This is a genomic window from Streptomyces sp. NPDC037271 (assembly GCF_055603605.1).
Genome location: NZ_JBVJVN010000007.1, coordinates 123660 through 178966, shown reverse-complemented (window position 1 = coordinate 178966; position 55307 = coordinate 123660). Strand labels below are relative to the sequence as shown.

Genomic DNA, 55307 nt, shown 5'->3' with positions numbered 1-55307 from the left:
GAGAAGTACTCCAGCCGGGACAGCGGGACCTCCCCGTCGGGGACGTCCCACGCGTTGCTCAGCAGCCAGTCACGGTCGACGTCCTCGGTGGACAGTTCGGGACGGGCGTCGTCCGGCACCGCCGTCAGCGTCGTGCCCAGATCCACGTCGGCGGGCTCGGACAGCGAGACCCGCCAGCGCAGCGGCTGCCCCTCGGTCACCGTGCCGGCGACCGGCGTCACACTGACCTCGGGCATCGGGTCGTCGTTCTCGACCGTGACGCCGCCGGCGTACGAGCCGACGACCGAGCCCCGCACCGCCTTCACCAGCACGTCGTGGGAGGTGTCCCAGGCGTACCGTTCGTTGCCCTCCACCCGCACGGTCACGTCGATGCCGGGGCTGCCGGGGCGGACGGTGACCAGGCGGTGCTCGGCGGATCCGGTGGCCGGGTCCGTGACGTACATCCTGACCGTGCCGCCGCCCTTGCCAAAGACGCGCACCGGCACCTGGTAGGTACGCACGCCCGAGTCGCCCTCCTCGACCCTGGTCCGGCCGACGTCGACCCGGGCCAACGGGGCCGGCCGTACCCGGGGCGTGCCCGGCTGCCACGCGAAGGCGTCCATCAGCCAGGCCTGGCCCGAGTGGGAACGCGGCGTCAGTTCCAGTGTGGTGACGCGGCGCAGGTCGACTCCGGCGCGGCCGGCGGCGGCGAGCGGTACGCGCAGTTCCTGCGCCCAGTAGGAGGCGGTGCGTGCGCTGCCGGGAAGTCCGTCGGCGCGGACCTGGCCGAGGGTGGCACGCCTGCCTTCGGTGTCGGTGACGGAGACGTCGAGCCGGGTGCCGGTGCTGCCCGGCGGCACGATGACGCGCAGGGCCAGGCTCTTCGCGCCCTTCAGGGAGACGGGGGCGCCGGGCCGGACACGGGTCGCGGTGCCCGGTGCGGACCAGTCCAGGGCGATCGCGCCGCGGCCGGCCTCGCGTTCCGGCTGCCAGTGCGCGAAGTGCGGCGAGGAGCCGCGCGCGTCGTCGCCGAGGCAGGCGGCGCCCGGGTCGGGGTCGATCGCGGAGCACAGGCGTCCGCCGGTCACCGTCACCCCACCGTCGGGCAGGAATCCGGCGCCGCGGCCGGCACCCACCGCGTGCGTCAGCACCCGTGCGGGGTCGGCCGAGGGGGCGCGGCGGCCGGTGCCGTCGATCAGCTCGCGCACCCGGTCGTCACCGGCGACGAACAGCCGTGCGGCGGCGGCGATGTAGGTCGCGCCGGCCCGGTGCTGCTGCTCGGCGGTGAGCCGGGTGGGGCTGCCCACGGAACAGACCGGGTCGGGGTCCTCGGGGTCGTCCCAGAAGTCGTCGCTCGCGGGCGCCTGGGCCTGGCCGGGCGTCCACTCGCTGTTGAAGTAGTTGTGGTTGGCGCCGGTGATGTGGACGGCGCTGTGCAGCGCCCGGCCCCGGCTCACGCCGCGGGTGCCGTCGACGTAGAGCTGCCCCTGGAGGTCGGAGACGTCGCCGTCGCAGCCCGGCAGGATCGTCAGTGACGGCACGTCGGGTACCGGGTTCTGACCGAAGGCGGTGGGGCCGATGAGTACGGTGCCGCGGATGTTCCAGCGGGCCCGTGCCGGGTGGCCGTCCTGGCTCGCGGGCGGCGGGTAGAGGCTGTCCATGGCGGCCCGGTCGACGCCTTCGCCACCCCGTGAGTGGCCGACGAGCAGGACACGGGACAGGTCCGCCTTCGGTCCCCGGCGTACGGACGTCGGCGCGGTGCCGGGCTCGGCTGCCCAGTCCGCCCAGCGTGCCAGGTGCGAGCGCACCAGCGAGGAGCGGGCCTGTGCGCCGCCGTCCTCGACGTCTCCGTCCTGACCGTTGATGCCGTTGGCCGAGATCGAGACGGTCACATAGCCCTGGGAGGCCAGCAGCTTCTGGTCCTCCAGGTAGCCGCGGTGGCTGGGGATGGGACGGGCGCCGTCCGCGCAGGGCCAGTCGATCGTGACGGCCTCGTCGCCCTCCCCGGGGACGTAGCAGGTGGCGTGGCGGCCGTGCAGGAACAGGGCGAGCGGGCGCTTGCCGGTCGCCCCCTTCGGCGCGACGACCAGGCCCTCCATCTCGACCGGGGCTGGGAAGCCGGGCAGTCGGACCGGGTCGAGTGTGTACTCACCGGTGGTCGTGGCGAACCGGCCGGGTCTGCCCGGGTCGACGGTGCCGGCGGGGAGCCGGGGCGGGAGTTTCGCCGGCGGCGAGCCGGAGGGGCGGCGCTCGCGGGCGGCGACACCGGGTTCCTCGTCCAACCGGCGACCGGCGGCCACGACGTGCAGGTCCGTCAGCCCGTTCAGGGCAGTCGGTTCCGTGCCGTCCAGGGCCAGGCGGAAAGTCCTGCCGTCCTCGTCCGGTTCCGGTACGCCGAGCAGGCGGCCGTCCGTGCGGAACTCCACCCGTGCGTCGCCGGGCGGGACGGCTCTCGGGGAGCGCCACTCCAAGGCCCTCCCCCCGTCGGTGCCGGTGATCCGCCAGCCGGGCGGCAGGTCGGCGTCGCCCATCGGTGCCGCCTGGCCGGAAGGGGCGCCGGACGGTTGCGGCCGGGCCTGGGCCGCGGCGGGCGCCACTCCCACCACCGTCAGCACCGCTAACGCGGCGGCCCATGTCTTTCGAGCACGTATCAAGAATCCGCTCCTCAATACCTCGGGTCGGGGCTCCGCCCGTGCGGACGCCCCCCGTGGGAGGAGGTAAGGAAGATCCTCGGGGTTGCCTGTGGGGCGTCATCCGCCGCCCGTGCCGCCGATCCCGTCGGCACTGCCCGTCCCGTCGGCCGCACGGGGCTCGCCCGTCGGGCAGTCGTGGCTGGACCGGCCCGCCGGTGCCGCAAGGACCTCCTCGGCGTCGGAGCGACCGGCCTCACGCGGCGTCGCCGAGACGGAAGAGGCCAGAGAGGAAGAGCCGAGGCCGGGGCCGGAAAGGCTGAGGAGAAGGAGAAGGGCCCGGACCCCGGCCCGGTGCCGTCAGCGGGGGCGGGCGGGGCTGGACGGCCGACGGGGGGGCGGGCCTCCGACGGGCGTCCGGCGACAGGTCCGGCTTCCGGGTACGGGCTCGCCACGGCGGAGGCGGTGGACGACATCCGCGGCCGGCACGGTCTGGACACCGGCGGCCAGGTCAACTGCACTGCGACGTGCGCCAGGAGGTCAGTCAGCTTGGGACGGTGGCTGCCGGCCGCGCGGTACTACGCGGAGGATGACGTGATGTCCTACCAGGACCGACGTCTGGCTCTACGAACGACCGCGACGGCCGGCCCGTCCCCTTCGCCGGGCCCGCCGTCGGCTGGGCGCAGACCCGTGCACGGCGGCGAGCGGTGCCGGGGTGGCGCGGACGGGCGCGCGGCACGGGGCCGGCACGGCACGGTGCCGCGTACGGCGACGGCCGGCGGGCCGGGCAGCCGTCGGCCGGTGGGAGGTCGTGGCGGCGGCCGCGTCCCGCGCCGAACCGGGGTGAGCGACGTCGGTCAGGTGCGGGCGTCGCAGTCGGGGTTCCGGCAGGTACCCCGGTACCAGACCGGAACGTAGATCCCGAGAGTCTTGTGCCGTTTGACCTCCGCGGGAACATGGTGGCCGCAGGACGGGCAAACGTGCCCGCGTTGCACCTCGCTCTGCCGCGTTGCGGTCTGCGTCGTTCTGGTCTGCCGCGTGTGACTGCTCATGGTTCTCACGTCCACGCCGGGAGGGGCTTCGGGAAAGGTTTTGCTCCCACTTTACGTTCATATGTCCGCCAGGAACAATCGGTACCGAGTCTGCCCCTCACCGGGAGTCCTGCTGCCGTCCCCGGGGTGGCGTGAGGGCCTCCTCCCCCTCGGGACCGCCCGCTTCCCCGCCCGCCGCGCCGGGAGGACGCCGAAGGCTCAGGATCACCGATGCCGCCAGCACCACGACGATGACCGCCAGGCTCACCGGGGACGGGATCTCCGGCACGGACGGGCTGACCATCTTGTGCGTCGCCTGGAGGATGAGCTTGACGCCGATGAACCCGAGGATGATCGCCAGGCCCTTGCTCAGGTAGTGGAAGCGGTCCAGCAGCCCGGAGAGCATGAAGTACAGGGCCCGCAGCCCGAGGATGGCGAACGCGTTGCTGGTGTAGACGATGAAGGCGTCATCACTGACGGCGAGCACGGCCGGCACGCTGTCCACGGCGAAGATGAGGTCGGCCGCCTCGATGGCGGCGACGACGGCGAGCAGCGGCGTCGCCACACGCTTGCCCGCTTCCTTCACGAAGAACTTCGGCCCCGCGTAGGTGTCACGCACCGGAACGACTTTGCGCAGGAGCCGGACGGCGAAGCTGCGGCCCGGGTCGAAGCTCTCCTCCTCTCCCTTGAGGATCTTGTAGACGCTGTAGAAGAGGATGGCCGCGAAGACGAACAGGACAGCGGTGAACCGGCTGACCACGGCCACGCCTGCGGCGAGGAAGACGCCCCGGAACACCAGGGCGCCGATGACGCCGAAGAAGAGGACCCGGTGCTGGTAGGCGCGGGGCACCTTGAAGTAGGCGAAGATCAGGGCGAAGACGAAGAGGTTGTCGACCGAGAGGCTCTTCTCCAGCAGCCACGCGGTGGTGTACTCCGTGCCCGCCGTCCCCCCGAGGACGAGGAAGACGACCGCTCCGAAGACGAGGGCGAGCCCCACCCACAGCCCGCTCCAGGCTGCCGCTTCCTTGAATCCGATGACATGAGCACTGCGGTGGGCCAGCAGGTCGACGACGAGCGACACGACCACGGTGGCGACGAAGGCTATCCAGAGCCAGTACGGCACATCGAACATGCGGGCCTCGCAATGATCAGCCGGCAGAACACCCGTGTCTTCGAGTGTGCCCTACCCGACGACGGACGGGGCGGTCGTCACCCGTCCTCGGTCACCGGGCGGGGGCGCAGCGCCTCGGCCGTCACACCGTTCGCCCTGGCCGCGTCGGCGAGGGCCTGGGCGGCGGCCTCCGCGGCCTGCGCCGTGTCGTTGGCGGCCTGGGCGACGCCCTCGTCGGAGGGCTTCTCCCTGGTGGCGGGTGACTGGGGCAGGGCTTCGGTGAAGGCGCGGGACACCCCCTGGAGCGCGGAGGTGACCTCGCTGGGGATGACCCAGAAGGTACTGCCCGAACCCTGCGCGAGCTGAGGCAGCACCTGGAGGTACTGGTAGGCGAGGAGCTTGGGGTCGGGGTCGTTGCGGTGCACGGCCTGGAAGACCTCGTCGATGGCCCGGGACTGCCCCTCGGCCTTGAGGATCTCGGCGGTACGGTTGCCCTCCGCGCGCAGGACCGCGGCCTGCTTGTCGCCCTCGGCGGTGAGGATCTGCGACTGACGCTGCCCTTCCGCGCCGAGGATCGCGGCCCGCTTGTCCCGCTCGGCCCGCATCTGCTTCTGCATGGCGTCCTTGATGGACTGCGGCGGGTCGATGGCCTTGATCTCCACCCGGTTCACCCGCAGCCCCCACTTGCCGGTGGCCTCGTCGAGCACCCCGCGGAGCTGGCTGTTGATGGTGTCGCGTGAGGTGAGGGTCTTCTCCAGATCCATGGACCCGACGACATTGCGCAACGTGGTGACGGTGAGCTGCTCGACCGCCTGGAGGAAATTCGCGATCTCGTAGAAGGCCGCACGCGGATCGGTGACCTGGAAATACAGCACAGTGTCGATCTCGACGACCAGATTGTCCTCGGTGATGACCGGTTGCGGTTTGAAGGAGACGACCTGTTCCCGCAGATCAATCATCGGATAGACGCGGTCGATGTACGGGATGACGAGGTTGAGGCCGGGTTTCAGCGTGCGAAGGTAGCGGCCGAGCCGTTCGACATTGCGGGCGCGGGCCTGGGGCACGATGCGTACCGCCCGTACCACGGTGAAAACCGCGAGAAGCGCGACGATCACACCGGCGACGAGAAACGCCGAGGCTTCCATGGTCACTCCCGGGGATAGACGAGGGCGGTGGATCCGCTGATCTCCATGACGTCGACGGTTTTTCCGCGAGGAATCACCAGCGTCTCGTCGTAGGAACGGGCCGTCCATTCCTCACCGCCGATGCGGACCCTGCCCTCCCTGTCCGTCACCTCGGAGACGACGTAGCCGGCCTGGCCGACCAATGCGTCCACACCGAATCGCTCGGTCTGGGGCCGGAGGACGTGGCGGAGTGCGATGGGGCGCACGAAGAGGACGGTGAACGTGGCGACGACGGTGAACACCAGGAACTGGAAAGGCGGTGAGAGTCCGGCCGCCGCGGATCCCGCCGTGATCAGCGCGGCCGCACCCAGCATTCCGAGCGCGGCGGTGAGGGTGAAGATCTCCGCCACGATCAGAACGGCCGCGACGATCAGCCAGATCAGCCATGGATCCATTACGACCCCCTCCTGGAAGGTGCGGGTGCGTGAATGGCCGAACGTATACCTCTACGGTTACCTGCTTACAGGAAAACAGAACTCATTCGGTGTTGTCACCGGTCTGTCCGCAGAACATGTGCGAGGAGGACGTCCCTCCAGCCGCCGCAACGGGAAGTCGGGGTTCTCCGCCGCCGGCATGAGACCGCCCCTGATCCCCGCCCTCAGCAGCGGCCGGGCGCCCTCCGGCTCCTGGGACCCGGTCCGTGTCAGCGCGTCGGACAGGGCGGCGAGCAGGTCGGCCACCGGGACATCGACGCCTACCTCGCCACCCGTAACGGGCCCCGGAACCTCGCCGAGCTGATCGGGTTCAACCGCGCGCACCCCGCCGAGCGGACCTGCGTCGCCGGCCAGGAGCTGTTCGAGCAGGCCCTGGCCGCGCCGCCCACCACCGACCCGCGCCACCGGGCGATGCGCCCCGAGTTGACGGACCTCTCCCAGCGGTCCATCGACGAGACCATGGCCGCGCACGGCCTGGACGCCATCGCCCCACCGGCGAATCCGCCCGCGTGGACGACCGACTGTGCGCGGGGGGACAACGACGTGATCCCGTCCTCCACCCCCGCCGCGGTCGCCGGATACCCGTCGCTGTCCGTGCCGGCGGGGTCCGTGAACCACCTGCCGGTCGGCCTGCTCCTGCTGGCGGGCGACCGCCAGAACGCCGAACTGCTGTCGCTGGGGGCGGCCGTGAAGGATCTGCTGGACGCCTGGCGGGCCCCCGGTACCTGCCTTCGTCGCCCGACGCCCCGTCCCGGTCAGCAGGTCACTGACGGCACCGGCCGGGTCGGCGTGCGCCCCGCCGAGCGCGCGCCGACCCGCCGCACTCACGCGGCCGTGCAGGCTCCGAGGTCTTCCCAGACACCCCACTCACCGGTGGTGCCGGGCTCCTCGCCCGTCACCCACCACTTGGCGCGCCAGTTGTGGCCGCCGAAGGAGACGGTGTCGCCGCCGGTGTAGACGTTCCCGGCGCTCCACAGCGGCGCGGCGCAGGCGTCCGGCTCACCGTCACCGCCGCCGTCACCACCGCCGTCACCACCGCCGTCACCACCTCCACCGTCACCACCGCCGCCGATGTTGACGTCGATGCAGGAGTAGAAGGCGTTGCCGGTGTCCGCCACGTTCCAGACCGCGAGTACTTTCTGACGGCCGCTGAAGCCCTGGAAGTCCACCTGGTGGCTCACGTCCGGGGCGGGCTGTGCGCCATGGCCGTCGAATTCGGCGATCTTCTGGTCGCCGATGAAGTACTGCCAGGTGTCGGTGGCGTGCCGCGCCGTGTGGTGCCAGGTGAAGGCGTGCGTCGTGCCGACCGGCGTGACCCGCCAGCCCAGGCTGTCGTCGTCGAGTTCGGCGAACTGACTGTTTCCGCCGCTGCAGCTGCGCAGGCCCTTCGGCCCTTCGACGCTCTGCGGCTCGTAGGTGATCTGGCCGCAGTCGACGACGCCCGCGGCGCACTGGTCCTGCCGGCTTCCGGGCGAGGTCACCCAGCCATGGGCGTTCGCCGTGCTCGCCGGGAGGCTGACGGCGAGCAGGGGAGCGACCAGCGCTCCGACCGCGAGAGCCACCCGTCTTTTCGTGTTCATGCCATGCCCTTTCTTCCGGTACGTCCATGCCCGCCGCCGGCGCGATGGGCACCGGTGACCGAGGACAGAGGCCGATATAGGTCTAGACCTAGCAGCACTAGGTCTAGACCATAGCCGTGGACGAGATCCGGTCAAGGGCCTGAGCGAAGTGAACCGCCGAGCAAAGGCGCCGACTTCGGGCCGGGATCGGCCCTGCATCGCCCCCCAGTGAGAGAGGAGCACCGCCGATGGAAGCGCTGGAAAGAAGCCGGGAGTACGTGATCGGACTCTTCCGCATCGTCGTGGGAATGCTGTTCGCCTGTCACGGAGCCGCGACCCTGTTCGACGTGCTGGGCGGACCGCACGGAGCCGGACCCCGGTTCGCCGAGTGGCCCGGCTGGTGGGCCGCGGTCGTCCAACTGCTCGGCGGCACACTGGTTCTGTGCGGTCTCACGACCCGGGCCGCAGCCGTCCTGTGCTCCGGGTCCATGGCGTACGCCTACTTCACCGAGCACCAGTCCGACGCGCTCTTCCCCATCGAGAACGGCGGCGAGGCGGCAGTCATGTTCTGCTGGTCCTTCCTTCTCGTCGCCGCCATCGGCCCGGGCCGCTGGACACTCACCCCCCTCCTCCGCCTCCGGCGGCGTAGCGGGCGGCGGCTCGAGACGACGTCACCTCACTGAGCCGCGGGCGCTCCGTAGACGCCCGTCTCGTGGATCGAGCAGCCCCAGGCGGTCCTCCGTTCGACGCCCTGCACACGGACGTGGCTCACGGCCTCGTCACCGGCGAGCCGGACGACGTCGTTGCCGCAGTCGTCCGGAGTGCTGCGTGGACACGGTCTTCCAGTTCACGCAGTCCGGGGAGGTCTGGACGGCGTACTCCGTCGCGCACGCGCTCTCCCGGGCGACGGTCACCGCCACGACCTTCGCCGGAGCCGCGAGCTCGATCCGCACCCACTCGTCGTCCGAGTAGCCGGAGGCCCAGCGGGTGCCCATCCGGCCGTCGTTGACGTGCCGCGGGGCCGGCCGGTCGAGATCCTGCTCCACGCTGGAGGCCGAAGCCGTCCTTCAGGAAGGGGCCGTCACTTCGCGTCGCGTCGTCCGAGCAGGTAGGCGGCGGTGAGCGCGACGGCGCGGTCCTCGTCGTGCGACAGTTCCGCGAGCGCGTGTGACGCCGTGGCTCCCGGGATGTCGGCGAGCGCCTGTGTCAGCCGTCGGCGCACGGATGGTCGCGCGGCGCCGTGGGTGAGGTGGTCGACGAGCCCGGCGGCGATCCGGTCCGCCGGCTCCGGACGGCTCGCCAGCGTGGCCAGCACGTCCGCCGCGTCGACGTCGTTCGCCCCTTCGGCCACCATGCCGACGAGTGTGGGGACCGCCTCGGCCAGCCCGCGCGCCCCGAGCTCCAGGGCCGCGTACCTGCGGACCGCGAGGTCCGGGTGGGCGAGCGCGTCCCGCAGCAGTGCGGTCGCCGCGCGGTCCGGGAACTCGGTGATGGACCGGACCGCACGCTCGCGCACCTCGGCCTGCGGTGAGCCGAGCCCCTCCGCCAGCGGCACCAGTCCGTCGGGGCCCGATTGCGCCAGGGCCCAGCGGAGGGCTCCGGCGACGTAGGGGTCCGGCTCGCTCAGCACCGCCTCGGCCAGCGCCTCCACGGGCACCGGAACCTCTTCGGCCAGGGCCAGGGCCGCGCGCTGGCGCTCGCCCGCGTTCTGCGAGGCCAGGGCCTGGAGGAGCGCGACGGTCTGGAGGACGTCCTCCCATCCCTCGGGTTCCGCGGTACCGATCCGGCGAAGTCGCGTGAGCAGCTCCGTCTCGGCCTCGATGCGTTCCCGCGTCCGCCGGATCAGGTCCTCGACCAGACCGGACGGCACGAAACCGGGATCGTCGAGCGCACGGCCGACTTCGCGCAGGGACAGCCCCAGTGACCGCAGGCTCTCGACGTGGAAGATCCGGCGGCAGTCCTCGCTGGAGTACTCCCGGTAGCCGGCCCCGGTCCGGCCCGTCGGCCGCACCAGGCCGAGCGACTCGTAGTGCCTGAGCATGCGGGCGCTGACCCCCGACTTCCGTGCCACCTCACCGATCAGCACCGTCTGTCACCTCTCCTGGCCGTGCGCGCCGAGGGCCACGACACGCTTCGCCTCCTCGACCGCGGAGTCGAACCCGGAATCGGGGTCGCGCAGCAGCCGTTCCGTGGCGATCGCGTGCGCGCGCACGCCGGGGTCGGCGTCCGTCATCGCCGCGCGCAGCGTCGGCAGGATCATCTCACCGAGCGCGATCAGTGCCCGGCTGAGACTCAGCTGCGTCTCACGCCCGCCACGCCCGAGCTGTGCCGACAACACGTCGGCCAGCTCTGATTCCTCGTCCTCGGGCACGAGTACGACCGCCGCCCGCCAGGCGCTCCGCGCCACCTCGTCGTCGGCGTCGGACAGCAGCGTCCGGGTGACCGCCGGCCACGCCCGGCGGTCACCGATCTTGGACAGTGTGTGCAGGGCCTGGCTGCGTGCCTGGACACGCTCCGACCGTACTTCGTCGATCAGCCTCGGCACCGTCGTCGACGCGGGGTGCCGGGTGAGCGCCCACGTCAGCATCTCCCGTACGTGGAAATCGGGTTCGGTCGCGCATCGTTCGACGAGCCGGCCGACATACCGCGGCTCAGGTGCCGTACCGGCCGCCAACGCCGTACGCAGCCGCACCGACGCGTGGCCGTCGTCCAGCCCCCGGAGGACCCGCATCGCATCCCCCGTGTCCTGTTCCGGCAAGGTCACCGGGACCACCTCCTCGACCACAGTGAAGACGTTGTCACCGTGACAAGGTCAAGCGGGGCGCGTACAGGATGAACGGGCCGAAGCCACCCCGGCCTCCCGGCTGGCCCGGTAACGGGTCCGGTCGACCCGCTGCCGAGGTGTGCTCCATCCACCGGAGTAGTGGTCGTCGGCGTGGGACGCGATGATCTCCTGGACGGTGGCGAGCTGGGTGTCGTCGCACTCCAGCCATCCTCTGACCGACACGTACACACCCATACGTCTGCCCGTTCCGTCGTTCCGCGGCTCGCTGCCACCTGTCTGCCGGATCACGATTCCCACTGGTCGCGGTACTCGATGTGGAGCTCGCGGGCGTCGCCGAGGACACCGTCGTTGGAGTGGAGCTCCGTGCAGAAGTACGGGTAGTTCGGGTGGACAGGGACGTATCCAGGGCCCTTGTGAGCGACATCGAGGAAATGCCGCGCGGTTTCCCTGAACACCTTCCTGCTGCCCGTCATGAACAGGGTCTCGGCATGGAGGTGCTGGTGGAAGAGGTCTCGGTTCTCCCGGTGGTGCCGGGCCTGCGGGTCCATCACGGCTCCGGCGGGACGGCCCGCGCCGGGCAGCGTGACGGTGCGTGGCCGCCCCTGGTCCAGTCGCCCGCGCAGTTCCTTCCAGCGTGAGGGCGCGAACTGCAGCGAGTGATGCAGCAGCACGAGATCGAGCTGCCGAGCGCCGTCGCCGGGCAGATCGCCGGCAGGGGCCGGGTTGCCTCGCAGAGGCAGGTGGACCATGGCGCGCGGCGAGGAGGCGGCGAGCTCCCACAGCCCGCCGATTCGCCGTGCCGCGTCCTGATCGAGACAGACGTCCAGGTGCCGGTCGTGATCGATGAGCACGGCCCGGGTCAGCGGGCGAGCCGGTCGGATCACCTTGAACTCTCTCGGACCGAGGCGGGCTCGGTGGATGGTGATGGACACTTTCATCGGTTCTCCTGAAGGCGACGGCCGTCGTCAGCGGCGGCCCGGTCCCAGGCTGACGCGTGCTGCCACTGGCCGGCGACGTCGATGTGGACGCCGAGCACGCGGGCGGACCGTGGATCACGCCGGGGTGACGTGCGTGCCCTCGGCCAGGGGATCGAGGACCACGTCGAGGTACACCTCGTTCGCCCGCGATGGTTCTCGTCGTCCCTGTGCACGCTGGGAATCATGCCGGGACCGGGGCCCGACGGCGACGCCCTTTCCCCGTAGGTTTCGACGCCCGCTTTCGGTGACCGGCTCCGGGCGGGCGAGGTCACGGCAGGTCGGGCGTCCAGACCATCGGCGGAGCCACGACAGCGGAAAGCGGCACCCGGTGCGCCCGACCCGGCACACGGGTGGGCGCGCCGGGCGCCGACGGCCGGCTCAGGCGCGGGTCGGCGCCTGCTCGCTCGGTACCTCGGCCGGGGCCTTGTCGGCCGCGGAGTCACCGGTGCCGGTACGCACGGCGGGGATCAGCAGTGCGACGGCGGCCGCCACCACGGCCACACCACAGCCGATCAGCAGCCCGGTACGGAAACCGTCCTCGGAGGCGAGGGTGTGACCGCCCATGGTGATGGTCATCTGCGCCAGGACGACGCCGATCACCGCCGACCCGATGGTCGTGCCGAGTGAGCGCATCAGGGTGTTGAAGCCGTTGGCCGCGGCCGTCTCGGAGACCGGGACGGCGCTCATGATCAGGGCGGGCATCGCGCCGTAGGCGAGGCCGACGCCGCTGTTGATGACGATGCCGACGATCATCAGGCCCCAGGCTGTCCCCATGAGCGGCAGTGCGATGCCGTACCCCACGGCGATGACCAGCGCGCCGCAGATGAGGGCGAACTTGGGCCCGCGGGCGTTGATCAGCTTTCCGCCGAGCGGGGAGACGATCATCATCATCACACCGCCGGGCGCGAGGTACAGGCCGGCGGCCAGCATCGACTGACCCAGACCGTAGCCGGTGGCCTCGGGGAACTGGAGGAGCTGCGGAGCGATCAGCATGAACGCGTACATGCCGACGCCGATCAGGACGGAGGAGGCGTTGGTGAACAGGACGCGGGGGCGGGCGGTGGTGCGCAGGTCGACCAGGGGGTCGCGGGTGCGCAGCTCGTAGAAGCCCCAGAGGGCGAGGGCGACGACGGCCAGGGCGAGCAGGCCCAGGGTGGCGCCGGACGTCCAGCCCCAGTCGCCGCCCTTGGAGATCGCCAGCAGCAGCGAGACGAGGCCGACGGCGAGGCCGACGGCGCCGGGGGCGTCGAAGCGCTGCCCCTTCGCGCCGGCCGGCACGTCCGGAACGAAGACGAAGATCAGAGTGCCGATCAGCAGGGCGAGCGCTGCCGCCCCCCAGAACAGCACACGCCAGTCCGCGTACTGCGCCACGGCCGCCGCCAGGGGCAGGCCGATCGCGCCGCCGATGCCCATGGAGGCGCTGACCAGGGCGATGGAGCCGCTCAGTTTCTCCTGCGGAACGACATCGCGCAGCAGCGCGATACCCAGGGGGACCATGCCCATGCCCATGCCCTGCAGACCGCGGCCCACGATCATCGGCACGACGGACGAGGCGAGCGCGCAGACCACCGAGCCGACCACCAGCGGGACGGCGCAGACGAGCAGCATCCGCCGCTTGCCCAGCAGGTCGCCGAGACGTCCCGAGACCGGGACGCACACGCCCGCCACGAGCAGCGTGACCGTGACCACCCAGGCAGCGTTCGAGGGCGTGGTGTCCAGGATCTGCGGCAGCTCCGCGATGAGCGGGGTGACCAGGGTCTGCATGAGCGCGGCCACGGTGCCCGCCAGCGCGAGCGTGGCGACGACAGCGCCTGGGCGAGTGGTCGGCTGGGGGCCGTCCATGGTGGTGCTCCTCTACGAGAGTCAATGAGAACCGGCGCCTCGAACACGAGCGCCACATGCATCATACATATCTTGTGTATCTAGCACATGCCATGCGGGCTGCATATGATGGGACCGAGTGAGCTCGAAGGAGTCGCACCGCAGAGAAGAGGGCACGTGAACACGGCGGACAGGGCCACGGATCAGGTCGAGTTCGAGCAGATGCTGCTGAGCCGCTACATGCATCTGCACAAGAGCAAGGGGCGTCGCGCCGGCAGCGCCCTGGACCGCAGCGCCTACATCCTGCTCAGCCGGATCCGCACACAGGGCCCGATGTCGATCGGGCAGCTGGGCGACGCCTTCGGGCTGGACGCGTCCACCCTCAACCGGCAGACCGCGGCGGCCATGCGCGCCGGCCTCGTCGAGCGCATCCCCGACCCCGCGGGCGGCATGGCCCGCAAGTTCCGCATCACCGAAGAAGGCGAGCGGCGCCTCGACGAGGAACGCACGGGCCTCGTCGCCAGCCTGGACCGCATCATGGCCGACTGGCCGGAGGAGGACATCGCGGCCTTCGCCGACTACCTCCGCCGTTTCAACTCCGACATCGAGCGCCTTCACGGGATGCCCTGGCCACGCGCGCACGGAGCGGAACGGCGCACCTGAGCCACCCTCGAGCGCCACGCCGCCTCGCGGCGCGCGCACAGGCATCGCCCAAGGCATCGATGCCCCGCCCGGAGGCCGGCCCAGGCGCGAGGAGCCGGCGTCGCACGCCCCGGAAGGCGAGCGACACCGGCCGGCCCCCGAGGCCGCACCTCAGTGGCGGGCGGCGGTCCTGGTGCGGAGGACCTCGTCCAGGGACTCGGCCCGCCAGCGCTTCAGCAGTTCGTGGAAGTCGGCCGCGCCGTGCGGGTAGGAGGTCGGACCGTTGGGCCGGCCGCGTCCTTCGGCGTTGTAGTAGCCGGGGGTGCACTCCGCGTGGAACCACTCGTGGTCGGGGGCGTCCTGGGCGCATACGGCGGTCCAGGCGTCCTCGGCCTCGCGGGACGGTTCGACGACCGCGCCCCTGGCCTCCGCGCCGGCGACGAGTGCCGCGGCGTGGACGGCGTGCTCGTCCAGGACATGGGTGTAGTTGACGCTGCTGGTGCTCTGCGCTCCGCCCAGCTGGATGAGGTTCGGGAAACCGTTGCTGGTGAAACCGTGCAGCGTGCGCGGGCCCCGCTGCCGCCACGCGTCCTGGAGGTGGACGCCGTCCCTGCCGCGGACGGGCAGCCTGCCCGAGTGGACGCCGGAGACGCCGACGGAGAACCCGGTGGCGAAGATCAGGCAGTCGAGTGCGTACTCGGTGTCGCCGACCACGACGCCGCGCTCGGTCATCCGCTCGATGCCGTGGGTGTCGGCGGTGTCGACGAGGGTGACGTTGTCCCGGTTGAACGCCTGGAGGTACAGGTCGGAGAAGGTCGGGCGCTTGCAGGCGTACCGGTACCAGGGCTTGAGCTTCTCCGCCGTGTCCGGGTCGGTGACGACCTGGTCGACGCGGGTGCGGATCTCGTGCATCTTGGCGGCGTCCATGGCCTCGTACGCCGCTTCGAACGCCTCCCGGTCGCCCTGGCGGCGGAAGCTCGGCAGGAGCTTCTCCAGCAGGCCGGCCGACGAGGTCCAGCGGTCCCCCACCAGGTCCTCGTCGACCGGTTCGCCCGAGACGAGGCGCAGGAAGTTGTCCCGGCGTGCGCCCGCCCAGCCCGGGCGGCCGGCGCCCACGTCCCGAGCGGTGGTGCGGCGGTTGTCGCGCACGTCCACCGTGGAGGGAGTGCGCTGGAAGACGTAGAGGTGCCCGGCGTCCTCGGCGAGCTTCGGGACGACCTGGATGCCGGTGGCGCCGGTGCCCACGACTCCCACGCGCTTGTCCGCGAGGCCGGTCAGGCCTCCGTCCGGGGTGCCGCCGGTGTAGCCGTAGTCCCAGCGTGACGTGTGGAAGGTGTGGCCCTGGTACGTCTCGATGCCGGGGATGCCGGGCAGCTTCAGCTCGGAGAGGGTGCCGGTGGCCGTGACGACGTAGGTGGCCCGGAACCTGTCGCCCCGGTCCGTCGCGACGATCCACGTCTCGGTGGTGTCGTCCCAGGTCAGCGAGGTGACCGCCGTGGAGAACAGCGCGTCGGCGTAGAGGTCGAACTTCTCGGCGATCCGCACCGCGTGCCGGCGGATCTCCTCACCGGGGGCGTACTTCCACTCCGGTACGTACCCGGTCTCGTCGAGCATCGGCAGGTACACGTGCGACTCGATGTCGCAGTGGATCCCCGGGTACCGGTTCCAGTACCAGGTCCCGCCGAAGTCACCGCCCTTCTCGAGGACGCGGACCCGCTCGACACCCCGCTGGCGCAGCCGCGCCCCCGCCAGGATGCCGCCGAATCCGCCGCCGACGACCGCGACGTCCACCCGGTCCCGCACCGGCTCCCGCTCGGTGGCCTCTCCCGCGTACGGGTCGGCGGCGTAGTAGCCGAACTCCGCGTCGGCGCCGAGGTACTGCCGTACGCCGTCGGGTCGCACACGGCGCTCCCGTTCGATCCGGTAACGCTCCCGCAGTGCGGCGAGCGCCTCGCCGGAGAGCGCCTGTGAATGTTCCATGTGGGGGACCTCGTTCCTTCCGGTTCGCTGCCGGGGAGACACCTCGTCCATGAACGGGGCACGGAGTCGCAGGACTTGAGCAGCCATGCACTACCGTAACAACAACCGGACAGCGTTGTCCGGTTGCCTCGTGGTTGCTTCCGCATACTTTCGGACAGGAAGAGTGATTCGCATGCGACGACTCCCGATCCGGCCTCTCGCCGGGCTCACCACGATCGGCGTGCTGGCCCTCGCGGGCTGCGGTACGCAGACCAGCGGGTCCACGGCGGACCCGGGTGGCGCCCGTGCGGAACGGACCATCCGCGCACAGCAGGTCATGCGGCTGACGCAGGTACACCAGCAGACCGGGATGACCTTGCTGGAGGGACCGGTCTTCGACGAGGACGGCGGGCTGCTCGTCGTCGACGTCACCGCGCCGGCCGGCGAGCCGAAGGTGCTGCGCGTCGACGTCCGGAAGAAGACCTCCATGCAGGTGCACACCGACGCCCGCGGCACCTACACCTCGGCCCAGTTCAGCCCGTACGACGGACGGATCTACCTGACCGACTTCTCCCACGGCGACATCGTGAGCCTGGCCCCCGACGGCAGCGATCCGCGGACGTTCTTCTCCGGCGAGGTCGACGGCGCGCGGATGAACCCCGACGACCTCGCCTTCGACCGGGAGGGCAACCTGTACGTCAGCGACTCCCGCGGCATGTCCGAGGGGGAGGCGAAGGGCCGCGTGGTGCGGATCGGCCGCTCGGGGAAGAAGGCCACCGTCCTGGCCGACAGCCTGTCCGCCCCGAACGGCATCTCCTTCGACGCGGACTACCGCGGGCTGTGGTTCAGCGAACTGACGCAGAACCGCATCTCCTACCTGCTCCTCGACGGCGAGGGCGACGTGGCGTCGCGTCACACCGCCGTCCGGGTCGACGGCGGGGTCGCCCAGACCGACTCGATCGCGGTGGACGCGGACGGCAATCTCTACCAGGGGCTGCATGGCCGGCCCGCGATGGCGGTCTACAGCGAGAACGGCGACCGCCTGGCGACCGTCGAGGTGCCCGCCCGCGCCGCCGAAGGACTCGAATCGGCGACCAACGTCGCCATCGCCCCCGGCGGGAGGAAGGCCTACATGACCGTCAGCGGGCCGGACGGAGGCTACCTGTACACGTTCGACGCGCTGGCGGAAGGAGTACGGCAGTCCAACGGCGGCTGATGCCGCCGCCCGCGCCCACTCCCGTAGGGGCGCGCCGGGCTCATTCCCCGCAGGGACGCGCGGGGCTCACCCCTCGCAGGGACGCACCTCACTCCCCGTGGGGACGCACCTCACTCCTCGTAGGGGCGCACCGGACCCACCTCGACACCGAGCAACCGCCACGCCGCCCGTGCCCGGCGTTCCCGGTGCTCGCGGGTGGGGCCGGTGACGGCTCCGGAGACCATGCCGACGGCGATCATCAGGTCATCCCGCTGCGAGGCGAGCGGATGGCCGGCGGGCAGAAGCCGGCGCAGGGTGCGTTCGACCCGCTGGGACAGCTCCACCGCGTAGGCGGGGGTGCCGGAGCGACTGGCCGCGCCGTCGGCGTGCAGGACGCCGACGAAAGCGGTCGACTCCGTCTGGTGCCAGGTCAGCACACCGAGCACCTGGGCGAGGTCCACACCGTCCGACGCCGCTGCCCGCTCGATCTGCCGGACGTTCTCCTCCAGCACGGCCATGGCCAGGGCGGACCGGTCCGGGAAGTGCCGGTAGAGCACGCCCTGACCCACGCCTGCCCGGCGCGCGATCGCGGACAGCGGAGCGTCCAGCCCGTGCTCCGCGTAGATCTCCCGGGCAGCGGCGATGAGGGCGGCCCGGTTGCGGGCGGCGGCCTTCTGGCCACCGCTGGCGGGCCGCCGCTCGTCGGACGTGGGTTGCTGCGTCATTCCGGGAGAATATCGGGCAGGCACGCGGACGGAACCAGGTGGATACCGGCGAAGCAGCCGCGGTCCGGGGCGCGGCCCGCGCCCGGGGTCGGTCCGCGGCCGCCGCGAGTGCCGCCTCGGCCTTCCCGCGCTGGTTGGCCGGCTTCTCCGTCGGAGCGCCGGAGCGACGGGTCCGCAACCGAACCTCTCGGTACGACGACGGCTCATGAGCTCCGCAGGTACTCGCGGTTGCGGGATTCGGGGCGAGGCCCTGGCCACCGCGCGGAGGCCGCCCGCACCGGCCTGCGCAGCCCGCTCACCTGGGCCGGCGGGCAGGCCGCCGGCCCAGGTGAGGGATGGTCAGGTACTGCTCCACCGCTGGTTGTCACGGCCGTTGCACTCCCAGAGCACCACCTGGGTGCCGGACGCGCCTCCGAAGAGGTCCAGACACTTACCGCTCGACGCGGACAGCAGCGCTTGTCCTGACAGGCTGAACCGCTGAGCCGCCGACCGGTCACACGGTGTGAGGACCACCGGTGTGCGGTCCGCGGTGCCGGTGACGGTCGCGCAGAGGCCACCTTGCTGGAGTGCCGTGCCGGACCCGGTGTTCCACGACTGGGAGGTCGCGCCGGTGCAGGCCGCGACCACCAGTTCGGAACCCGAGCCGGCGCCTGTGAGGCAGTTGCCGGAGGCTTCGACCGCGAGCGCCTTCCCGGGGCCGGGAGCCGGGTCGCCTCCTCCGTCGGTTCCGCCCTTGCGCGGCGCCCCGCTCGCGGTGGGCTTCGCGTCGGGCTCCGCCGCCCTGTCCGTGCCCGGTTGGGTTTCCTGGTCGGAGGCCTGGCCGGAGGGCGTGGCGGAGCCGCTGGAAGCGGGTCGGGACGACGCGTCCGCGCTCGCTGAAGCGTTCGGAGACCGCTCCGTACCGGGGATTCGAGGTGCGGTCGCATCGGACTGGCGCGGCCCGCCTGCGGCGTAGGGCTGCCGATCGGCCTCCTCCTGGGACCCACCGCGCGTGACGGCCACTGCGGCGGCGGCTGTCACCGCGACGGCTGCGGCGGCGGCGATGGCGATCCACTTCGCTGGTGGGCGGCGCGGGCCGCGCCGGGGACTCTCGTCCGGTGCCGCCGGGGCGGCGGGGCCTTCGTCACGGCCGGTGGCACGGAGGGGCGGCTCCGGTGGTGCGGTTTCCTTGCCTTCCGCGGTGTCGGCCCCGGTGTCGGCCCGGTGGGCCGTGGCCGCACGGGCGAGAGCGGCACGGGCTGCTGCCAGCTTCGCCGCATCGTTGATACCGGAATGCCTGTCCGGCGGTGAGCCCACGCGTCGGCCTTGGCCTATGTCCCGTTTGGGAAGTTCCGGCATTCTGTCGTGCTCCTTGTGCAGGGGTGAAGGTGACCGGAAGTCACCTTCCGGCAGAGGGCGAGCGGTGCGGTGGCCGTGGGAGGACCCCGGGCCCGTTCCGGGCCGACCTTCATTCTCGTGTGTTCCGCGAACAGGCAACAGGTCATTTTCTGACCATATTCTGTCCACTTCGGCTCACTGTCGATGAAGTCCTGCCTGTCCGACGGAGGCAGCGGCGGCGCGGTCTTGCACCGCCTTCGGCCCGGCGCGCAACCGCTGTTCACGCCGTTCCCCGTCGAGGCATGTGGACCAACGACACAGGTCGATCAGCCGATGCCCGCCGGCCGGGCCTCCAGCGGATTCTGCGGAGGCGGAGCACGAGCCCGATCGCGGGGCTGCGCGCGGTCCTGGTGCCCGCGGCCCGGCCCGGGGAACAGGACGGTGTGCGCCTCGGTCTGGAGGCCAACTCCGCCCGCCGGCCGGCCCCGGACGGTGGCCGCACGGCGACGAGGACACCGCGCCGCCGCCGTCACCCGGGGTTCGACTGCTCCAGCCTGGTGCGCTACGCGTACTGGCCGGACGGCCCGGTTTTCCGGCTCAGCGGCACGCGCGTCTACCATGTCGGCCTCCGCTGCGGGGACGACGAGGTGATCCACGCCCCACGGACCGGCAGACCCGCCTCACGGGTCCCACTGGACGAGGCCATGCCGCGAAAGGACTACTACGGAGCCACCCGGCTCCTGCACCTCTCCGCCAGATGACCCCGGCACGGCCCACCGCCACGAGCGGGAGCGGGGCGCGGCATCCTGGCCGCTCACCGGCGGGAACGGCCCCGGCGAGCGGTTTCTTCGAGGAGACACACCATGACACTCACACTCACCATCGACACCGTGCGCTGGCAGGAACACCACCGCGGTGTCCTCGACCGGTTCCCCGGGCTCGTGCCGGTCTGCAAGGGAAACGGCTACGGGTTCGGCCTCCACCGGCTGATGCGGGAAGCGACTCGGCTCGGCACCGGACTCGCCGCCGTCGGCACCGTCCACGAAGCGGCCCTCGTGCAGGACTCCTTTCCCGGAGACCTCCTGGTGCTGACGCCGTACCGCAACGGGGAGGCGTCCCCGGCACTGTCCGGCCGGACCGTTCGCGTCGTCTCCTCCCCCGGGCACTGCGACGGCCTGGCGGGACGCCGGGTCGTGGTGGAGCTCATGTCCTCCATGAAGCGGCACGGCATCACCGAGGCCGACCTGCCCGCCCTGCGCCCGGTGATGAGCGGGTGGGAGTTCGAGGGTTTCTCCATCCACCTCCCGCTGAACCGGGTGGGCGGCGCCGGCGGGGCCGAAGAGGTCGCCTGTTGGGTACGGCGACTGCGCGAGGAAAGGATGCCGCTCCATCAGGTCTTCGTGAGCCACCTGTCGGCCGAGGAGATGACCAGGCTGCACGACGAGTTCCCGCGGACCCGTTTCCGGCTGCGCACGGGAACGAAGCTGTGGCTCGGAGCCCCGGAGGCCACCCGGTACCACAGCCGGATACTCGACCTCATACGCCCGGACCGGGGGAAGCGGTTCGGTGCCGGACGACGGCAGCCGCTCTCCGGCCCGCATCTCGTCGTCGTGGCGGGCGGCACCTCGCACGGGGTGGGGCTGAGGGCACCCAGGAGGCTGAGCGGTCTGCGGGACCGTGCCCGCCATGTCGCGGGCATCGGTCACGCCTGCCTCAACCACCACCTGTCGCCCTTCCTCTGGGACGGCAGGCGGTGCAGGTTCGCGGCCCCTCCCCACCTGCAGGAATCCGTCCTGCAGGTGCCCGGGGACGGTGCGCCGCCCCAGATCGGCCAGGAGGTCGCGGTGCAGCTGCGCTACACCATCACACGTCCCGACCGTGTCGTGGAGGAGCCACCGGTCCCAGCGTCGTGACGGGGAGCCGGAGTACCTGATCGAGGTCTGAACGCTGCTCGAAGACGACATGAAGCGGTTACGGAACAAGTCGGGGCGAACCGGCTGGGGTTCGCGATCGCCGTGTCCCTGAACCCTCCTGGGAGCGGGACGGGGAGAGGCCGGAACCCGGTGGCTACCGGGTGGTGGCGTCCTTGCGTACCAGTCGCGCGAAGGCCTCGTCGAGCCGGTGGGCGATCTGGGCGGCCCCGAGGGTGTCCAGTCCCTTCTGGCCTCGCAGGGCGGCCCGGGCGGCCGAGCGCGCGGCGTCGAACAGAGCCCATGAGCCGGGGGTGTAGTCGGCCCGCACCGGATGTCCCGCCTCGGTGAGGCTGTCCCGGATCGGTGTCGTGTCCACCCGGCCGTCCACGTCACCCGATATGGCGGTGAACGCGTCGAACACGATCGTTCCGGACTTCAGGACGAACTTCGCCGTGTGGGCGCGGTCGGGCAGACCGCGCAGCGCGTACGTCGCCCTGCGCTTGTCGGAGGCGACCGTCCCGGCGTCCTTCGCGATCAGCTTGCCGTCGACGTAGACGTCGAACACGGCGCTGCCGGTGTTGCCGCCGATGATGTCGACGCCCGTACCGGTGAACGGGACGCTGAACGACGCGCCGGCGGTCTGGCTCGTCGACGTCGAGCGGTACCAGTCCATCGCGTCGCCGTAGGCGCTCTTCCTGCTCCAGGCGCCGCTGTGGGTGACCGAGCCGTCCATGCTGTCCGCCAGTGCGGTGGCGTAGGGCGCGTACCCGTCGATCTTCTCGACCTTCAGGTTGTCGAACGCCGTGGTGTAGAAGTCGGTGCCGAGCTTGACGCGGCCTCCAGCCTGCGGGGTCGGGTCCTGGTACGTGTGGACGGCCTTCCCGTCGACGTAGGCCGTGATCGACGCGCCCTTGGCCTCAATGGCGAGGCGGTAACCGTCGGAGGCCGCGACCGTCCCCTTCGCGATCACCGTGCCGTACTCGTAGAACGTCCAGGTGCCGTCCGGGCGGACGCGGATGTTGTAGGGGGCGTCACTGACCGCCATGCCCTTCTGCTGGCGGACGCCCAGGGTCGCGAGCCCGCCGGCCGGGTCGGGGAACGAGACGTCGACCGTGGCCCGGTAGTTCTCCCAGCGGAAGTCACCGACGGTGGTGTTGGGCGTGTGCCGGTTCCAGGCGTGGGTGTCCTTCATGGACTGGTCCATGTACTGGTACAGCACGTTGTCGCCGTCGGCGTCCTTGCCGACCTCCCAGGCACCGGTCTGGTCGACCATGTAGCGGGGCTGGTTGCCGCGCGACGTCAGATAGGGCTGGGACGTCCTGCGGGCGCCGTCGGCCGTTCCGACCTCGACCTTGCCCTCCTCCTCGTAGCCGAAGTCGTCGGCGTACAGGACGGAGTCGCGGGTGTCGTGCTTCTTGCCGGTCGCGTCGGTGTCCAGCACCGTGCGGTCCCCGGACTCGGGCAGCCGCCGCTTCGTCTCCTTGTCGCGGCTCTTGTCGAGCGTGGTGAGGGTGACGATCGACCGGGGCTCGACCGTGTACGTGTAGTACCCGTCGCCGTCGGGCCGGATCTCGTCGACGAGGTGCTTGAGGTTCGCGTCGTAGGCCTGGCCCGCGTCCGGTCCGCGGGTCTCCCAGATCTCCATGGCGGGATCGCCGAGCCGCATGTTCTCGGCCTTGATCCGGTACGTCTTCCGCTGGTCGCTGTCATTCACGACGACCGTGGAGAAGTCCTTCTTGCGGGGGTCGGCGAGTGTCATGTAGCTCGGGGCCCCGTTCGAGCCGTCGAGGTTCTCGGTGCCGTTCACGCCGCTGTAGCTGGCTTCCGGCACGGTGCGCCAGATGCCCGCCGTGTTGGTGTCGTTCTCCCACCCGGTCCTGGCGAACTGGGTGAAGTGCTGCATCACGTACAGGGCCGCGTCGTAGTGGAGATGGCCCGACCAGGGGTCACGGGCGCTGACCAGCTCCTTGTGGCTGTACTGCGCGCCCTCGTAGAAGGACCCGATCGCCGGCTGGAAGATGTAGTGCGTCCGCTTGGAGTTGGCGTAACTCTTGACGAGGCGGTTGGCGAGATCGAGTGTGCTCTGGACGCCGCCGATGCCGGTGCTCGCACCGTTGGGGCCCTCGGTGTTGGCGACCCGGTGGTCGGTGTAGCCGAAGGAGGCGGTTCCCTCGCTGTACCAGACCTCCTTGTCCTGGTGGTACTTGTTCTCGCCGGTCGCCAGGCGGGTGTAGGGCAGGTACGTGTCGCTGCCGGGGCTGCCCTCGCGGCGGTCGTCGGTGTTGTAGTGGTAGCCCACCGCGTCGACGATGCCGAAGAGCTGCTCGTCACTGAGCAGCGACGGGCCTATGTTGTGTGTCTGGTTCTCGTCCGAGGCGACGATCTTGATGTCGTGGTAGGCCTTCGCGACCTTCTTCCGCTTCTCGGCCGGAATGCCGTAGCGCGGGTCCGAGAAGTCCGTGTCGGTCACGATCGCGTTCTTGTACCACTTGATGAAGGCTTCGTCGGGGTTCCGCGTCTCGTTCGTGTCCGGGTTCACGTAGTCGACCATGTACCCGTACTTCTGGTAGGCGTCGAGGATCGTCTCCTTGTACCAGGTGTACATCTCGTCATGACCAGTGCCCTTGTCCCATTCGTTCTGGACCCATGCGGGCATGGTCCAGCGCAGGATCGACACCTTGAGGTCCCGGTTGACCGTCTTGGCGTCGGCGGCCAGCTGGAAGCCGGGGGTACGGGAGGCGTCGGCGAGTTCCCCGGGGGTACGCATGGTCGCCGGGTCGGCGCCGGTCGACGTGTTCGTGTCCGAGCCCATCTCGATCTTGACATGGTTGATCAGCGGGTTCTTCCCGCCGAACAGGACCCTGATCAGCTCCCAGTACCGCTCGGGATGCTCGGCCTTGTAGTCCATCAGCAGGTTGCTCGTGCTGTTGCAGCTGAGCAGACCGAGGCCCTTGTAGGTCAGGCCGTTCACGTTGTCGGCGCGGACGTCGTTCCCGTCGACGACGATCTCCACGGGGCTGTCCACGGGATGGGCGGCGGGCGCGGCGATCAAGCCGGCCGCCACTGCCAGGGCCGTGGACGCGGCCAACGGCACCCACCTGGTGATTCTGCGCACGCGCGTCACGCGCGTCTCCTTCCAGTCGCAGGGAGGGATACGGGTCGTCCAGCCCACCAAGTCGGCGAGACACCGCAGCCGGGACCGGCCGGAACGTGCCTCGAAACCCGACTGCTCATCACCACCGGAGCAGTGGGCTTGGTCCGCATGGGGTACGAGGCTCCCCCCTCTGTCTCAGAACACGGGCACACGCGTCCGGCGGAACCCGCCCGGAACACGCTGCATCAGGAATAGAGGTCCCACGTATGCGATCACCAGACCTGAAACCAAAAGCGAAGAAAATCGATCAACATCGCACATTGATTTAGGGGGTATTTGCACCGGAAAGCGCGGAGAGTGGCTTCACCCCTCTCAAGGCTGTGAGGTGAACCGTCCTTTTCGTCGGGGAGCGCGTACGACGGGACGCGCCGCTCGGCCGCCGTTCACAGCGGCTCCGGTGTCGGCACGGTGCCGCAGGATTCCCGGACCACCACGTTCGGCCAGAGCTCGAGCCGGTGGACCGGCCACTCCTCGCCGACCTCGGCCACCTTCGCCAGCGCCAGTTCCGCCGCAAGCACGCCGAGACGGTACTTCTGCGGCCTCACCGCGGTCAGCGGCGGGTCGGACGCTGCTCCGATCTCGTCGTCGTACGTCACAATGGCCAGATCGTGCGGAACGCTGATGCCCAGTTCACGGCCCTGCTCGATCAGGCCGATGGCTTCACGGTCCGAGTGCACCAGCAACGAGCGCACTCCCCGACCACGGCACCACTCGAGCACGTCCGTGTACGACTCCGCCCATCCTGCAGATCCGTAGGAGGGCACCTCCATGTCGAGCCCTTCGTGGGACTCGAGTCCGAGCACGTCCACCGCGTCCTGCCACCCGGCACGCAGCGCCTTGCTCGTGGGGCTCCGGTGGGTGGTGATCAGCGCGATGCGGTGGTGCCCGAGCGTCACGAGATGGCGCACCGCCAGGCCCGCGCCCAGCGCATGGGCGGTCATCACGGCGTCCAGCGCGAGGGTGGCCAGTTCCTGAGGCGGGCGGCGCTCGACGAGGACGACGGGCACGGTGAGCGAGCGGAGCCAGCGCAGGAGTTCCATGGCAGCAGTCCCGGCCGTGGTGGGGGCGACGAGAAGAGCCTGGACACCCCGTTCCAGGAGGGCGTTGACCTGCCGCCGGTCCTCGGCCGGATCCTCCCAGCGGGAGGCCCGCATGACGAGCCGGCCCCGGGCGGCGGCCACGGCGGTGTGCGCGCCCTGGATGACGGGCGGCCAGTAGTACTCGACGGACGGCACCACCATGCCCACCAGGGCGTGAGTCGCCATGGGGCCGTACGTGCCGGGGACTCCCCGCGTCTGGGGCGTCTGGGCTCTGTGCGGCAGGGCTATCCCGCCGTGAACGCGCTGCACCAGCCCTCGGTCGGCGAGCAACGTCACGTCCCTGCGTACCGTCACGGGCGTGACACCCAACTGCTCCACGAGATCCGCCAGACGCACCGTGCCGTGCTTGCGCACCGCGGCGAGGATCCTCTCCTGACGCTCGGCCGCCAAAGGCATCGTGGGCACCCCTTCGAACCGTGCCGCTGTCTGCGGCAGGGCAGTCGATATCACGGCTGTCGGTGACGGGCGACGTCGCTGCTCGGCGTCCGCCGCCGGTCGACCGCATCGTCGCATGACGCCCGACCGTCAGGACACAGTCCGCCGGGGACGAGAACTCCGCACCCGTTCACCTGTGGTTGCCTCCGGACGAGTCCGTTCGCCTGGTCGCGCGGGTGTCCACGGTGGTTCTGCCAAGGCGGGGCGCGCCCATGTCGTCGACGCCTCGGTGATGCCGTTCAGTCGGGCGGTGTCCGGTCGTCCCGGCTACTGGCCCGCTTCCCGGGGGCGCCGCTTGCTCGGCACAGATTCCAGGACGAGGTCATAGGAATGGCCGACGAGATCCTTCACCGTCCCCGTGGTGATGTCCTGGCCCGCGCTCACGGAGATCCAGTGCCGCTTGTCGAGGTAGCGCCCGGGACCGACGCAGTCGTGTTCCTGTCGCAGGGACCACGCACGGTCAGGCTCGGCCTTGACGGTGATGATCTGCTCGTCGGGGTCGTCCGTGACGATCAGGAAGACCTTCCCCGCCACCTTGTAGACATCCAGCTTCTCGGTGAACGGGCGCCCGTTGCTGACGCCGGGCAGCTTGTTCGCGGTACCGCGCGCGACATCCTGGAGCCGCTTTCCGGTGATCGTCATCGTCGCGCAGCCCCGGCGTGGGCGCCGTACGTTTCCGGATCGACCGGCTGGTCCGACCGGGGAAGGTTGCCGACCACGAGCCGGTAGGACTCCGTGACGAGCTCCTTGACCAGCTTCTTGTCGATCGAGTCGCCGGCCTCCAGCGTGATCCAGTGCTTCTTGTTCATGTGGTAGCCGGGGGTGACGTCTGTGTGCGTCTCGCGCAGGGCCTCAGCCTCACTCGGCTCCGACTTCAGGATCACGACCGGTCGACCGGGCACGCTGGTCATGAGCATGAACACCTTGCCGCCTACCTTGAAGACCTCCCAGTCGGGGCCGAACGGATGCTCCAGCCGGGCTCCGGGGAGTTGCTCCGCGCACTCGGCGGCGTACGTCTGCAAGGACGATCCGTTCATGAGTGTTCCTTGCTCGGGTGGTGGACGTCCGGGGCGTCGGCCACGGACGCGGACGGCACACCCCATCTTGTCCCTGAAACGGCCGGTGCGGCCACCGCCCCGGCCAGGCCGGTCAGCACGTACACCGCGAAGCTCGCGCGCAGCAGCCGACGCACGTTCGTCGGCGGCTCGTCGTGCCGGTGCCCCGCCGACGCGACGAGCCCGGCCGCCAGCGCCTTTCTGCTGTTCGGAGGCCGATCCCGTGTAGAAGCTCAGTGGTGATGCCGGATACCTGGTGCGCTTGTCCATCCGGCCGACCCCCGTTCACAAGGGGCGTACCCCGGATGGTTGCCGGCCCTTGTCGTTCCTAGCCTCAGGTCATGATCTTTCGCCGTGTGTGGTTGTCAACTGCGGTGCTCGCGCTGGCCGTGTCGTCTCTGCCGTCCGCTGCCGCTTCGGCCGCGCCACGCCCCTCCGGCACGGGTTGGTCCGTGCAGCGTGACGCCGACGCGCTGCGGGACACCGGGGTCACCGGAGTGGCGGTCCGCCTGGAGACCCCGCGCCGGACCATCACGGTTCGTTCCGGAGTGAGGGACCTGGTCACTCGTCGCCCGGTCTCGAACGACGGCCACCTGCGCCTGGGCAGCACCACCAAAACGTTCGTCGCCACCGTCGTCCTGCAACTGGTGGGTGAGAAGCGGATCTCCCTCGAGCAGACGGTGGAGCAGCTGCTGCCCGGGGTCGTGTCCGGAAACGGAAACGACGGCCGGACCATCACCGTCCGCGACCTGCTGCAACACACCAGCGGCCTGTCCGACTACATCTACGACGTCTTCCCCGACCCCAGTGCCCAGACCTACTTCGCCGACCGATGGCGCGCCTACCGGCCCGAAGAACTGGTCGCCCTGGCCGTGCGCCACAAGCCGGACTTCCCGGCCGGCACTCGCTGGGCGTACTCCAACACGAACTACGTACTCGCCGGAATGATCACCGAGAAGATCACCGGCCGCACCTGGGAACGGCAGGTCCACGACCGCATCCTGCGCCCCCTCGGCCTGCAGCACACCGACACCCCAGGCACAAGGCCCTTCCTCCCTCATCCCCACACGGCCAACTACCAGCAGTTCACCGTGGACGGCCCGATGGTCGACACCACGATCCCCTACCGTCCCTTCGACAGCGGGGCCGACGGCTCGATGACCGGCACGGCCCGCGACCTCAACCGCTTCTTCACCGCCCTGGCCAACGGACGGCTGCTGAAGCCCGCCGAGCTCACAGCCATGCGGACCACGGTCCCGGTGCCAGAGGACAGTGGTCACCCGGCAGACACGCGAGACGGCCTGGGCCTGTTCTTCACGCCCCTGTCCTGCGGCGGCGGTTACCTCGGGCATGGAGGAAGCGGCTTCGGGTACGTCATCCGGGCAGCGACAACCACGGACGGCCGGCGCACGATCACCGTCTCCGCGCACAGCCGCTCGGCGGACCCTCGGACCGCCGCCCGTCAGGAAGACGCACTGCGCAATCTCATCGACCACGCGCTGTGCCGCAGCACATGACCACCGTGCACTCGGCACCGCGGTCAGGCCCTTCGCGCCGCACGGTGCAGGCGGCAGCCGCCCCCGCCTCCCGGGCGCGTCTGAGTGCCCGGGCACGTGACCTTCGCTCCCGCAAGGTCGATACTTCCGGCAGGAGGACTCCCGTCCCTCCTCGTCCGGCCGCCCAGTAACCCTGACGTACCGTCACCGACATCGGCATCAGTACCGCCAGACCCCGCTCGAGACCGCTACGGACCGCCAGGACCAAGAACTGGCAACACCCACTCTCACCAGCAAAAACGCAGGTCATGACCCGTCTACTACTCTTCCCCGGAGGTACCAGTGAGGATGCTCATCAACGTCCCGGAGACCGTGGTCGCGGACGCGCTGCGCGGTATGGCCTCGGCCCATCCCGAGTTGGCCGTGGATGTCGAGAACAGGGTGATCGTGCGGCGGGACGCTCCCGTGGCCGGCAAGGTCGCCCTGGTGTCGGGGGGCGGCTCCGGGCACGAACCGCTGCACGGCGGGTTCGTGGGTCCCGGGATGCTGTCGGCGGCCTGCCCGGGTGAGGTGTTCACCTCGCCGGTGCCTGACCAGATGGTGCGGGCGGCGGCCGCCGTGGACAGCGGGGCCGGGGTGCTGTTCGTCGTCAAGAACTACACCGGTGACGTGCTCAACTTCGACATGGCCGCCGAGCTGGCCGAGGACGAGGGCATCCAGGTCGCCAAGGTACTGGTCAACGACGACGTGGCGGTGACGGACAGCCTCTACACGGCCGGGCGCCGGGGCACGGGAGCGACGCTGTTCGTGGAGAAGATCGCCGGGGCCGCGGCGGACGAGGGCCGGCCGCTGGAACGGGTGGAGGCGATCGCCCGTCAGGTGAACGACAGCTCCCGCAGCTTCGGTGTCGCGCTCGGCGCCTGCACCACACCGGCCAAGGGCAGCCCGACCTTCGACCTGCCGGCCGGGGAACTGGAGCTCGGCATCGGGATCCACGGCGAGCCCGGTCGGGAGCGGCGCCCGATGATGACCTCGGGTGAGATCGCCGAGGCCGCCGTGGACGCTGTCCTGACCGACCTCGACCCGCGCAACCCCGTCCTGGTCCTGGTCAACGGCATGGGCGCGACGCCGCTGCTGGAGCTGTACGGCTTCAACGCCGAGGTGCAGCGCGTACTGGGCGAGCGCGGTGTCGCCGTCGCCCGCACCCTCGTCGGAAACTACGTCACCTCGCTGGACATGGCGGGGGCCTCGGTCACCCTGTGCGAGATCGACGAGGAGTTGCTCGGACTCTGGGACGCGCCGGTGAAGACACCGGGACTGAGGTGGGGCATGTGACGGCGAACGGGGAAGGGATCGCAAGTACCTACCAGGCAAGGAGATCCTGTGCTCGACGCCGACTTCTTCCGCCGTTGGATGACGGCGACCGCCGCGTTGGTCGACCGCGAGGCGGAACGGCTCACCGCCCTCGACTCGCCGATCGGTGACGCCGACCACGGCAGCAACCTCCAGCGCGGGTTCACGGCCGTGACGGCCACGCTGGACAAGGAGGCGCCCGGCACGCCCGGCGCGGTACTGACCCTCGCCGGACGGCAGCTCATCTCCACGGTCGGCGGCGCCTCGGGGCCGCTGTACGGGACGCTGCTGCGCCGTACCGGCAAGGCGCTCGGGGACGCCGCCGAGGTGAGTCCGGAGCAGCTGGCCGAGGCGCTGCGGACAGGGGTGGACGCCGTCCGGACGCTCGGGGGTGCCGCGCCGGGCGACAAGACCATGATCGACGCACTGGTGCCCGCCGTGGACGCCCTCGGCGACTCGTTCGCCGCCGCCCGCGCCGCGGCCGACGAGGGGGCCGCGGCCACCGTGCCCCTGCAGGCCCGCAAGGGCAGGGCGAGCTATCTCGGCGAGCGCAGCATCGGGCACCAGGACCCCGGGGCGACCTCGGCGGCACTGCTCGTCGCCGCACTGGAGGAGGCGGCCCGGTGAGTGACGAGAAGCTGGTCGGGATCGTGCTGGTGTCGCACAGCGCCGAGGTCGCCGCGTCCGTGGCCGAGTTGGCGAAGGGCCTGGCGGGTGGTGGCGCGGCCGTGCCCGTCGCCGCGGCGGGCGGGACCGCCTCCGGCGGGTTCGGCACCAGCTCCGAGCTGGTCTCCGCCGCTGCCGCGTCCGTGGACCGGGGCGCGGGAGTCGCCGTCCTCACCGACCTCGGCAGCGCGGTGCTCACCGTCAAGGCGCTGCTCGCCGAGGGCGACGAACTCCCGGACGGCACCCGTCTGGTGGACGCCCCCTTCGTCGAGGGCGCGGTGGCCGCGGTGGTCACGGCGTCGACGGGCGCCGGCCTCGCGGCCGTGGAGGCGGCGGCGGAGGAGGCGTATTCCTACCGGAAGGTTTAGGAGAAGGCGGCCGGTCCGGACGTCCGGGCGGGGGCCGGGAACGTGTCGCCGGTCTCCAGCGGGTCCGGGACTGGGGGCGAGGGCCGGGGTGTCCCGCTCCCGCCGGGCATTTGTCCTGTCAAAAGGTTGACATGATGCCGATGCCCGCCCCAGGGTGGGCGGGACAGAGCAGGGACCGGTCCGAAGAGGGGCTCTCATGGTGGATGCGCTCGGTGTCGCCGTCGTCGGTTTCGGCTGGATGGGCCGGGTGCACACCCAGGCGTACGCCCGTGTCCGGCACCACTACCCGCGACTCGCCCTGCGTCCGGAGCTGGTCACGGTCGCCGAGGAAGTGCCGGGGCGCGCGGAGGAGGCCGCCGCGCAGTTCGGGTTCGCGTCGACGACCCGGGACTGGCGCGACGTGGCCGGCGACCCGCGGGTGGGGGCGGTCAGCATCACCGCCCCCAACTTCCTGCACCGCGAGATCGCCGTCGCGATGGCCGAGGCCGGCAAGCACATCTGGATCGAGAAGCCGGTCGGCCTGACCGCCGAGGACGCCCGGGCGGTGGCGGACGCGGTCGCCAAGGCCGGAGTCCAGGGCGCGGTCGGCTTCAACTACCGCAACGCGCCCGCCGTGGAGGCCGCCCGCGACCTGATCGCCGCCGGGGAGATCGGCGCCGTCACCCATGCCCGCATCCGCCTCTTCAGCGACTACGCCGCTCATCCGGAGGGGGCGTTGACGTGGCGTTACGAACGGGCGCGCGGTGGCAGCGGGGTGCTCGGCGACCTGGCCTCGCACGGCGCGGACCTGGCCCGGTTCCTCCTCGGCGACATCGCGTCCCTGACCGCGGACACGGCGGTCTTCCTGCCGGAGCGGGCCCGCCCGACCGCCGCGACCGCCGGCCACGCGCGGGCCTCGGGCGGCGAGTCGGGCCCGGTCGAGAACGAGGACTACGTCAGCTGCCTGCTGCGCTTCGCCTCCGGCGCCCGCGGTGTCCTGGAGGCCTGCCGGGTCTCGGTCGGCGAGCAGAACAACTACGGTTTCGAGGTGCACGGCACCACGGGCGCGGTGTTCTGGGACTTCCGCCGTATGAACGAGCTGGGCGTCAGCCGCGGCACGGCCTATCAGGACCAGCCGGTCAGCACGGTCTACGTCGGCCCGGCGCACGGCGAGTTCGCCGCCTTCCAGCCGGGGGCCGCGAACGCCATGGGCTACGACGACCTCAAGGTGGTGGAGGCCCACCGTTTCCTGCGCTCCATCGCGGAGGGAACCCCGTACGGCGCCACCCTGCCGGACGCCGTGCGCAGTGCGGAGGTACTGGACGCGATGGCGCGGTCGGCGGAGCGGGGTGCCTGGGTCGAGGTGTGTCCCCAGATGTGAGACGGGACCTCCGGCGAAGCACCGCGCCCCGCACTGAACGCCTCCTCTTCCCCCTCCCCGCACCGCTCCCTCACCGAAGGTGACGCCGATGCCCGCCACTCACGCCCCCTCCCACCGTGCCTGGCTGTCCCAGCAGGACTGCGACCTCGACACCTTCCGTACGCTCGTCGAGCAGCCGACCGACCCCGCCGCGCACCCGCGGGCCACCGCCGTGGAGCAGAACGTCCCCGTGTACGACGCGGGCCGGCTGCGCGACGACCCGGGGACGGCGGCCGAACTCGTCCACGCCCTCGCCGACGGCCCCGGCATCATCGTCCTCAAGGGCGCCTTCCCGGACACGGCGGTCGTCGACCGGGCCACCGCCGTGTTCGAGGCGCTGATCGCCGGGCAGCGTGCCTCGGGTGCCACCGCCGGCGACCACTTCGCCGCACCGGGGGCCAACGACCGGGTGTGGAACGCGCTGGAGAAGGCCGCCCTGCACGACCCCGACACGTTCGCCGACTACTACGCCAACCACGCGCTCGCCCTCGTCTGCCGGGCCTGGCTCGGCCCCGGCTACCAGGTCACCTCGCAGATCAACGTGATCAACCCGGGCGGCGCCGCCCAGACGGCGCACCGCGACTACCACCTCGGTTTCCTCTCGGACGAGGCCGCGGCGGCCTACCCGGCGCACGTGCACCGCCTCTCCCCCGTCCTCACGCTCCAGGGCGCGGTCGCGCACTGCGACATGCCGGTGGAGTCGGGCCCCACGATGTATCTGCCGCACTCCCAGAAGTACGAGCCGGGCTACCTGGCCTGGCGGCTCCCCGACTTCCGGGCCTACTTCGAGGCGCACCACGTGCAGCTGCCCCTCGCCAAGGGCGACGCGGTGTTCTTCAACCCCGCGCTGTTCCACGCGGCAGGCACCAACCGCTCGTCGGACATCCGCCGCATGGCCAACCTGTTGCAGGTCTCCTCCGCGTTCGGCCGGGCGATGGAGACCGTGGACCGGGAGGCGGTGGTCGACGCGGTCTACCCGGTGCTGCTCAAACGCAAGGCCGTGGGCGTGGGCGAGCGGTGGCTGGAGAACGTGGTCGCCGCGAGCGCGGAGGGCTACCCCTTCCCCACCGACCTCGACAGCGATCCGCCCGTGGACGGTCTGGCCCCTCCGTCCCAGGCGGACGTGGTGCGGCGGGCGCTGCGTGAAGAATGGACGCCGCAGGCGCTCGGCGCCCGGTTGCGGGCCGGCTCCGGGCGCCGGACGAGCCGGGGGACGCGATGACGCTTCTCGACGGCAAGGTCGTCCTGGTCAACGGCGGAAGCCAGGGCGTCGGCGCCGCGATCGCCCGGGCCGCCGTCCGTGAGGGTGCGGTCGTGGCGGTCACCGGGCGGCGGCCGGAACCCGGCGAGGCCCTGGTTGCCGAACTGACGGCGGCCGGCGGCAAGGCACTGTTCGTACGGGCCGACCTGGCGGACGCCGGGCAGGCGAAGGCCTCCGTGGGCCATGCGGTGGAGGTGTACGGCCGTGTCGACTGCCTCGTCAACTCGGCGGGGCTGACCTCCCGGGGGACGCTGCTGGACACCACGCCCGAGCTGTTCGACCAGCACATCGCGGTCAACCTCAGGGCGCCGTTCTTCGCGATGCAGGCGGCGGTGGCGGACATGGTGGGCCGGGGCGCGCCCGGCACCGTCGTCAACATCATCACGTCGTCGGCGCACGGCGGTCAGCCCTTCCTGGCGCCGTACGTCGCCGCCAAGGCCGGCCTGGTGGGCCTGACCAGGAACGCCGCCCACGCGCACCGTTTCGACCGGGTGCGGATCAACGGCCTGAACATCGGCTGGACGGCGACCGAGGGCGAGGACGCGACCCAGCGTGCCTTCCACGGCGCCGGGGACGACTGGCGCGAGCAGGCCGCCTCTCGGCTGCCGATGGGGAAGCTCGGGCAGCCGGAGGAGATCGCCGACTTCGTGGTCCTGCTGCTGTCGGACCGGTCCGGGGTGGTCACGGGCTCGGTGATCGACTGGGACCAGAACGTCCTGGGCGGCCTGGACTGAGTACGCGTGCCCGGCACGGCAACCACGCACCGCGTGCCCGGCACCCCTTACCGCGCACCGCGGGCCCGACACGGCACCACGCACCGCCGGCCCGGCACCCCTACCACGCACCGCGGGCCCGACACGGCAACCACGCACCGCCGGCCCGGCACCCCTACCACGCACCGCGGGCCCGACACGGCAACCACGCATCGCCGGCCCGGCACCCCTACCACGCACCGCGGGCCCCACACGGCAACCACGCACAAGGAGCAACGAGAACCATGCGCATCGGAATCCTCGGCCTCGGCCGCATCGGCGCCTTCCACGCCGAGACCCTCGCCGCCTTGGACGCCGTCGACTCGCTCGTCGTCGCCGACCCGTTCTCGGACGCCGCGACAGCGGCCGCCGAGCGGTTCGGCGCCGAGATCGCGGACTCTCCCGAGGCGGTGCTGGCCGCCGGGGTGGACGGCGTGGTGGTCGCGGCGGCGACCGACGCCCACCCGGTCCTGATCCGCACCGCCGTGGAGGCCGGGGTCCCCGTCTTCTGCGAGAAGCCCGTCGCCCGCACCATGACGGAGGGCGTGGAGGTGCTCAAGGCGGTCGCGGGTCACGACGTGCCCGTGCAGATCGGCTACAACCGCCGCTTCGACGCCGCCTTCGTCGCCGCACGGGCGGCCGTCCAGGCCGGTGAGCTGGGCAAGCTGCACACCGTGCGGTCGACCACGCTGGACCCGGCGCCGCCGCCGGCCGCGTACATCGCCGCTTCCGGCGGCATCTTCCGCGACTGCTCGGTGCACGACTTCGACGTCATCCGCTGGGTGACGGGCCGCGAGGTCATCGAGGTGTACGCCGTCGGCGGCAACCGGGGTGCCGACTTCATCCGGGAGGCGGGCGACGCGGACACCACCGGCGCGGTCCTCACCCTGGACGACGGCACGATCGCCGTGGTCTCCAACAGCCGTCACAACGCGCGCGGTTACGACGTCCGTATGGAGATCCACGGCTTCGCGGACTCCATCGCGGTCGGCCTGGAGGACAAGCTGCCGCTGCGCTCGGTCGAGCCCGGCGCCACCTTCCCGGCGGGCACCCCGCACGACTTCTTCATGGACCGCTTCGCCGCCGCCTACCGCGCCGAGCTGACCGCGTTCACCGAGGTCGTCGCAGGGGCCCGCCCCTCTCCCTGCACGATCGAGGACGCGCTGGAGGCGGGCTGGATCGCCGAGGCGTGCACGCTGTCGCTGCGGGAGCACCGTCCCGTGACGGTCGCGGAGGTGCGGCGGGGCTGAAGCGGACCAGGCGGACCGGCGGGCCGGCGGGCCTAGTGGTCAGCCCGCCGGCTCGCTGATGTTCACCATCCAGGGGACGCCGAACCGGTCCGTGCACATGCCGAAGACGTCCCCCCACATCTGCTTCTCCAGCGGTACGGCGACGGTGCCGCCGGCGGACAGCTTCTCCCAGTAGCCGCGCAGCTCGGTCTCGTCGTCGCCGCTGAGGCTCACCGAGAAGTTGGTGCCCGGGGTGTACTCCATGCCGGGCGGGGTGTCCGAGGCCATCAGGGTGAAGCCGCTCGGCGTCTCCAGCATGCCGTGCATGATCTTGTCGGCTTCCGGGGCGTCGGCGTCGCCGAACGCTCCGAAGGTGTTGAGCGCGAGGGTCCCGCCGAAGACCTGCTCGTAGAACTCCATCGCCTGGCGGGCGTCGCCGTCGAAACTGAGATACGGGTTGAGGCGCGAGGCCATGTCAACCTCCCGGAACGGGATGAACGGTCTGTGCCCTGCACGCTAGCGCGCGGTACTGGCAACGGCTCGCCGAGCGGGGCGCACGCGGCCGGCCCGGTCCTCGTGGCCCGGTCCTCGTGGCTCGTGGCGGGAGGGCCGGGCCGGGTGGCCGCGTGTGCGCCGTCAGGCGCCGCAGGAGCGCAGGAACCTGCGGGTGCGGACGGCGACGGGCAGCGGCTTGTCGGGCTCGCAGGGGTACATGTCCTGCTCGACGATGGCGAAGAGGTCCACGTCGAGATTCTGGGCCGCGGTGAGCACCGGGCCCAGGTCGGGCACTCCGGCGGGCGGCTCGCACATCACCCCGCGCTGCACGGCCGGCCCGAACGGGACGCCGTTCGCGCGCACGTCGGCGAGGATCTCCGGGTCGACCTGCTTGAGGTGGAGGTAGCCGATGCGCTCGCCGTAGGTCTCGATCAGCTTGACGCTGTCGCCGCCGCAGTAGGCGTAGTGGCCGGTGTCCAGGCAGAGGCTCACCAGGTCGGAGTCAGTAGCGTCGAGGAAGCGCTCGACGTGCTCCTCGGTGTCGATGTGGGTGTCGGCGTGCGGGTGGACGACGATGTCCAGGCCGTAGGTCTCCTTCACCTCGTGGCCGAGGCGTTCCATGCCCTTGGTCAGGTATGCCCACTGCTCGCCGGTCAGCTCCGGCGGCTCCAGGATCTCGGCGGTCTTGTCGTCGCGCCAGAAGGACGGGATGACGACGAGGTGCTTCGCGTCCATCGCCTGCGTGAGGGCGGCGACGCGGCTGACCTGCTCCCAGGTGCCGTCCCATTCGGAGGGGCCGCGGTGCAGCCCGCAGAAGATGGTGCCCGCCGAGACCTTGAGTCCGCGCCGGGTCACCTCGTCGGTGAGGCGGGCCGGGTCGGTGGGGAGGTAGCCGTAGGGGCCGAGTTCGATCCACTCGTAGCCGGCCTCGGTGACCTCGTCCAGGAAGCGTTCCCAGGGGACCTGCTTCGGGTCGTCGGGGAACCAGACGCCCCAGGAGTCGGGGGCCGAGCCGACGCGGATGCGGTCCAGGGCAGCGGGCATGTCAGGCCTTCCCTTCGGCGGGTGCGGCGGTGTCGGACGCGGGGGTGTCGCCGGCCGGGTCGGGTACGCCGGCCGCGGGGACCTCCGGCTCCTCCGGGAGCGCCGCCACGTCCACCCCGCCGACCTGCGCCAGTTCGTGCTTGAGGGCGGCGAGTTCGGCACCGCCCGCCATGTGGTTGGTGAGTTCCTCGAGGGTGATGTCGGCGCGGGCGGCGCTGAGTTCGAGGGTGCCCAGGCGCAGCACGCTGAAGTGGTCGCCGACCAGGTAGGCGTGGTGGGGGTTGTGGGTGATGAAGATGACGCCGAGTCCGCGTTCCCGGGCGGCGGCGGTGTACTTGAGGACGACGCCGGACTGCTTGACGCCGAGGGCGGCGGTGGGCTCGTCGAGGATGAGGACGCGGGCGCCGAAGTGGACGGCGCGGGCGATGGCGACGCACTGGCGCTGGCCGCCGGAGAGGGTGCCGATGGGCTGTTCCAGGTCGTCCAGGACGATGCCCATGTTGCGCAGTTCCTCGTCGGCGGTCCGCTTCATACGGGCGATGTCGAGGCGGCGGACGGGCCAGGGGCCCTTGGTCAGCTCGGCGCCGAGGAAGAAGTTGCGCCACACCGGCATCAGCGGGACGGTGGCGAGGTCCTGGTAGACGGTGGCGATGCCGCGGGCGAGGGCGTCGCGCGGCGTGCTGAAGCGCACCGGTTCGCCGTCGACGAGGAAGTCGCCCTCGGTGTGCTGGTGCAGACCGGAGATGATCTTGATGAGGGTGGACTTGCCGGCGCCGTTGTCACCGAGTACGCAGGTGACCCGGCCGGGATGGACGGCGAGGTCGACGCCGTGCAGGGCGCGGATGTTGCCGTAGGCCTTGCCGGCGCCGCGCAGTTCGACGATCGGCCGGCCGTCCTTCTCGGGTGCGGGATCCGCGAGGACGGCACCGTGGGTGCCGGTGGTCTTGCTGGTCATCGCTGTCACCTCCGGGTCGCCGCGCGGCGGACGTACAGGTTGATGAGGACGGCTCCGAGCAGCATCACGCCGAGGAAGGCCTTGAACCAGTCGGGGTTCCAGCCGGCGTAGACGATGCCCTGGTTCACCATGCCGAACATGAAGGCGCCGAAGACCGGGCCGATGGCGGAGCCGTAGCCGCCGGTGAGCAGACAGCCGCCGATCACCGCCGCGGCGATGTAGATCAGCTCCTGGCCGACGCCCTCGCCGGACTGCACGGTGTTGAAGGAGAAGAGCTGGTGCATGCCGACGAACCAGGCGCCGAAGCCGACCAGCATGAACAGCGTGATCTTGGTGAAGGTGACCGGGACGCCGACCGCGCGGGCGGACTCCTTGCTGCCGCCGACCGCGAAGACCCAGTTGCCGTACTTGGTACGCAGCAGCACCCAGGTGGCCAGCGCCGCGAAGGCCAGCCACCACACGACCGTGATCTTCACCTGGACGCCGCCGACGTCGAAGGAGGAGGCGAAGAGGGCCTTGGCCTGGTCGAAGCCGTCCATGTCGCTGATGTCGTCGGTGGCGACGTTGCCGGTGACCAGCTTGGTGACCGCCAGGTTGACGCCCTGGAGGATCAGGAAGGTGCCGAGCGTCACCAGGAAGCTCGGCAGGCCGGTCTTGACCAGCACCCAGCCGTTGAAGGCGCCGACCGCGAGGGATACCACGAGGGCGACGATCACGCCCATCCAGACGTTCATGGTCAGCTGGTAGCTGAGCATGCTCGCGGTGAGCGCGGAGGTGACCACGGCGACACCGGCCGACAGGTCGAACTCGCCGCCGATCATCAGCAGGGCGACCGGCAGGGCCATGATGCCGATGGTGGACGACTGGTAGAGGACCGTCGCCATGGAGCTGCCGTCGCGCACCGAGGGCGCGGCGATCAGGAAGAAGACGAACACGGCGACGGCACCGAGGAAGACCCCGACCTCGGGCCGGGCGAGCAGTCGCAGCGCCAGGGAGCGCTGCCGGGTCCGCCCGTCGGACCGGCCGGGGCCGGGGGCCGGCGGTGTGGTGACCGCCGGCCCGGCCTGTCGGGTCGCGCTCATCACCGGGTGCCCTTCGCGGCGAACTCGGCGACGGCCTTCACGTTGGTCTTGTCGACGAAGGCCGGGCCGGTCAGCACCGGCTGCTCACCGCCGCCGCTGTAGTTGCCGTTGTTCTCGTAGAGCCACAGGCCGTCGACGGCGAGGTAGCCCTGGAGGTAGGGCTGCTGGTCGACGGCGAACTCGATGTCGCCCTTCTCGATGGCGCCGGTCAGTTCCTTGTTGAGGTCGAAGGTGGCCACCTTGGCCTTGCTGCCGCCCTCGTCCACCGACTGCACCGCGGTCATGGCGAACGGGGCGCCGAGGGTGACCAGGTGGTCGATGTCGCCGTCCTGCTTGAGCTTGGCGGTGATGGTCGACTTCACCGAGGGCATGTCGGTGCCGTTGACGTAGAGGTTCTCGATCGAGCCCTCGAAGGTCTTCTTCACGCCGTCGCAGCGCTGGGTGAGGCCGACGTTGCCCTGCTCGTGGATCACGCAGACGGCGTTCTTGGCGCCGTCCTCGTTGAGCCGCTTGCCGAGCGCCTCGCCGGCCACGGTCTCGTCCTGGCCGAAGAACTCCATCAGGCCGAGCTTCTTCCAGTCCGCGAGACCGGAGTTGAGCCCGACGACGGGTATGCCGGCCTTCTCGGCCTTCTCGATGACGCTGCGCAGGGCGTCCGGCTTGGCCAGGGTGACGGCGATGCCGTCGACCTTCTGGTCGATCGCGTTCTGCACCAGGTTGGCCTGGTTGCCCGCGTTCGGGTCGGCGGAGTAGACGAGCTTGATGTTGTCCTTGGCCGCGGCCGCCTCCGCCCCCTTGCGGACGATGTCCCAGAAAGTGTCGCCGGGGGCCTGGTGGGTGACCAGGGCGACGGTCATCCGGGGGGTGTTCGCCTTGCCCGCCGAGCCGCCCGAGTCACCCTCCTCGTCGGCCTTCTTCCCCCCGGAACTGCTGGAGCAGCCGGCCAGGGCGAGGGCCGCGGCGGCGGCGAGGGCCACGGCGGGGGCGAATCCGCGGGAGCGGGCGTGCGAAGAGCGGTCCATCTTTCCTGCACCTCACTGTGCGACTGTGCGACGGGGAAGCCGTGTGCCAGACCAGAGAAGAACGGCTGTTGCGCTGGGACCGGATACAAGTCCTTGGGACGCCCGCTGTCAATACTTTGTTAAGACATCATTTCACGAGCTAGTCCGAATGTAAGTACAAAGTATTGACACGGTCGCCTCGGAGTCATACACCTGGGAGGCGGCAGGCCCCCGCCCAGCCCGAGGAGCGTCGCACATGGCCGAGTCAGTCCCGCGTTTCGATCTGATCACGATGGGCCGCATCGGGGTCGATCTCTATCCCCTGCAGACGGGTGTATCCCTGGCGGAGGTTGAGACCTTCGGGAAATTCCTCGGCGGATCGGCCGCGAACGTGGCGGTCGCCGCCGCCCGCCTCGGCCGCGCCACGGCCGTCGTCACCCGCACGGGCGACGACCCGTTCGGCGGCTATCTGCACCAGGCGCTCAAGGAGTTCGGCGTCGACGACCGCTGGGTGACCCCGGTCTCCGCCCACCCGACTCCCGTCACCTTCTGCGAGCTCTTCCCGCCGGACGACTTCCCTCTGTACTTCTACCGGCGCCCCAAGGCCCCCGACCTGGAAATCCATCCGGAGGAACTGGACCTCGACGCGATCCGCGCCGCCTCCGTCTTCTGGATCACCGGCACGGGGCTGAGCGAGGAGCCGAGCCGTACGGCGACCCTGGCCGCCCTCGCCCACCGCGCCAAGTCCGGTACCACGGTCTTCGACCTGGACTGGCGCCCCATGTTCTGGACCGACCCCGACCGGGCCCGCCCCCACTACGCCGAGGCGCTGCGGCACGCGACCGTCGCGGTCGGCAACGTCGACGAGTGCGAGATCGCCACGGGCGTGCGCGAGCCGCGCGCCTGCGCCGAGGCACTGCTGGCGGCCGGGGTGGAGCTGGCCGTCGTCAAGCAGGGCCCGAAGGGCGTCCTCGCCGTGCACCGCGACGGCCGCAGCGCCGAGGTGCCTCCGGTGCCGGTCGAGGTGGTCAACGGCCTCGGCGCGGGCGACGCGTTCGGCGGCTCGCTCTGCCACGGCCTGCTCTCCGGCTGGGCGCTGGAGCGGACCATGCGGTACGCCAACGCGGCCGGCGCCCTCGTCGCCTCCCGTCTCGCCTGCTCCTCCGCGATGCCCACCGAGGCGGAGGTCGACGACCTCCTCGCGCGAGCCACTCCCTGAACGGAGCAACGCCTTGTCCCTCAGCATCCCCGACCTCACCGCGGTCAGAGCCCGGCACCCGGAGGCGATCGCCGAGGCGGCCGCCCGCCGGGCACGCCGCCCGCTGATCGGCGGCTCCGGCCGCCTGATGATCGTCGCCGCCGACCATCCCGCGCGCGGGGCGCTCGGCGTCGGCGACCGCCGGCTCGCCATGGCCAACCGGGCCGACCTGCTGGAACGCCTGTGCACCGCGCTGTCCCGGCCCGGCGTCGACGGGGTGCTCGCCACCGCCGACGTGCTGGAGGACCTGCTGCTTCTCGGGGTGCTGGAGAACAAGGTCGTCATGGGCTCGATGAACCGCGGCGGCCTCGCGGGCGCCGCCTTCGAGATGGACGACCGTTTCACGGGCCACCGCGCCGAGGACATCGCCCGCCTCCGCTTCGACGCCGGCAAACTGCTGCTGCGCATCGACTACGACGACCCCGGCTCGCTGGCGACCATGGAGTCCACCGCCCGCGCGGTCGACGCCATGGCCGCGCGGGAACTGCCCGTCTTCGTCGAGCCGTTCATCTCGCGCCGCGTCGAGGGCCGGGTCCGCAACGACCTGTCAGCCGAGGCCGTCACCCGGTCCGTGGCCATCGCCTCGGGCCTGGGCGGCACCTCCGCCTACACCTGGCTGAAACTGCCCGTCACCCACGACCCGGACGACATGGGCGAGGTCCTGGAGACCTCCACACTGCCCGCCGTCCTGCTCGGCGGTGACATAGGGGGCTCCCCCGCGGACCAGGCCGCCGCCTACGAACGCTGGCGCAAGGCGCTCAGGCTGCCCACCGTGCAGGGCATGGTCGTCGGCCGCTCACTGCTCTACCCGGCCGAGGGCAGCGTGGAACAGGCGGTGGACACGGCCGTCGGACTGCTGTGACCGACGAGGCGACTCACGAGGAGAGGGACGAGGAGATGACGTACCACCTTCCGGCGGGCACGACCGCGGGCGGCGCTCTGGCCGTCGACGTGACGCCCGAGAAGGCCGGCTGGGGCCACTCCAGCCTGCGCGTGCTCCACCTGCCCCCCGGCGGCAGCCACACCTTCGACAGCGGCGACAGCGAGTGGATCGTCCTCCCGCTCAGCGGCGGCTGCACCGTCGCCACGGCCGACGACTTCGGCCAGGACACCTTCGAACTCGCCGGACGCGACAGCGTGTTCAGCGGCGTCAGCGACTTCGCGTACGTAGCGCGCGACGCCCGTACGACCGTGACGTCCACCGGCGGCGGCCGGTTCGCCCTCACCGGCGCCCGCTGCACCCGCCGGCTGCCCGCCCGCTACGGCCCGGCGTCGTCGGTGCCCGTGGAGCTGCGGGGCACCGGGAACTGCTCGCGACAGGTCAACAACTTCGGCGCGGCGGGGACGTTCGCGTGCGACAAGCTCATCGCGGTCGAGGTCATCACCCCGGGCGGCAACTGGTCCTCCTTCCCCCCGCACAAGCACGACGAGCACCGGCCCGGCGAGGAGTCGGTGCTGGAGGAGATCTACTACTTCGAGTTCGCGGACCACGACGGCACCCCCGGCCTCGGCTACCAGCGGGTCTCCCCGTCCGGGCACGGACAGGGCACGGACGTACTGGCCGAGGTGCGCGACGGCGACGTGGTCCTCATCCCCGACGGCTGGCACGGACCGTCCATGGCGGTCCCCGGCCACCACATGTACTACCTCAACGTCATGGCCGGCCCGGAGGCCGAACGGGCCTGGCTGATCTGCGACCACCCCGACCACGCCTGGATCCGCGACACCTGGGCGGGCCGGCCCGTCGACCCCAGGCTCCCCCTCTACACCGCACCGGAGAGGTCCGCATGAGCGCCGCCGCCACCCGCCGACTGACCACCGCCCAGGCCCTGGTGCGCTTCCTGGCCGCCCAGTACACCGAACGCGACGGCGTACGGCGCCGCCTGATCGCCGGCACCTGGGGCATCTTCGGCCACGGCAACGTGGCCGGACTCGGCCAGGCCCTCGTCGAGTACGGCGACGTCATGCCGTACCACCAGGGACGCAACGAACAGGCCATGGTGCACGCGGCCGTGGGCCACGCCCGCCACCTGAACCGGCTGTCCGCACAGGCGGTGACGACGTCCATCGGCCCCGGCGCCACCAACCTCGTCACCGGCGCCGCACTCGCCACGATCAACCGCCTGCCGGTCCTCCTCCTCCCCGGCGACTACTTCGCCTCGCACGCCGCCGACCCGCTGCTCCAGCAGCTGGAGCACCCGATCGAGGCGGACGTGTCCGTCAACGACACCCTGCGCCCCGTCTCCCGGTACTTCGACCGCGTCACCCGCCCCGAGGCGCTCGTCGCCTCCGCGCTCCAGGCGATGCGCGTGCTCACCGACCCGGCCGAGACCGGCGCCGTCACCCTCGCCCTCCCCCAGGACGTCCAGGCGGAGGCGCACGACTGGCCCGAGGAGTTCTTCGCCGACCGCGTCTGGCGCGTGCGGCGCCCCGCACCCGACCCGGAGGAGCTGGTCGAGGCCGTGCGGGCGATCCGCGCCGCCGGGCGGCCGCTGATCGTGGCGGGTGGCGGCGTCCACCACAGCGAGGCCGAGGACGCGCTGAAGGCGCTGGTGGACGCCACCGGCATCCCCGTCGCCTCCACCCAGGCCGGCAAGGGCGCGCTGCGCCACGACCATCCGGCCGACCTGGGCGCCGTCGGCCACACCGGCACCGCCGTCGGCGACGACGTCGCCCGCACCGCGGACCTGGTGATCGGGGTCGGCACCCGCTACACGGACTTCACCACGGCCTCCGGCACCCTCTTCCAGCACCCGGACGTCCGCTTCCTGAACCTCAACATCACCGCCTTCGACGCCCACAAGCTCGCCGCCCGCACCCTGGTCTGCGACGCGCGGGCGGGGCTCACGGCGCTGGCGGACGCGCTGTCCGGCCACCGGGTGGACGCGTCGTACGAGACCGGGTACCGCGCCGGCCGGGCCCGCTGGGACGAGACGGTGGAGGCGGCGCTCGGCGCCGACGACGACAGTGCCGTGCCGACCCAGACGCAGGTGCTGGGCGCGCTGGACGCCGTCGTCGGCGACGAGGACGTGGTGATCAACGCGGCCGGCTCGCTCCCCGGCGACCTGCACAAGCTGTGGCGGGCCCGCTCCCCGCGCCAGTACCACGTGGAGTACGGCTACTCCTGCATGGGCTACGAGATCCCGGCCGCGCTCGGCGTCCAGCAGGCCGCGCCCGGCACGCCGGTGTGGGCCCTGGTCGGCGACGGCACCTATCTGATGAACCCGACGGAGATCGTCACCGCCGTCCAGGAGAACCTGCCGGTCAAGCTGGTCCTGGTGCAGAACCACGGCTACGCGTCCATCGGCGGCCTCTCCGAGTCGGTGGGCGCCGAGCGCTTCGGCACCGCGTACCGCCACCGGGCGGCCGACGGCGCCTTCACCGGCGCCCCGCTCCCCGTCGACCTCGCCGCCAACGCGGCCAGCCTCGGCGTGGAGGTGCTGCGCGCGAAGACCGTAGGGGAGTTGCGCGAGGCCCTGCGGACGGCCCGCGCCTCCGACCGGCCGACCTGCGTCTACGTCGAGACGGACCCCGCGCCGACCGCGCCCGCCGCCGAGGCCTGGTGGGACGTGCCGGTCGCCGAGGTGTCCGCCCGCGAGGCCGCCACCGGCGCCCGGGCCGCGTACGAACGCGCCGTCGCCGACCGCCGCCGCCACCTCTGACACTTCGGCACCCACGCAAGGAGGTACGTCCATGGCGAGGACCGGCGACCCCGCACGTGCCGTGACCGCCCCCGCGCTCAGCACCCTGGAGTTCGCCCTGGACCGGGCCAGTCCGGTGCCGCTGTACTACCAGCTCGCCCAGCAGCTGGAGGCGGCGATCGAGCACGGCGTCCTCGCCCCGGGCAATCTGCTGGGCAACGAGGTCGACCTCTCCGTCCGTCTCGGCCTGTCCCGGCCGACCGTCCGCCAGGCCATCCAGTCCCTGGTCGACAAGGGCCTCCTGGTCCGGCGGCGCGGGGTCGGCACGCAGGTGGTGCGCAGCCAGGTCAGGCGCCCCCTGGAGCTGAGCAGTCTCTACGACGACCTGGAGGCGGCCGGGCAGGGACCCACCACGCGGGTGGTGCGCAACGAGGGCGTGCCCGCCTCCGCCGACGTGGCGGCGGCCCTGGGCATCGCGGAGGGCGGCGAGGTCACCGTCCTGGAGCGGCTGCGCCTCACCCACGGCCGGCCGGTGGCACTGCTGTGCAACTACCTGCCGGTGACTCTGCTGGAGCTCGACGACGCCCGGCTGGAGTCGACCGGCCTGTACCGGATGATGCGCGCCTGCGGCATCACCCTGCACAGCGCCCGCCAGACCGTGGGCGCCCGCTCGGCCACCCGCGAGGAGGCGGGCCGCCTGGACGAGGAGGAGGGTGCCGCACTGCTGACCATGACGCGCACGGCGTACGACGACACCGGGCGGCCGGTCGAGTACGGGACGCACATATACCGCGCGTCCCGGTACGCGTTCGACTTCCAGTTGCTGGTCAGGCCGTGACGCCGGTCAGTGGGCCCGGTCCAGCCGGGCCCGCTGCTCCGGGGTGAGGTCCAGGTCCACGGCGGCCAGGTTCTCCTCCAGCTGCGCCACCGACGACGCCCCGGCCAGCGGGACGATCGGCAGTTCGGCGCCGATCTGCCAGGCGAGGACGACCTGGTTGACGCTCGCGCCGGTCTCCCGGGCGATGTCGCGGAGCACCGCGAGCCGGACCGGGGTGCCCGGGTGGTCGTAGTCCGGGGGCAGGGGCTTGTCCTCGCGGACGTACGCCCCGGTGAGCAGCGGCGAGTAGGCGACCAGGGTCAGGGCGGGCTCGGCCCGCAGGTAGCCGAGCAGTTCGGGGCCGGCGTGGCCGAGGCTGCCGTCCGGGAAGAGGTCACTGGGCACGTCGAAGCGGGGCCGCAGGTGGCTGTGCTGGTACTGGAGCACCTCGTAGCCGGGCAGTCCGGCCGCGGCGGCGAGCGCGCGGGCCCGCTCCACGCGCCACATCGCCTGGTTGCTGACGCCGAGCAGTCCGACCGTGCCCTCCGCGACCAGTTCTCCGAACCCCTCGACGGTCTCGCGCTGGGGCACGGTGTGGTCGTCGATGTGGGCGTACAGCAGGTCGAGCTTGTCGACGCCGAGCCTTTCCCGGCTGCGCTCGGCGGCCTCGCGGATCACCTTGGCCGACAGGCCCTCCGCGTTGTCGGTGTAGCTGGTGCCGGGGGCGAGCGGGCGGGCGCCGACCTTGGTGGCGATGACGATCTCGTCGCCGATGCCGCGGCTGCGCCGCCAGCGGCCGAGGAGTTCCTCGCTCTGGCCGCCCTGGCCGCCATCGGTCCAGAAGGCGTAGTTGTCGGACGTGTCGATGAAGTTCCCGCCGGCCTCGACATAGCGGTCGAGAACGGCGAAGGAGGTCTTCTCGTCGGTCAGCGAGCCGAACAGCATCGCGCCGAGCGCGAGCACGCTCACCTCACGGCGGTGGGCCGGATCGGTGCCGATGGTGCGGTACTTCATGGTGGTCCTCCCCTTCGCGCCCGGTCGTCCGGGCACGAGGGGGAGTCTTCAGTTTGAAGTGCGCTTCAAGTCAAGCGTCTCGAGTGTCTTCGCGGATGTCGTTCCGGGTGTCATCCCTGGTGTCATCCCGGGGGTCTTCCCGAAGGGGTCGGGCGAAGGGACCCTCCAGCGCGGCCCACTGGAGCAGCATGATCGTCTTCGCGTCGGCGATCTCGCCGGTGCGGATCATCTCCAGGGCCCGGCCGAAGGGCAGTTCGAGGGTCTCGATGTCCTCGCCCTCCTCGTCCAGGCCGCCGCCCTCGTGGGTGCGGGTGGCGGGGCCGTAGGCGGCGGCGTAGAAGCTGACGCGTTCGGTGACCGAGCCGGGGCTCATGTAGACGTCGAAGACGTGCCGGACCTCGCCGACGGTGTGCCCGGTCTCCTCGACGACCTCGCGCCGCACGGCGACCTCGGGGTGCTCGTCCTCGTCGTCGAGCAGCCCGCCGGGTGTCTCGATCAGCATGCCGTCGGGGTGGCCGTTGACGTAGACGGGGAGGCGGAACTGGCAGGTGAGCAGCACGGTTCCGCGTTCCGTGTCGTGGAGCAGCACGGTGGCGCCGTTGCCGCGGTCGTGGGTCTCGCGCTCCTGGGTGCTCCAGGTGCCGTCGGCGCGCTGGATGTCGAAGGTCGTGGTGCGTTCGACGTACCAGTGACTGGACAGGAGCCGTACGTCCCGGACCCTGACCCGGGGGTTGCCGGTCAGGTCCCGGCCCGCCCGGTCGAGTCCGGTGCGGCCCCGGCGGTCCGGGGTGTCGATGCCGGCGGTCATCGGCGGCCGTCCGGCCGGGGGCCCTCCGGGGGCACGGTGTGGGGCAAGTTGGTCATGCCCGCTTCTATCACCTGGTCCGGTCGCGTACGAAGTCGAGGGAGGCGGTGAAGCAGTCCTCGACGTCCTGTTCGGCCGCTCCGATCCACAGGTGGTCGGCGCCGGGGACGGCCCGGAAGGCGGCCTCCGTGCCCACCGCGCGCAGTGCCGAGGCGAGTGCCTCGCCCTGGGCGACGGGGATGAACGTGTCCTCGGCTCCGTGGAGGATCAGGAACGGCGGGGCGCCGGGCGCGACCCGGGCGAGCGGGCTGGCGGCGCGGGCCCGGTCCGGGGCGTCGGCGGCGGGGGCGCCGAGGAGTGCCGCCTCGGGCGTGTGCGGGGGCGCGGCGGTGAGGTCGGTGGGGCCGTACCAGACGACGCAGCCGGAAACGGCTGCCGGGGCGGCGGTCAGGGCGAGGAGCGCGGCGAGATGGCCGCCCGCGGACTCGCCCCAGGCGACGACGCGGTCGGCGTCGACGCCGAGTTCGGCGGCGCGGGTGCGCAGCCAGGCCAGCGCCGCCGACAGGTCGTCCAGCGGGGCCGGGAAGGCGGCTTCGCCGCTGAGCCGGTAGTCGGGGCAGGCGACGGCGAACCCGGCTCGCACGAGGCGGGCGAAGGGGCCGGGCCGCCGGTCGCGGAAGCGTGGGCCGAGGTCGTCGCGCAGTCCGGTGCGCCATGCGCCGCCGTGGACGAAGAGGATCACGGGCGGCGGGCCGGCGGCCGGCTCCTCGGGGAGCCACAGGTCGAGTTGCAGGGGGCGGCTGCCGTCGCGGACGGCGTACGGGACGGCGCGCAGGAGCCGTACGCCGTCCGCGGGGTGCGCCGCGGCCGGCAGGGGCAGCGCCGCGGGGTCGGGCGGGGCGAGGAACGGGGCGAGTGCGCAGTGCACGAGGTCACTTCCCGGGTGTGCGGGGCGGGCGGCCGGCGAGGTGGGGCAGCAGTCGGTGTGCGTTGGCCGTCGTCAGGTCCCGCCAGCCGGCCGCGCCCGACGGCACCGGGGCCGCTTCGACGGAGGCGATGTGGGCGTCCACGGCGTGCGCCGGGGTCCAGCAGTAGTCGCTGCCGTACAGGAGCCGGTCCGGTTCGACGAGCCCGAGCAGCGCGGGGACCTGGCGCGGGAAGGCGGGGCCGGCCATGTCGTAGTGCAGGCGGCGCAGTTGCCGGACGGCGTCGGGGGCGCCGTCCTCGCCGGACGGCAGGAAGAGCTTCATGAAGCCGTTGATGCGGTCGGCGAGGGCGGGCAGCGCGCCACCGCAGTGCGGGACGATCACCTCGAGGCCTGGATGGCGTTCCAGGGTGCCGGCCATGAGCAGGTCGGTGACGGTACGGGCGGTGTCGAAGACGAACTCGACCATGGGGCGCGGCCGTCCGAGCGCCGACCTCTCCCAGCACACGGGGGAGGTCGGGTGCAGGAAGACGACCGCGCGGCGGCGGCCGAGTTCGGCGAGGACGGGCTCCAGCCGCGCGTCGCCCAGGTACACCCCGTGGGTGTTGGTCTCCAGTACCACTCCGTCGGCGCCGAGTTCGTCGAAGGCGTACGTGATCTCCGCGAGGGCGCCGTCCACGTCCGGCAGCGGCAGGGAGGCGAAGAAGCCGAAGCGGCCGGGGTGTTCGGCGGCGGTGCGGGCGGCGTCCTCGTTGACCTCGCGGGCGAGGCCGCGGGCGGCGGTGTCGTCGCCGAAGTGCACGCCGGGCGACGAGACGGAGAGGATCGAGGTGCGGATGCCGTTGCGGTCCATCAGCTCCAGGTGCGCTTCGGCGGACCAGGAGGGCCAGGCGGGCACGCCGTCGGGCAGTTCGTGGCCGGCGGCCTTCGCCCGGCGTACGTAGGACTCGGTGACGAAGTGGGCGTGGACGTCGACGAGGCCGGGTCCTTCAGCGGGGACCGTCATGGGGCTCTTCCTTCCGGGGGCGGTTTCTCGACGCGGCCGTACGGTCGCGCAGCCGGGTGACGGCGCGCTCGCCCAGCACGATGCCGAGCAGTCCGGTCAGGCCGATCAGGGGCGGGGCGGGTGAGGTGAGGCCGAGGGCCCAGTAGACGGCCCCCATCAGCAGCCCGGCCAGCAGGCTCACAGCAGGGCCGCGCGCACGGGCGAGTAGGGACCTCACAGCGCCCCCAGCAGGGCCTGGCCCGCGAGCATGCCCAGCAGGCCGAACAGGGCGACCGGCGGAGGCGCCGGGGACCTCACCTTCAGGGCGGCGTAGAGCGCGCCCACGAGAGCGCCGGCCAGCAGCGCCCATACGTACGCCATCGTGTTCTCAGCTTTCCGTTCGCCACTGGTGGTCGGGCAGGAAGGTCACGTCGTACCGCTGCGGCACGGTGCCGAACTTGTGCGGCTCCGGCACGAACGGGCGCTTGGGCAGGCCGAGTTCGTCGGTCTCGGTGCCGAGGGTCTCGAAGAACCGCTCGAAGGTGCCGCCGGGACCGGCCGCGACGCCGACTATCTGGCTGTGGTGGCGCTCGATGCGGTAGGCGTGCGGGCAGTTCTTCGGTACGAAGCCGAAGTCGCCGACGGTGAGCAGCTTCTCCTGCTGCTCGCCCTCGAGGTCCTCGACGAAGAGCCGGACGGCGCCCTGGGTGACGAAGAAGACCTCGTAGGTGTCGGGGTGGGAGTGGGCCGGGATGACGTCGCCCTTGGGACCGTCGCAGGTGAAGAAGTTGAAGGTGTTCTCGGTCTGCGGTCCGCCCGCGTAGATCGTGAACAGGTCTCCGAAGAGGTGGGCGCGGTCGCCCATGCCCTTCTCGATGAAGTACGGCTTGCCGGGTTCGGCGGGGATGAGTGAGTGGGAGCGCCTGGCGAATTCGATGGTCATGGGAGCCTCCGGTCGAAAAAGAACGTCAGGCTACCTGACGTTCATATGACTGTCAGGCTACCTGACATTTTGGGGTGGCGGCAAGCTCCCGCCCGGGAAAAAGAGGAAAACGCCTGCCGGAGCTGCCCGTATGCTCGGAGCCGGAGGAACCCGAGGAGACATGACGGAAACCGCACAGAACATGCCCCTGCTGCTGGCCGGAGCCAAGCGCTGGTTCGACGACGCGCTGATGGCGAGCATGCGGGCAGCGGGCGAGCAGCCGCTGAGCAGCGCCCAGGGCCAGGTCCTCGCCCTCCTGGACACGGAGGGCACCACGGTCGCCGAGCTCGCCCGCCGCCTCGGCGTCACCCGTCAGACCGCCCACCAGGCCGTGCACGGCATGGTGGGACTGGGGCTGCTGGAACAGGTGCCGGACCCCACCTCGGCACGCAACCGCCTGATCCGCATCACCGCGGAGGGCACCCGCGTCCACCAGCGCGCCCAGGCCACCCTCGACGTCATCGAGAACGTCCTTGCCGACCGCATCGGCGCCGCGCCGGCCACGGCACTGCGCGCCGCCCTGACCCTGCCGCGCGGCGAGCCGCCGGTCGTGGAGGCACCGTGAACAGACGACGACACAAGAAGCTGTCCCGCCGTCTCGTCGACGCCGCGCTGGTCGGCGACATCGCGGGGGTGAGAGCGGCGCTGCGGGCCGGAGCGCCGGCCGAGACGGCCGACACCGCGGGCACCACGCCGCTCTACCTGGCCTCCGTGAGCGGAGCCGCCGACATCGTCCGCCTGCTGCTGGCGGCCGGCGCCTCCCCCGACACCGAGAGCGGGATCGGCTCCGAGGGCACGCCCCTGTGCGGGGCGTCCTGCTGGGGTCACACCGAGGCGGTACGCGCCCTCCTCGAACACGGCGCCGACCCGAACCTCCGCGAGGACCACGGCACCGGCTGGTCCCCGCTGGAGTGGGCGATGAAGGGACCGCATCCCGAGACGGTCGACCTGCTGACCGCCGCGGGGGCGCGCGGCCCCCGCTGAGGCGCGTCAGGTCGGTCAGATCCGTGAGGTCCGCCGGAGACGGCGGACACGGCGGACCTCACTGGCCGTTCCGCTCGGCGTCCCTGATCCGCTCCGGCGTCCGGCCCTCACGCGGCTCCCGCGGAAACCGGTCGCCCGGGGTGGCCGTCGCCCTCCGCCGGAGCCACCGGTCCGGTCCGTGGTCGGGCCCGGCCCGGACGGGCCGGACCCCGGCGACGGTGGCCTCGGTCCTGCTCAACCGTGCAACCCGCTCATCCGTGCCCCCTGCTATCCGTGCACCCCGGCGCCCTCTGCGACGGCGTCCGGCTCGGCCGCGCGGGCGATGAGTCCGTCACGCGCGAGAGCGTCGGCACGGGTCGACGGCACCGTGCAGGCGTGCGCGCCGGCGATGGCTCCGTAGCGCGCGCAGCGCAGCGGGTCCTCGCCCTCCAGCCAGCCGAGCAGGAAGCCGGAGGCGAAGGCGTCGCCCGCCCCGTTGGAGTCCACCACCGGAGCGGGGGGAGCGACGGCGGGTACGTGGCTGAGGTCGCCGTCGACGAGCAGGTACGCGCCCTCGGCCCCGGCGGTGGCCACGACGATCCGGGCCCGGCCGCGCGCGGCGATGTCCCGCATGGTGTGCTCCGGGTCGGCCAGGGCGGTGGTGGACAGGAAGACCAGGTCCGCGGCGAGCGCGAACGGCTCGTGGTACGGATTGACGCCGTCCCAGTCGTGCAGGTCCGTCGAGAGGGTGACCCCGCACTCGCGCAGCGCCGGCAGGGCGTACGCGCACGGGTGCGTGATCACCACGTGGGCGTGGCGGCTCACGGCGGCGAGGGCACGCACCGTGACCTCGGGCAGCCGGTCGGTCTCCTGGCTGCGGGTGTTGTCGTACAGGGACAGCCGCCGCCCGTCCGGACCGACCAGGTTGACCGCGCGCTTGGTGCCCGCCGCGGAGTGCACCTCGGTGAAGGGGATCCCCCGGTCCCGGTGCAGCGCGCGCACCAGGTCACCCTCGGGGTCGGCCCCGACGACGTCGATGTGGTGGGCGCGCAGCCCCAGGGCGCTCACGCCGAGCGCGACGAAGTCCCCGCTCTGGCCCGCCCGGGTCACGATGCCCGGCTGGATCATGTAGCTGTCGGCGTAGGGGAGCGGCAGCTCCGGGACGTGGACGATGGTGTCCACGCCGGCGCCGCCCAGGACGAGGACGTCGGTCTCAATGGCCATGGGAGTCGGCTCGTTCCTCTCGCTAGGATGTCGTGAGTCAAGCAGCCGTCCGCCCGGTCGGCAATGACCTTCTGAAAGTTTCCGCAAGCCATTGCGGGTCGAACCAGTCCCAGACCGGACCGACCGTCACCTCCCGCGGACTGGTGCGGTGACGGTCAGGGTCACAGGCCGGCCAGCAGGCGCCCGGTGTAGCCGACCATCACGGTCCAGAACAGGCCCGTGTAGCCCCGCTCGCCGATGCCGGTGTTGAAGCGTCTGCCGAGGAACGTCGCGACGAACATCAGCGGCACGCACATCAGGGCGACAAGGTAGTCCCGACCCGTCAGCAGTGCGGCATCCGTCCAGACGGCGGTCTTCGTGACGTCCCCGACGAGTGAGGCCAGGGAGAGCGCGCCGACGAGGTGGAGGCGGTCCAGATCCAGTCCGCGGACCGCGAGGCCCTTCAGGGGGCCGGACGTACCGCTGAATCCGGACGTCGCACCCGAGGCGAAGGCCAGCAGCGGGGAGCCGGCCCGCCGCCAGCGGGTCAGATCGAACGTCTCCGCCAGGAACGCGGCGGCGAAGCTCGCGATGACCGCGAGCGTCACGGCCCGTTCCGGGGCGGAGACGAGCAACTTGGCCCCCAGGAAGGCCCCCGCGGCGACCAGCAGGATCACGACCGCGGCCTTGCGGAAGGGAAGCGTCGTCCGGTAGGCGAAGACCTTCACCAGGTTGTTGGCGGCGAGGAGGAGGGCCGCCAGCGCCACCCCGGACTTGGTGCCGAGAACCAGCGCCAGCGTGGGGACGAGGATCAGACTGCCCCCGAACCCGGCCGAGGCGGACAGGAGGAACGCGGCCGCCACCGCGAGGAACACGACCGGAATCAGAAGCGGCTCCATCGCGTCTCGCCTTACGGGATCGTCGACAGGTCGATCTGGAACATCCCTCGGCCGTGGGTCACGCAGACGAGCACCTCGTCCATCCAGAACAGGTCGTCGACCGAGCAGTTGGTCGGGCCCTCGTTCGTCGGCGACCAGTTCGCCCCGGCGTTCTCGCTGGCGAACAGGCCCACCTCGGTGCCGCAGTAGAGCAGGTCCGTCCGCCGCGGGTGCACTGCCAGGGCCCGGATCGGCGCGCGCGGCAGAGCGGTGGCGAGGTCGGTCCAGGCGGCACCGGCGTCCGTGGTCACCCACAGGTTGCCACGCTCGTATCCGCCGAAGGTGACGTAGGCGGTGTCCGGGTCCGTCGGGTGCACGGTGATGCCGGTGCAGAAGCGCCGTGGCGCCAGCGGACTCGGCCCCGTCGCGCCCACGCGTGCCCAGGCCGGCGTCGGCGCGGTGCCGTTGGCGGTGCGGAAGACCATGCCGTTCTCGTGGCCCACCCACACCACGTCCGAGTTGCCGCGCGCCACCGCGATCGCGCTGATCAACGCGCCGGCGCCGGGCTTGATCGCCCGCCAGGCCGGTCCGTCGGCAGGAGTGTTGGGCTGCTTGGCGTTGTCGGTCCGCCACAGCGACGCGCCGCCTGCCAGGATCCGGTTCTCGTCGTTGGGATCGAGCACGAACGGTGCGATGAAGAGCGCGTTCTCGTTCTTCGCGTCCGGGATACGGAAGGGCACCTGCTTCCAGGACCAGTCGCGCGTCGCGAAGTTGAAGAACTGGCCGCTGATGTAGCGGTCGCCCTGCGTGTCGTCGCTGGTGGCGCCGTCGGTGTTGCGGTGGATGTTGAGGAAGACGTACTCGCCGTAGAACACGTCGGGGTCGGTGGGGTCGGAGGCGCACCAGCCGCCGTCACCGCCGAAGAACTCGCGCCAGTCCTGGGTGCCGAGGGCGGGGTCGAAGACGAGCGAGCCGTTGTCCTGCGCGCCGCCGATGATCTTCCCGCTGCCGGAGTGGCCGGCCCCTGCGTAGAACTGCGTCACGCCGTAGTCGTTCACCAGCTCGGTCCACCCGTTCACGAACGGGGGCTCCGGCTCGGTTCCGACCGTCGCCAGGTCGTCCGCCCTGAACACACCGCCGTCGTTGCCGAAGAACACCGTGCGGTTGGTGACCCCGTCGTACGAGGGGTGCGCGACGATCGCGTGCTGGTCGGCGTGGACCGAGGTGGGCTCCCACCAGGTGCTGATCTCGGCCAGATGGTCGCCGCCGTCGGTGCTGCGGTACAGGTCGATGCCGCCGACGACCACCAGGTCGGCGTCGGTCGGGTCCCCGGCCCAGACGGCGTTGTCGTACCAGCCCTGACCGCCGAGGTAGTCCGACGGCAGGCCGTCCGGGGTCAGCGTCTGCCTCCGCGTGTAGGACGCCCCGCCGTCCTGCGACCGCCAGATCTGGCCGGTGGTCATCTGGACCGACGCGTAGACGATCTCCGGGTCCTTCGCCGCGTACGCGAGCTCGACCCGGCCGCTCCACGGGCCGCCGGTCGCGAGGTCCCACGTGAGACCCCCGTCCCGGCTGAACCAGGCCGCGCCGGCGCCCAGTGCCCCGGCGACCGCCTTGTCGCTGTCCAGCGGATCGAATCGGACGTCACCGAGCGGGTGGCCGAGCACCTTGGTCCAGGTGGCCCGCGCGGGGTCGGCGCTGCGGAAGAGCCCGGTGGAGGTGGCCGCGA

General features: G+C 71.5%; 53 protein-coding genes and 1 pseudogene (2 of these 54 cut by a window edge). 21 read left to right on the top strand and 33 right to left on the bottom strand.

Features of this window, described 5'->3' with window-relative positions; translation table 11 throughout:
- The 4 genes from ACZ7G3_RS15705 to ACZ7G3_RS15690 form a co-directional block, all read right to left on the bottom strand.
- A protein-coding gene (locus ACZ7G3_RS15705; protein ID WP_470926024.1) for an alpha/beta hydrolase crosses the window boundary here: on the bottom strand, positions 1-2633 show its 5' portion. It extends 166 nt beyond the left edge of the window; the window shows 2633 of its 2799 coding nt (coding positions 1-2633); it begins with the start codon at positions 2631-2633; the stop codon falls past the left edge of the window.
- A 1125-nt stretch (positions 2634-3758) separates the two neighbouring features.
- Complete coding sequence (locus ACZ7G3_RS15700; protein WP_426598034.1) at positions 3759-4772, bottom strand: TerC family protein; 1014 nt, start codon at positions 4770-4772, stop codon at positions 3759-3761.
- Between the two features lie 77 nt (positions 4773-4849).
- On the bottom strand, positions 4850-5896 hold the full coding sequence (locus ACZ7G3_RS15695) for an SPFH domain-containing protein (RefSeq protein WP_426598035.1): 1047 nt from the start codon (positions 5894-5896) through the stop codon (positions 4850-4852).
- Positions 5897-5898: 2 nt separating this feature from the next.
- On the bottom strand, positions 5899-6330 hold the full coding sequence (locus ACZ7G3_RS15690) for an NfeD family protein (protein ID WP_426598036.1): 432 nt from the start codon (positions 6328-6330) through the stop codon (positions 5899-5901).
- Between the two features lie 282 nt (positions 6331-6612).
- On the opposite strand from ACZ7G3_RS15690, the pseudogene ACZ7G3_RS15685 reads away from it, so the two are divergent.
- A pseudogene (locus tag ACZ7G3_RS15685) lies at positions 6613-7139 on the top strand (amidase family protein); the annotation flags it as partial.
- A 54-nt stretch (positions 7140-7193) separates the two neighbouring features.
- On the opposite strand, the gene ACZ7G3_RS15680 reads toward ACZ7G3_RS15685, so the two are convergent.
- A complete protein-coding gene (locus tag ACZ7G3_RS15680) occupies positions 7194-7949 on the bottom strand; it encodes a lytic polysaccharide monooxygenase (protein ID WP_470926022.1) in 756 nt (251 codons plus the stop codon).
- Positions 7950-8176: 227 nt separating this feature from the next.
- Here ACZ7G3_RS15680 and ACZ7G3_RS15675 point away from each other — a divergent pair, with 227 nt between their 5' ends.
- Positions 8177-8611 carry a DoxX family protein gene (locus ACZ7G3_RS15675; RefSeq protein WP_470926020.1) on the top strand — a complete coding sequence of 145 codons (435 nt, stop codon included), beginning with the start codon at positions 8177-8179 and terminating at the stop codon, positions 8609-8611.
- A gap of 96 nt (positions 8612-8707) precedes the next feature.
- Here ACZ7G3_RS15675 and ACZ7G3_RS15670 read toward each other — a convergent pair whose 3' ends face one another.
- The 6 genes from ACZ7G3_RS15670 to ACZ7G3_RS15645 all read right to left on the bottom strand — a co-directional run bounded on the left by ACZ7G3_RS15670 (position 8708) and on the right by ACZ7G3_RS15645 (position 13532).
- On the bottom strand, positions 8708-8974 hold the full coding sequence (locus tag ACZ7G3_RS15670; protein WP_470926018.1) for a discoidin domain-containing protein: 267 nt from the start codon (positions 8972-8974) through the stop codon (positions 8708-8710).
- Between the two features lie 35 nt (positions 8975-9009).
- Complete coding sequence (locus ACZ7G3_RS15665; RefSeq protein WP_470926016.1) at positions 9010-10014, bottom strand: HEAT repeat domain-containing protein; 1005 nt, start codon at positions 10012-10014, stop codon at positions 9010-9012.
- Positions 10015-10020: 6 nt separating this feature from the next.
- Positions 10021-10692: a HEAT repeat domain-containing protein gene (locus ACZ7G3_RS15660; RefSeq protein WP_470926014.1), complete on the bottom strand. Its 672-nt coding sequence runs from the start codon at positions 10690-10692 to the stop codon at positions 10021-10023.
- Between the two features lie 48 nt (positions 10693-10740).
- On the bottom strand, positions 10741-10947 hold the full coding sequence (locus ACZ7G3_RS15655; RefSeq protein WP_470926012.1) for a hypothetical protein: 207 nt from the start codon (positions 10945-10947) through the stop codon (positions 10741-10743).
- A 50-nt stretch (positions 10948-10997) separates the two neighbouring features.
- Positions 10998-11651 carry a hypothetical protein gene (locus ACZ7G3_RS15650; protein ID WP_470926010.1) on the bottom strand — a complete coding sequence of 218 codons (654 nt, stop codon included), beginning with the start codon at positions 11649-11651 and terminating at the stop codon, positions 10998-11000.
- Between the two features lie 417 nt (positions 11652-12068).
- Positions 12069-13532 (bottom strand): MFS transporter, encoded by a 1464-nt coding sequence (locus ACZ7G3_RS15645; protein ID WP_470926008.1) that lies wholly within the window; start codon positions 13530-13532, stop codon positions 12069-12071.
- A gap of 201 nt (positions 13533-13733) precedes the next feature.
- Between ACZ7G3_RS15645 and ACZ7G3_RS15640 the strand changes: the two genes are divergently transcribed.
- Positions 13734-14174, top strand: coding sequence for a MarR family winged helix-turn-helix transcriptional regulator (locus ACZ7G3_RS15640; RefSeq protein WP_470926130.1), 441 nt, complete (start codon positions 13734-13736; stop codon positions 14172-14174).
- A gap of 150 nt (positions 14175-14324) precedes the next feature.
- Here the strand turns inward: ACZ7G3_RS15640 and ACZ7G3_RS15635 are convergent, their stop codons facing one another.
- Positions 14325-16133, bottom strand: coding sequence for a flavin-containing monooxygenase (locus ACZ7G3_RS15635; RefSeq protein ID WP_470926006.1), 1809 nt, complete (start codon positions 16131-16133; stop codon positions 14325-14327).
- A gap of 172 nt (positions 16134-16305) precedes the next feature.
- Between ACZ7G3_RS15635 and ACZ7G3_RS15630 the strand changes: the two genes are divergently transcribed.
- Positions 16306-17328, top strand: a complete 1023-nt coding sequence (locus ACZ7G3_RS15630; RefSeq protein ID WP_470926005.1) for an SMP-30/gluconolactonase/LRE family protein — start codon at positions 16306-16308, stop codon at positions 17326-17328.
- A 110-nt stretch (positions 17329-17438) separates the two neighbouring features.
- On the opposite strand, the gene ACZ7G3_RS15625 is transcribed toward ACZ7G3_RS15630, so the two are convergent.
- Both ACZ7G3_RS15625 and ACZ7G3_RS15620 read right to left on the bottom strand, forming a co-directional pair.
- Positions 17439-18032, bottom strand: coding sequence for a TetR family transcriptional regulator (locus tag ACZ7G3_RS15625; RefSeq protein ID WP_470926003.1), 594 nt, complete (start codon positions 18030-18032; stop codon positions 17439-17441).
- 339 nt (positions 18033-18371) lie between these two features.
- Complete coding sequence (locus ACZ7G3_RS15620) at positions 18372-19370, bottom strand: RICIN domain-containing protein (RefSeq protein ID WP_470926001.1); 999 nt, start codon at positions 19368-19370, stop codon at positions 18372-18374.
- Positions 19371-19651: 281 nt separating this feature from the next.
- Here ACZ7G3_RS15620 and ACZ7G3_RS15615 point away from each other — a divergent pair, with 281 nt between their 5' ends.
- Positions 19652-20110: a hypothetical protein gene (locus tag ACZ7G3_RS15615; protein ID WP_470925999.1), complete on the top strand. Its 459-nt coding sequence runs from the start codon at positions 19652-19654 to the stop codon at positions 20108-20110.
- A gap of 102 nt (positions 20111-20212) precedes the next feature.
- Positions 20213-21262, top strand: coding sequence for an alanine racemase (locus ACZ7G3_RS15610; protein ID WP_470925998.1), 1050 nt, complete (start codon positions 20213-20215; stop codon positions 21260-21262).
- A 154-nt stretch (positions 21263-21416) separates the two neighbouring features.
- Here the strand turns inward: ACZ7G3_RS15610 and ACZ7G3_RS15605 are convergent, their stop codons facing one another.
- The 4 genes from ACZ7G3_RS15605 to ACZ7G3_RS15590 form a co-directional block, all read right to left on the bottom strand.
- Positions 21417-24386 carry a GH59 galactosidase gene (locus ACZ7G3_RS15605; RefSeq protein ID WP_470925996.1) on the bottom strand — a complete coding sequence of 990 codons (2970 nt, stop codon included), beginning with the start codon at positions 24384-24386 and terminating at the stop codon, positions 21417-21419.
- Positions 24387-24799: 413 nt separating this feature from the next.
- Complete coding sequence (locus ACZ7G3_RS15600) at positions 24800-25912, bottom strand: substrate-binding domain-containing protein (RefSeq protein ID WP_470925995.1); 1113 nt, start codon at positions 25910-25912, stop codon at positions 24800-24802.
- Positions 25913-26218: 306 nt separating this feature from the next.
- Entirely contained in the window at positions 26219-26593 is a 375-nt protein-coding gene (locus ACZ7G3_RS15595; RefSeq protein WP_426598053.1) for an MmcQ/YjbR family DNA-binding protein, read from the bottom strand.
- Positions 26590-26988, bottom strand: coding sequence for an MmcQ/YjbR family DNA-binding protein (locus ACZ7G3_RS15590; protein ID WP_470925993.1), 399 nt, complete (start codon positions 26986-26988; stop codon positions 26590-26592). The genes ACZ7G3_RS15595 and ACZ7G3_RS15590 overlap by 4 nt, the downstream gene beginning before the upstream one ends.
- A gap of 359 nt (positions 26989-27347) precedes the next feature.
- Between ACZ7G3_RS15590 and ACZ7G3_RS15585 the strand changes: the two genes are divergently transcribed.
- The 8 genes from ACZ7G3_RS15585 (at position 27348) to ACZ7G3_RS15550 (ending at position 35551) form a co-directional block, all read left to right on the top strand.
- Positions 27348-28523 carry a serine hydrolase domain-containing protein gene (locus tag ACZ7G3_RS15585; RefSeq protein WP_470925991.1) on the top strand — a complete coding sequence of 392 codons (1176 nt, stop codon included), beginning with the start codon at positions 27348-27350 and terminating at the stop codon, positions 28521-28523.
- A 321-nt stretch (positions 28524-28844) separates the two neighbouring features.
- Positions 28845-29837 carry a dihydroxyacetone kinase subunit DhaK gene (dhaK, locus tag ACZ7G3_RS15580; protein ID WP_470925989.1) on the top strand — a complete coding sequence of 331 codons (993 nt, stop codon included), beginning with the start codon at positions 28845-28847 and terminating at the stop codon, positions 29835-29837.
- Between the two features lie 48 nt (positions 29838-29885).
- A complete protein-coding gene (gene dhaL, locus ACZ7G3_RS15575) occupies positions 29886-30482 on the top strand; it encodes a dihydroxyacetone kinase subunit DhaL (protein ID WP_470925987.1) in 597 nt (198 codons plus the stop codon).
- On the top strand, positions 30479-30889 hold the full coding sequence (locus tag ACZ7G3_RS15570; protein ID WP_426521688.1) for a PTS-dependent dihydroxyacetone kinase phosphotransferase subunit DhaM: 411 nt from the start codon (positions 30479-30481) through the stop codon (positions 30887-30889). The genes dhaL and ACZ7G3_RS15570 overlap by 4 nt, the downstream gene beginning before the upstream one ends.
- 196 nt (positions 30890-31085) lie before the next feature.
- Positions 31086-32249 (top strand): Gfo/Idh/MocA family protein, encoded by a 1164-nt coding sequence (locus ACZ7G3_RS15565; RefSeq protein ID WP_470925984.1) that lies wholly within the window; start codon positions 31086-31088, stop codon positions 32247-32249.
- Between the two features lie 88 nt (positions 32250-32337).
- Positions 32338-33510: a phytanoyl-CoA dioxygenase family protein gene (locus tag ACZ7G3_RS15560; protein ID WP_470925982.1), complete on the top strand. Its 1173-nt coding sequence runs from the start codon at positions 32338-32340 to the stop codon at positions 33508-33510.
- Positions 33507-34283, top strand: a complete 777-nt coding sequence (locus ACZ7G3_RS15555) for an SDR family oxidoreductase (RefSeq protein ID WP_470925980.1) — start codon at positions 33507-33509, stop codon at positions 34281-34283. Before ACZ7G3_RS15560 ends, ACZ7G3_RS15555 begins: the two co-directional genes overlap by 4 nt.
- A 263-nt stretch (positions 34284-34546) precedes the next feature.
- Positions 34547-35551 carry a Gfo/Idh/MocA family protein gene (locus ACZ7G3_RS15550; protein ID WP_470925979.1) on the top strand — a complete coding sequence of 335 codons (1005 nt, stop codon included), beginning with the start codon at positions 34547-34549 and terminating at the stop codon, positions 35549-35551.
- A 39-nt stretch (positions 35552-35590) separates the two neighbouring features.
- Here ACZ7G3_RS15550 and ACZ7G3_RS15545 read toward each other — a convergent pair whose 3' ends face one another.
- From ACZ7G3_RS15545 to ACZ7G3_RS15525, 5 genes are all read right to left on the bottom strand, one after another.
- Complete coding sequence (locus ACZ7G3_RS15545) at positions 35591-36004, bottom strand: VOC family protein (RefSeq protein WP_426598160.1); 414 nt, start codon at positions 36002-36004, stop codon at positions 35591-35593.
- A gap of 162 nt (positions 36005-36166) precedes the next feature.
- On the bottom strand, positions 36167-37069 hold the full coding sequence (locus ACZ7G3_RS15540; RefSeq protein ID WP_426598161.1) for a sugar phosphate isomerase/epimerase family protein: 903 nt from the start codon (positions 37067-37069) through the stop codon (positions 36167-36169).
- 1 nt (position 37070) lies between these two features.
- Positions 37071-38024 carry an ATP-binding cassette domain-containing protein gene (locus tag ACZ7G3_RS15535; protein ID WP_470925977.1) on the bottom strand — a complete coding sequence of 318 codons (954 nt, stop codon included), beginning with the start codon at positions 38022-38024 and terminating at the stop codon, positions 37071-37073.
- Between the two features lie 5 nt (positions 38025-38029).
- Complete coding sequence (locus tag ACZ7G3_RS15530) at positions 38030-39106, bottom strand: ABC transporter permease (protein WP_426556189.1); 1077 nt, start codon at positions 39104-39106, stop codon at positions 38030-38032.
- A complete protein-coding gene (locus tag ACZ7G3_RS15525; protein ID WP_426598164.1) occupies positions 39106-40128 on the bottom strand; it encodes a sugar ABC transporter substrate-binding protein in 1023 nt (340 codons plus the stop codon). The genes ACZ7G3_RS15530 and ACZ7G3_RS15525 overlap by 1 nt, the downstream gene beginning before the upstream one ends.
- 235 nt (positions 40129-40363) lie before the next feature.
- Between ACZ7G3_RS15525 and iolC the strand changes: the two genes are divergently transcribed.
- The 5 genes from iolC to ACZ7G3_RS15500 are packed head-to-tail and all read left to right on the top strand — an operon-like array spanning position 40364 to position 45844.
- Positions 40364-41326: a 5-dehydro-2-deoxygluconokinase gene (gene iolC / locus ACZ7G3_RS15520; RefSeq protein ID WP_426598165.1), complete on the top strand. Its 963-nt coding sequence runs from the start codon at positions 40364-40366 to the stop codon at positions 41324-41326.
- 13 nt (positions 41327-41339) lie between these two features.
- Positions 41340-42227 carry a Cgl0159 family (beta/alpha)8-fold protein gene (locus ACZ7G3_RS15515; RefSeq protein WP_470925974.1) on the top strand — a complete coding sequence of 296 codons (888 nt, stop codon included), beginning with the start codon at positions 41340-41342 and terminating at the stop codon, positions 42225-42227.
- A gap of 35 nt (positions 42228-42262) precedes the next feature.
- On the top strand, positions 42263-43156 hold the full coding sequence (gene iolB, locus ACZ7G3_RS15510) for a 5-deoxy-glucuronate isomerase (protein WP_470925972.1): 894 nt from the start codon (positions 42263-42265) through the stop codon (positions 43154-43156).
- Positions 43153-45027, top strand: coding sequence for a 3D-(3,5/4)-trihydroxycyclohexane-1,2-dione acylhydrolase (decyclizing) (iolD, locus tag ACZ7G3_RS15505; RefSeq protein WP_470925970.1), 1875 nt, complete (start codon positions 43153-43155; stop codon positions 45025-45027). Before iolB ends, iolD begins: the two co-directional genes overlap by 4 nt.
- 31 nt (positions 45028-45058) lie before the next feature.
- Positions 45059-45844, top strand: coding sequence for a GntR family transcriptional regulator (locus ACZ7G3_RS15500; protein WP_426598169.1), 786 nt, complete (start codon positions 45059-45061; stop codon positions 45842-45844).
- Between the two features lie 6 nt (positions 45845-45850).
- On the opposite strand, the gene ACZ7G3_RS15495 is transcribed toward ACZ7G3_RS15500, so the two are convergent.
- The 7 genes from ACZ7G3_RS15495 to ACZ7G3_RS15465 all read right to left on the bottom strand — a co-directional run bounded on the left by ACZ7G3_RS15495 (position 45851) and on the right by ACZ7G3_RS15465 (position 50495).
- Complete coding sequence (locus ACZ7G3_RS15495) at positions 45851-46837, bottom strand: aldo/keto reductase (protein ID WP_470925967.1); 987 nt, start codon at positions 46835-46837, stop codon at positions 45851-45853.
- A gap of 70 nt (positions 46838-46907) precedes the next feature.
- Positions 46908-47645: an NUDIX domain-containing protein gene (locus tag ACZ7G3_RS15490; protein WP_470925965.1), complete on the bottom strand. Its 738-nt coding sequence runs from the start codon at positions 47643-47645 to the stop codon at positions 46908-46910.
- A gap of 67 nt (positions 47646-47712) precedes the next feature.
- Positions 47713-48570, bottom strand: a complete 858-nt coding sequence (locus ACZ7G3_RS15485) for an alpha/beta hydrolase fold domain-containing protein (RefSeq protein ID WP_470925963.1) — start codon at positions 48568-48570, stop codon at positions 47713-47715.
- Positions 48571-48574: 4 nt separating this feature from the next.
- Entirely contained in the window at positions 48575-49573 is a 999-nt protein-coding gene (locus tag ACZ7G3_RS15480; protein ID WP_470925961.1) for an amidohydrolase family protein, read from the bottom strand.
- The gene (locus ACZ7G3_RS15475; protein WP_470925959.1) at positions 49557-49790 is read right to left on the bottom strand and encodes a DUF1427 family protein; all 234 of its coding nucleotides are present in this window, start codon (positions 49788-49790) and stop codon (positions 49557-49559) included. The genes ACZ7G3_RS15480 and ACZ7G3_RS15475 overlap by 17 nt, the downstream gene beginning before the upstream one ends.
- A complete protein-coding gene (locus ACZ7G3_RS15470; RefSeq protein WP_426598175.1) occupies positions 49787-49933 on the bottom strand; it encodes a DUF1427 family protein in 147 nt (48 codons plus the stop codon). Before ACZ7G3_RS15470 ends, ACZ7G3_RS15475 begins: the two co-directional genes overlap by 4 nt.
- A gap of 7 nt (positions 49934-49940) precedes the next feature.
- On the bottom strand, positions 49941-50495 hold the full coding sequence (locus ACZ7G3_RS15465) for a quercetin 2,3-dioxygenase (RefSeq protein WP_426598176.1): 555 nt from the start codon (positions 50493-50495) through the stop codon (positions 49941-49943).
- A 160-nt stretch (positions 50496-50655) separates the two neighbouring features.
- Here ACZ7G3_RS15465 and ACZ7G3_RS15460 point away from each other — a divergent pair, with 160 nt between their 5' ends.
- A complete protein-coding gene (locus ACZ7G3_RS15460) occupies positions 50656-51099 on the top strand; it encodes a MarR family winged helix-turn-helix transcriptional regulator (RefSeq protein WP_426598177.1) in 444 nt (147 codons plus the stop codon).
- Positions 51096-51518: an ankyrin repeat domain-containing protein gene (locus ACZ7G3_RS15455; protein WP_426598178.1), complete on the top strand. Its 423-nt coding sequence runs from the start codon at positions 51096-51098 to the stop codon at positions 51516-51518. Before ACZ7G3_RS15460 ends, ACZ7G3_RS15455 begins: the two co-directional genes overlap by 4 nt.
- Before the next feature lie 267 nt (positions 51519-51785).
- On the opposite strand, the gene ACZ7G3_RS15450 is transcribed toward ACZ7G3_RS15455, so the two are convergent.
- From ACZ7G3_RS15450 to ACZ7G3_RS15440, 3 genes are all read right to left on the bottom strand, one after another.
- Positions 51786-52721, bottom strand: coding sequence for an adenosine kinase (locus ACZ7G3_RS15450; protein WP_470925956.1), 936 nt, complete (start codon positions 52719-52721; stop codon positions 51786-51788).
- A 161-nt stretch (positions 52722-52882) separates the two neighbouring features.
- Complete coding sequence (locus tag ACZ7G3_RS15445) at positions 52883-53599, bottom strand: TSUP family transporter (protein ID WP_470925954.1); 717 nt, start codon at positions 53597-53599, stop codon at positions 52883-52885.
- 11 nt (positions 53600-53610) lie between these two features.
- Positions 53611-55307, bottom strand: partial view of a WD40/YVTN/BNR-like repeat-containing protein gene (locus ACZ7G3_RS15440; protein ID WP_470925952.1) — the 3' portion only. It continues 739 nt past the right edge of the window; only the last 1697 of its 2436 coding nucleotides appear in the window; the start codon falls outside the window, past its right edge — the gene reads right to left on this strand; it ends in the stop codon at positions 53611-53613.

Bases quoted from the DNA above. Each gene is read 5' to 3' on its own strand.
- ACZ7G3_RS15635 (WP_470926006.1), bottom strand. From the start codon at position 16,133: ATGGAACATTCACAGGCGCTCTCCGGCGAGGCGCTCGCCGCACTGCGG.
- ACZ7G3_RS15680 (WP_470926022.1), bottom strand. From the start codon at position 7,949: ATGAACACGAAAAGACGGGTGGCTCTCGCGGTCGGAGCGCTGGTCGCT.
- ACZ7G3_RS15530 (WP_426556189.1), bottom strand. From the start codon at position 39,106: ATGAGCGCGACCCGACAGGCCGGGCCGGCGGTCACCACACCGCCGGCC.
- iolC (WP_426598165.1), top strand. From the start codon at position 40,364: ATGGCCGAGTCAGTCCCGCGTTTCGATCTGATCACGATGGGCCGCATC.
- ACZ7G3_RS15700 (WP_426598034.1), bottom strand. From the start codon at position 4,772: ATGTTCGATGTGCCGTACTGGCTCTGGATAGCCTTCGTCGCCACCGTG.
- ACZ7G3_RS15480 (WP_470925961.1), bottom strand. From the start codon at position 49,573: ATGACGGTCCCCGCTGAAGGACCCGGCCTCGTCGACGTCCACGCCCAC.
- ACZ7G3_RS15545 (WP_426598160.1), bottom strand. From the start codon at position 36,004: ATGGCCTCGCGCCTCAACCCGTATCTCAGTTTCGACGGCGACGCCCGC.
- ACZ7G3_RS15595 (WP_426598053.1), bottom strand. From the start codon at position 26,593: ATGACGATCACCGGAAAGCGGCTCCAGGATGTCGCGCGCGGTACCGCG.
- ACZ7G3_RS15500 (WP_426598169.1), top strand. From the start codon at position 45,059: ATGGCGAGGACCGGCGACCCCGCACGTGCCGTGACCGCCCCCGCGCTC.
- ACZ7G3_RS15465 (WP_426598176.1), bottom strand. From the start codon at position 50,495: ATGACCATCGAATTCGCCAGGCGCTCCCACTCACTCATCCCCGCCGAA.
- ACZ7G3_RS15525 (WP_426598164.1), bottom strand. From the start codon at position 40,128: ATGGACCGCTCTTCGCACGCCCGCTCCCGCGGATTCGCCCCCGCCGTG.
- ACZ7G3_RS15650 (WP_470926010.1), bottom strand. From the start codon at position 11,651: ATGAAAGTGTCCATCACCATCCACCGAGCCCGCCTCGGTCCGAGAGAG.
- iolD (WP_470925970.1), top strand. From the start codon at position 43,153: ATGAGCGCCGCCGCCACCCGCCGACTGACCACCGCCCAGGCCCTGGTG.
- ACZ7G3_RS15690 (WP_426598036.1), bottom strand. From the start codon at position 6,330: ATGGATCCATGGCTGATCTGGCTGATCGTCGCGGCCGTTCTGATCGTG.
- ACZ7G3_RS15610 (WP_470925998.1), top strand. From the start codon at position 20,213: ATGACACTCACACTCACCATCGACACCGTGCGCTGGCAGGAACACCAC.
- ACZ7G3_RS15630 (WP_470926005.1), top strand. From the start codon at position 16,306: ATGCGACGACTCCCGATCCGGCCTCTCGCCGGGCTCACCACGATCGGC.
- ACZ7G3_RS15645 (WP_470926008.1), bottom strand. From the start codon at position 13,532: ATGGACGGCCCCCAGCCGACCACTCGCCCAGGCGCTGTCGTCGCCACG.
- ACZ7G3_RS15615 (WP_470925999.1), top strand. From the start codon at position 19,652: ATGTGGACCAACGACACAGGTCGATCAGCCGATGCCCGCCGGCCGGGC.
- ACZ7G3_RS15600 (WP_470925995.1), bottom strand. From the start codon at position 25,912: ATGCCTTTGGCGGCCGAGCGTCAGGAGAGGATCCTCGCCGCGGTGCGC.
- ACZ7G3_RS15655 (WP_470926012.1), bottom strand. From the start codon at position 10,947: ATGGGTGTGTACGTGTCGGTCAGAGGATGGCTGGAGTGCGACGACACC.
- ACZ7G3_RS15495 (WP_470925967.1), bottom strand. From the start codon at position 46,837: ATGAAGTACCGCACCATCGGCACCGATCCGGCCCACCGCCGTGAGGTG.
- ACZ7G3_RS15535 (WP_470925977.1), bottom strand. From the start codon at position 38,024: ATGACCAGCAAGACCACCGGCACCCACGGTGCCGTCCTCGCGGATCCC.
- ACZ7G3_RS15460 (WP_426598177.1), top strand. From the start codon at position 50,656: ATGACGGAAACCGCACAGAACATGCCCCTGCTGCTGGCCGGAGCCAAG.
- ACZ7G3_RS15640 (WP_470926130.1), top strand. From the start codon at position 13,734: ATGCTGCTGAGCCGCTACATGCATCTGCACAAGAGCAAGGGGCGTCGC.
- iolB (WP_470925972.1), top strand. From the start codon at position 42,263: ATGACGTACCACCTTCCGGCGGGCACGACCGCGGGCGGCGCTCTGGCC.
- ACZ7G3_RS15590 (WP_470925993.1), bottom strand. From the start codon at position 26,988: ATGAACGGATCGTCCTTGCAGACGTACGCCGCCGAGTGCGCGGAGCAA.
- ACZ7G3_RS15675 (WP_470926020.1), top strand. From the start codon at position 8,177: ATGGAAGCGCTGGAAAGAAGCCGGGAGTACGTGATCGGACTCTTCCGC.
- ACZ7G3_RS15450 (WP_470925956.1), bottom strand. From the start codon at position 52,721: ATGGCCATTGAGACCGACGTCCTCGTCCTGGGCGGCGCCGGCGTGGAC.
- ACZ7G3_RS15445 (WP_470925954.1), bottom strand. From the start codon at position 53,599: ATGGAGCCGCTTCTGATTCCGGTCGTGTTCCTCGCGGTGGCGGCCGCG.
- ACZ7G3_RS15560 (WP_470925982.1), top strand. From the start codon at position 32,338: ATGCCCGCCACTCACGCCCCCTCCCACCGTGCCTGGCTGTCCCAGCAG.
- ACZ7G3_RS15555 (WP_470925980.1), top strand. From the start codon at position 33,507: ATGACGCTTCTCGACGGCAAGGTCGTCCTGGTCAACGGCGGAAGCCAG.
- ACZ7G3_RS15585 (WP_470925991.1), top strand. From the start codon at position 27,348: ATGATCTTTCGCCGTGTGTGGTTGTCAACTGCGGTGCTCGCGCTGGCC.
- ACZ7G3_RS15565 (WP_470925984.1), top strand. From the start codon at position 31,086: ATGGTGGATGCGCTCGGTGTCGCCGTCGTCGGTTTCGGCTGGATGGGC.
- ACZ7G3_RS15540 (WP_426598161.1), bottom strand. From the start codon at position 37,069: ATGCCCGCTGCCCTGGACCGCATCCGCGTCGGCTCGGCCCCCGACTCC.
- ACZ7G3_RS15620 (WP_470926001.1), bottom strand. From the start codon at position 19,370: ATGCCGGAACTTCCCAAACGGGACATAGGCCAAGGCCGACGCGTGGGC.
- ACZ7G3_RS15695 (WP_426598035.1), bottom strand. From the start codon at position 5,896: ATGGAAGCCTCGGCGTTTCTCGTCGCCGGTGTGATCGTCGCGCTTCTC.
- ACZ7G3_RS15625 (WP_470926003.1), bottom strand. From the start codon at position 18,032: ATGACGCAGCAACCCACGTCCGACGAGCGGCGGCCCGCCAGCGGTGGC.
- ACZ7G3_RS15490 (WP_470925965.1), bottom strand. From the start codon at position 47,645: ATGACCGCCGGCATCGACACCCCGGACCGCCGGGGCCGCACCGGACTC.
- ACZ7G3_RS15470 (WP_426598175.1), bottom strand. From the start codon at position 49,933: ATGGCGTACGTATGGGCGCTGCTGGCCGGCGCTCTCGTGGGCGCGCTC.
- ACZ7G3_RS15550 (WP_470925979.1), top strand. From the start codon at position 34,547: ATGCGCATCGGAATCCTCGGCCTCGGCCGCATCGGCGCCTTCCACGCC.